Raw genomic sequence first — 54,001 nt, 5'->3', positions numbered from 1 at the left:
ACGCCCCCCCCCCCCCCCCCCCCCCCCCCCCCCCCCCCCCCCCCCCCGCCACCGGTCCGGTGACGTCGCTGACCACCACGCCCTGCCCGGGTTTCAGCCCCAGCTGCTTGCGGGTATCGCTGTCGATCGGCTCCACGGCAAGGCCCAGCGCGGCCGAGCCGCTGCTGCCCGGGGACGGCGCGGCGCCCCGGCCGCCCACCGCATCACGGTCGCGCGCGGCCTCGCCGATGGTGACCTCGAGTGTCTGCCGCTTGCCATTGCGCAGGATCTCCACCGGCACCTTGGTTCCCGGCTTGGTCATGCCCACCAGCGGCGGCAGGTCCGGGGCCTGCTGCAAGGTTCGTCCGTCATAGGCCAGGATGATGTCGCCGGGCTGGATGCCGGCCTTGGCGGCGCCGCTGTCCGCCGTGACATCGACCACGGCAGCGCCCACGCCGTTGTCCAGGCCGAATGCCTTGACCATGTCGTCGCCGACCGGCTGGACCATCACCCCGAGCATGCCGCGCGAGACGTAGCCCTTGCTCTTGATCTGCTGCACCGCGTTCATTGCCACGTCGATCGGAATCGAGAACGCCACGCCGGAATAGGTGCCGGTGTTGGAGTAGATCTGCGAATTGATGCCGACCACCCGGCCCTGCAGGTCGAACAGCGGGCCGCCGGAGTTGCCGCGGTTGATCGGCACGTCGGTCTGGATGAACGAGGTGTACGGCTGGTCGCGCTGGCCCAGGTTGCGGCCCACCGCGCTGACGATGCCCTGGGTCACGGTGTAGTCGAAACCGAACGGCGAACCGATCGCCAGCACCCACTGGCCGGGCTTCAGGCTGCGCGAGTCGCCGAGGCTCACCGCCGGCAGGCTGCCGCCGGCATCGACCTTGAGCAGGGCGATGTCGTAGGTCGGGTCGGTACCGACCACCCGGGCGGTCAGCGTGCGCCGGTCCTGCAGGCGCACGGTCACCTTGTCGGCATGGTCGACCACATGGTTGTTGGTGAGGATGTAGCCGTCACCGGAGATGATGAAGCCCGAGCCCAGCGAGGTGCGCTTCTGGTCCTGCGGCGACGGCATCATCGGCATGCCGAAGAAACGCCGCAGGATCTCGGCCTGCGGATCGTCCGGCACGCCCTGGCCGGGCATCGCCTGCCCCACGCCCCGGCTGCCGCCTTGCCGCTCGCCGTTGTAGCGGGCCTCCACGTGCACCACGGCCGGTGCGTTCTTCTGCACGATCCCGGTGAAATCCGGCAGGCTCGCTGCCGGCGCCTGCGCCTGCACGGTACCGACGCCGGCGATGCCTAGCAGCGCGCAGCACGCCAGGATGCGCAAGATGGAATGGTTCATGTCTCCTCCTTGGTTGATTTCGGCCGACAGGCTTCAAGTGAATTGATGGCTCGGGCTGCGGCGTGCCCGGTCCGGACACGCGCCACCGACCGACCCGCGCGACGGGCCGATGGGGGCGAAAGCAGCGAGGACGAGCCGCGGGCAATCACACGCGGGCCCGTTTTATTGCGCGACGGCGGAAGCCCGGCGCGAGATATCCGGCGCAGCCTGCTGCTCCGGATCGAGCAGCAGCAGGTAGCTGCCGTCGTTGTTGTCGAGCGTGCGGTAGCGGCGCAGCGGCGGGTAGCCGGACAGGCGGCGCGCATACGACGACTGGCCCTGCACGAACGGCGCACCGAAGGTGGCCGACGCCTGCTGGCTGAGCAGGCCGGCGGAATTGCCGCTCAGCCACGGCGGCACCGTGGCCGGCGCCACGGGCCTGCCCGTCGATGCGGCAACGGCAACGGTGCTGGTGGCCTGCTGGGTGGTCGCGGCCATCGTGCGCTCGGCGTCGCCGGTCGGCTGGCCGATCATCAGGGCGGCGGCGGCCACGCTGGCGGCGATGGCGCCGCCGGTCGACCAGCGCAGCCAGTGGCCTCGCCGGGTGGCGGCCGCCGGCCGGGATTCCCGTTCGATCGCCAGGCTCACCCGCGCGGCGAAACCGCTTTCCGCCATCGGCGGCAACTGCCGGCGCAGGCAGTCGCGGGCGATGTGGTAGCGGCCCCAGGCCTGCTGCAGGGAGGCATCGTGATCGAGCCGGCGCAGCAGGAAGCGCAACTGCTCCTTCGACAGCTCGCCATCGACGCCCGCGGAAAGGCTCTCGCGGAACTGCTGGTCCGCGCCTGCCTGGTTATTGCCTGCCTGGTTCATGTCTGATCCTCGCGGTCCGACAACAGGGGCCGCAGCTTCTCGTCGATCGCCTCGCGTGCCCGGAAGATGCGCGAACGCACCGTGCCGATCGGGCAGCCCATCGCTTCGGCGATTTCATCGTAGCTGAGGCCATCCACCTCGCGCAGCGTGATGGCGGTCCGCAGCTCTTCGGGCAACGATTGGACAGTGGAAAACACGGATTGTTCAATTTCCTGGCGCATCAGTTCGCGCTCGGGGGTGGCGCTGTCGTGCATGCGCTCGGCGCCGGCCATGAACTCGGCGTCGTCGGCATCGATGTCGCCCGACGGCGGGCGCCGTCCCAGCGCCACCAGGTGGTTCTTGGCGGTGTTCACCGCGATCTTGTACAGCCAGGTGTAGAACGCGCTGTCGCCGCGGAACGAACCGATCGCCCGCCAGGCGCGGATGAACGACTCCTGCGCGATGTCCTCGCACTCGGCATGGTTTCTCACGTAGCGGGAAACCAGCCCGATCACCTTGTGCTGGTACTTGCGCACCAGCAGGTCGAAGGCCCGCTTGTCCCCCTGCTGGACCCGCTCGACCAGCGCGCGATCCAGTTCGTTTTCGCCCGTCCGGGCCGTATCCGTCGTCAATGCCGTCATCCGCTGCGGAGCTTGTTTGAACTGAACGCGGCGCTCAGACCACAGTCCGGCGCCCGAGTTCAGCTTGCGTGGGATCGCTCCGACACCATAACGCACAGCCCGTTGGCTGGTTGTCATGCCCGATGGGCGCCCCGGACCCGTGACGGGCCGGATCAGTTATGGGGGTGCCTGCCGCCGGCTCAAGCCGGCTCGGCCACCCGCGCCTCCAGCAGGCGCTGGCGCTCGGCCAGCAGCTTGTCGAAGCTGACCGGCTGCAACGGACGACAGAACAGGTAGCCCTGCAGCTCGTCGCAACCGTGCTCGCGCAGGAACTGCAGGTGCTGCTCGATCTCCACGCCCTCCGCCACCACCGCGCGTTTCAGGCGGTGGGCCATCTCGATGGTGGCGCGCACGATCGCCTCGTCGTCGGGATCCACCCCGATGTTGCGCACGAAGCTCTGGTCGACCTTGATGCGGTCGGCCGGCAGCCGGCGCAGGTAATCCAGCGAGGCCGCGCCGGTGCCGAAATCGTCGATCGCGATGTGGCAACCCAGGTCGTGCAGCCCGTGCAGGTTCTCGACCAGGTTCGGCACGGCCTTGATGCTGATGCTTTCGGTGACCTCCATCTCCAGCAGGTCGGGATCCAGGCCGGTTTCGCGCAGCACCCTGGCCACGGTGTCCAGCAGCTGCGGCTCCATCAGCTGCACCGCGGACAGGTTCACGCCCAGCCGCAGGCGCAGGCCGTAGCGCTGTTCCCACTCCTTCGCCTGGCGGCAGGCCGTACGCATCACCCATTCGCCGATCGAGACGATCAGGCCGGTTTCCTCGGCCAGCGGGATGAACACCGCCGGGCTGATCATGCCCAGCTCGGGATGCTCCCAGCGCACCAGCGCCTCCATCCCCACGATGTCCTCGCTCTTGGTGTCGACCTGCGGCTGGTAGACCACGCGCAGCTCGCCGTTGCCCTCGGCGTGGCGCAACCGGGTCTTCAGCGCCATGCCGTGCTGCAACGCGTACTCGGGACTGACCTCGTAGATCTGGAAGTTGTTGCGGCCCTGGTGCTTGGCCGCGTACATCGCCTCGTCGGCGTGCTTGAGCAGGGTCTGCGTGTCGCCGGCGTCGTCGGGGAAGAAGCTCAGCCCCATCGACGCGGTCACCTGCAGCTCGGTGCCGTCCTCGAGGTACAGCGGCGTCTCCATCACCTGCACGATCTTCTCGGCCACGCGCAAGGCATCGTCGTTCTTCACGATGTGCCGCAGCACGACAGTGAACTCGTCGCCGGCATAGCGCGCCACCGTGTCGGAGGCGCGTATGCTGCCGCAAAGGCGCTGGGTGACCGTGCGCAGCACCTGGTCGCCGGCGGCATGGCCGTGGGTGTCGTTGATCGCCTTGAAGCGGTCGAGGTCGACAAACAGCACGGCAAAGCACTCGCCGTTGCGGGTCGCCTCGCGGATGATCGTGTCCAGACGGTCGTTGAACAGCAGCCGGTTCGGCAGGCCGGTCAGCGCATCGACCAGCCCCTCGGCGCGCCCCTGTTCGCGGGTACGCCCAAGCTCCAGCATCTGCGCGAAACGGGCCGCGGTGCAACGCAGCACCGGCTCGATGATGCCCATCTCGCCGAAGCCGCGGCGGCTGCCGGCCAGCATCGCGCCAAGCACCGTGTGACGCTCGTCGTACAGCGGCAGGCCGGCGAAACCGGCGAGGTCGAGCTGCCGCAACAACGGATCGACCTGCGCCAGCCGCTTCGCATCGGTGCGATACAGGATCGGCTTGCCGCCCAGCACGAGCTGCAGCGAACTCTGCATCTGCGCCGGCGGCCATGCCGGGTCGTCGCCATTCCACAGCTGCAGCATCTGGGTCGGCGCATCGGCGCCGTCCTGGCGTGCCGACCAGACAGCCAGGTAATCCAGCCCCAGTTCGTCGAACAGCATGCGGCCGGCCGCGCTCTGCGCGTCGACCCCGCTGGTGGAGGCGAAGATGCGCGACAGCAGCGACAGCGCCGCCTCCGCGCGCAGGTCGGCACGGTCGCTGCGGAACATCAGCGCCAGCGCGTCGCTCCCGGCGTGCCGGATCCGGCGCACGCTGGCCTGGCCGGTGTCGGCGCCCTGTGCCGACTTGCGCTGGCAGGGATACCAATTGCGGTTGGCCTCGGCCAGCACCTGCTCGGTCGCGATGCCTTCGAAACGCAGCACCTCGGCCAGCGCCAGCCCCTCCCACTGGCTGGCGTGCATGCGGCTGTGCCGGGCCACCATGGGGCTGACTTCCAGCAGACGCCGGCTCTGCGCATCGACGATCAGCCACTCGCTGTCACCTTCCTCGAAGACATAGCGATAGTCGTCGTGCACGGCGTCCGGCGTGGCGGGCACCGCCTTGCGCGCGCGAAGACCGGCGGCCTGCGAGCGACGCCAGCGCGGCACCAGTTCGCTGCCGATCTGCGCGGCGGAAAGCCAATCGGTGATCCCGGCCGGCAGGTCGGCGGGGCCGAGCGTGGTCTCCTCGGCCAGCACCAGGATCAGCGGCGTGTCGCCACCGCCCGGAAGGCGGCGCAGCTGCTCGCAGCTGATGCGCGCCTGCCGTTCGTCGCCGGCCAGGACCATCACCATCAGCTGCAGCGGTGGCAGCGGCGGGCGGCCTTCCAGCAGGATCGCGGCGTGCGACACGTCGCGCGCGCTGTGGATCTGCGGATAGCCCGCCTGGTCGAGCGCATCGAACAGGCTGCGGCGCAACTCGCGCTGGGCGGCGACGACCAGGATACCGGAATTCATCTGCATGCCCGCCTCAAAGCCTGTCCATGGTCTCAGACCAGCCAGCGGCCGTCGCGCAGGCGCAGACGCCGCGGCTTGCTGTCCTCGCTGCCGAGATGCACGGCCAGCTCCCCCAGATGCTCGACCAGCGCCACCGGCGCGTCGATCAGCACGACGCGGCGCAGGTATCCCTTGGGCGCGCGGGCGAGCTGGCGCAGCAAGGTGGCATCCATCGCCGACAGGGGAAGTTCCAGCCCGAGCAGGAAATACACCCCGAAATGCATGCTCTGCTGCATGTAGCGCAAGGCGTTGCCAAGCCGCTGGCAGTCCGGCACCCGCACCTGCGCATCGCGCAGGCTGCCCAGGCCGGTATCGGGTTGCCACAGGTACACCGCCTGTCCGGTATGCCGGGCAAGCGCGCGAAACTGGTCGATCAGGGTGGAAACGTCCTTGCTGTCCAGCACGACGAGGCCGCTGGGGGCGGCCACGATCCGCTCGAAAATCTCGGTACCGGCTTGCGGTGGAGCGGAGGCCATTGCGAAGGTCATTGCGTCTCCGTCCTGCGGTTTCGGCGGTAATGCAGTGGTGAAGCCGACCCGCCGGCGACCGGTGGCGGGGATGGCCGGGCGAGGCCAGGTTGCGGCAAGGCTGATCGAAGCATGGCGATACGCTCCACAATCCAGCCCCTGTCACATGGTCCTGACGCCCCGCCGGACAGCCACGGCCGGCGATTTTTCCGATGACGGCCCGATTTCACACCGGCGCTGCCGCAGCGGTCAAGCGGCTGCGTCACATCTCGCAATCAAGGCGGCGGAACGGTATGGTTCAGGCCTCATCCACCACGCCTGTACGCCCATGTTCGAAGGACTGCGCTTCAACCACTGGAAGACCAGCGAAGGCGACGACGGCATCGTCACGCTGACCCTCGACCGCGCCGGCAGCAGCGTCAACGCGATCTCCCGGGCAGTGCTGGACGAACTCGAGCAGATCGTCGAGCGGCTGGCGATCGAGAAGCCGGCCGGCGTCATCATCCATTCGGCCAAGCCTTCGGGGTTTGCCGTCGGTGCCGACATCAAGGAATTCGTCGGGTACGCGAAGCACGACACCGTACTGGAGAACATCGAGCACGGCCAGCGCGTCTACGAGGCGCTGGCGCGGCTGCCCTGTCCCACCGTGGCTGCCGTGCACGGCGCCTGCATGGGCGGTGGCACCGAGCTGATCCTGGCCTGCCGCCAGCGCATCGGCGCCGACGACGACAAGACCCGGATCGCGCTGCCCGAAGTGATGCTGGGGATCCATCCCGGCTGGGGCGGTACCGCACGCCTGCCGCGCCTGATCGGCGCCACCGAGGCGCTGCCGCTGATGCTGACCGGCAAGTCGCTGTCGGCGAAACGCGCGCTGGGCCTGGGCGTGGTCGACCGGCTGGCCCGTCCCGAGGAATTGCTGGTCGAGGCGCGGCTGCTGCTGCGCCACGCCGCGACGCGCCCGTTCGCGCGGCGGGCCAAGGCCTGGGCCAGCAATACCTGGCTGGCGCGGCAGATCCTGGCGCCGATGGTGCTCGGGCAGACCGCCGCCAAGGTGCGCAAGGAACACTACCCGGCCCCGTTCGCGCTGATCGACGTGTGGAAGCGCGGTGGCTCGAACATCCAGCAGCGGCTGAAGATCGAGGCACGCTCGGTGGCGAAGCTGGCGAAGACGCCGACCGCGCAGAACCTGATCCGCATCTTCTTCCTGCAGGAGCGGTTGAAGGGCCAGGGCAGCGGCGTCGAGCACGGCATCAGGCACGTGCACGTGGTGGGCGCCGGCGTGATGGGTGGCGACATCGCCGCGTGGGCCGCGCTCAAGGGCTTCGAGGTGACCCTGCAGGACCGCGGGATGAAGTTCATCCAGCCCGCGCTGGACCGCGCCCGGGCGCTGTACGGGAAGAAGCTGAAGGCGCCGGAGAAGGTCGAGGCCGCGATGCGCCGCCTGCGCGCCGACGTCGAGGGCGCCGGCGTGGCTTCGGCGGACCTGGCGATCGAGGCGATCTACGAGAACGCCGAGGCGAAGGAAGCGCTCTACGCCGGCATCGAGCCGCAGTTCCAAACCGACGAAATCCTCGCCAGCAATACCTCCAGCATCCCGCTGGACGAACTTCGCAAGAACCTGAAGGCGCCGCAGCGCTTCCTCGGCCTGCACTTCTTCAACCCGGTGGCGCAGATGCCGCTGGTCGAGGTGGTGCGCCACGACCGGCTCGACCCGGGCGTGGAGAAGCGCGCGCTGGCGTTCTGCAAGGCGATCGGCAAGCTGCCGGTGGCGGTCAAGGGCACGCCCGGCTTCCTGGTCAACCGCATCCTGATGCCCTACCTGCTGGAGGCGATGCTGCTCTACAGCGAGGGTGTGCCGGGCCCGGTGCTGGATCGCGAAGCGAAGAAATTCGGCATGCCGATGGGCCCGATCGAGCTGGCCGACACGGTCGGCCTCGACGTCTGCGCCTCGGTCGGCCGGGAGCTGGCGCCGTTCCTGGGGCTGGAGCTGCCGCCGGGGCTGGACACTAGGCTCGAGGCGGGCAAGCGTGGCAAGAAGGATGGCCAGGGCCTGTACGTATGGCAGGACGGCAAGCCGCTGAAGCCCGAGGTCGACAAGGAGTACGTGATGCCACCCGACGTGCAGGAACGCATGATCCTGCCGATGGTCAACGAGGCCGTCGCCTGCCTCGCCGACGGCGTGGTCGACGACGCCGACCTGCTCGACGCCGGGGTGATCTTCGGCACCGGCTTCGCCCCGTTCCGCGGCGGCCCGATCCAGTACGCGCGCAGCGAAGGCGTGGACCAGCTCAAGGCCCGGCTCGAACAGCTGGCCCAGCGCTACGGCGACCGTTTCAAGCCGAAGAACGGCTGGGATCATCCGGCGCTGGCGCAGAAAAGCAACAGCGAGAAATGAGTGTGCAGGAGTGAAAAAATGAGTGAGAGCGACGTATTGCCTACTCGTTTCTCACTCCTCTCCACTCACTCCTCGTCCAATCACCACATCAGGTCGTCGGGTACCCCGTCGTCGCCGACTCCGACGGAGCCGGGCTCGATCAGCAGCGCCACCAGATGCGCATCGATGTCGCGCACCTGCTCGGCGATCTCGCGGCTGACCAGCAGGTAGCGGCCGCCTTGCTGCACCACGCCGAGCCTGCCGGCATTGAGGGCCGCCATCTGCTCGGCGTCCACGTGCACCCGGCGGATCTTGCTGCCGTATTCGAAATGGCGCGGCTGGTCGGCCTCGGCCTTGTTCAGCGCCTTGCCGTCGAGCAATTGCTGGAGCTTCTGCTTGCGCTCGTGGCGCAGCCTGGCCTGTTCGGCCGCTTCCTGCTCGACCCGCTTGCGCTCGCGTGCTTCGGTCTGCGAGCGCAGCGCATAGGCCTTGGCCAGGTCGATATCCTGCGGGCTCTGCCGGCCCGGGACAGGCGGCTTGCCGCCCTTGCGCGCGGGTTTGCCTGACGGCGGCGACGGGCGTTTCGGTTCGTGCGCCCGGTTCTGCTGGACCTGTTTGACGATGCCACTCTTGAGCAGCTGATCGCGCAGGGAGTCGGCCATGCGGGTATTCCGTAATCGGTGGGACAGGGATCGGTCGGCAGGCAACAGGGTCAATAATGCGGGGGCGGCGGCTCGTCGTGCGGGTCGTCCGCCTGCGCGGTGCGCAACGCGGCCATTTCACCGCGCAGATCCCGCAGGGCGCGCTCGAGCGCGGCGATCCGCTGCGACTGGTCGGCATCGGCCGTGGTCAGCGCCTGCACCGCCTCGTCGATGAAGGTCAGCCTGACCTCCATGTCGTCGAGCCGCTGCGCGAGGGGGGCGTTCGGGTGGCTCATCGCGGCCGCCGCAGGCTGCGGCCTCGGCCGATGCCGTAATAAGCCAGCCCCGCCTCCTCCACCACGGCCGGATCGTACAGGTTGCGCCCGTCGAACAGCGCCGGCTCCGCCAGCGCGGCGCGGATGGCGGCGAAATCCGGACTGCGGAACGCCTTCCACTCGGTGACCACGGCCAGCACGTCGGCACCCCGCACGGCGTCCATCGCCTGCTCGCACAGCACCAGGTCGTCGCGCCGGCCGTACAGGCGCTGCGCTTCCTCGCGTGCCTCCGGGTCGAACGCCCGCACCTTCGCGCCGGCTTGCCACAATGTCTCCATCAGCTGGCGGCTGGGCGCTTCGCGCATGTCGTCGGTATTCGGCTTGAACGCCAGGCCCCACAGCGCGACCGTCCTGCCCGCCAGCCGGCCGTCGAAGTGCCGCGAAATCAGCTCGAACAACTTGTCCTTCTGCTGGCGGTTGACTGCCTCGACTGCGCCCAGCAGCTGCGCATCGTAGCCGTGGGCATGCGCGGTGCGCTCCAGCGCCTGCACGTCCTTGGGGAAGCACGAGCCGCCGTAGCCGGCACCCGGATAGATGAAGTGGTAGCCGATGCGCGGATCCGAACCGATACCCTGGCGCACCAGCTCCACGTCGGCGCCGACCCGCTCGGCGATGTTCGCGATCTCGTTCATGAAGCTGATCTTGGTCGCCAGCATGGCGTTGGCGGCGTACTTGGTCAGCTCGGCCGAGCGCTCGTCCATCACCACCATGCGGTCGTGGTTGCGGTTGAACGGCGCGTACAGCTTGCGCAGCAGTGCCACCGCGCGCTCGCTGGAGGCGCCCACGACGATTCGGTCGGGACGCATGCAATCGTCCACCGCCGCGCCTTCCTTGAGGAACTCGGGATTGGAGACCACGTCGAAACCGGCGGCGACCCCGCGCGCGGCCAGCTCGGCCGCGACGGCCTCGCGCACGCGATCGGCGGTGCCCACCGGCACGGTCGACTTGTTCACCACCACGGCGTAGCGGTCCAGGTGCCTGCCGATGCTTGCGGCCACCGCCAGCACGTACTTCAGGTCGGCGCTGCCGTCCTCGTCCGGCGGCGTGCCGACGGCGATGAAGATCAGTTCGCCGTGAGCGATCGCCGGTGCCGCCTCGGTGGTGAAATCCAGCCGGCCGCCGGCATGGTTGCGCCGCACGATGGCTTCCAGCCCGGGCTCGTAGATGGGAATCTCGCCGCGCTGCAGGCGCTCGACCTTGGCTACGTCGATATCGACGCAAAGCACGTGGTTGCCCATCTCTGCCAGGCAGGCGCCCGTGACCAGGCCGACATAGCCGGTACCGAAAATGGTGACTTTCATCATCGTGGTGGCGATTCCCTTGGCGTCAACTGCTTATTGTAGCCGCGCACGCATGCCGCACGGCGCCGTCTGCGCCGGAAATGCAGAAGGGCGCGAATCGCTTCGCGCCCTTCCGTTCCGCCAAGGCCTCGAATCGGCGCCGGTGGATTACTTCTCGCCCGGAGCCCCGGCCGGCGTCGGGCCGGTCTTGACCAGGCTCACGTCGAAGATCAGCGTGGCATTCGGCGGCATCGGCGGCTGCGGCTCGGCGCCATAGGCCAGCGCGGCCGGAATGAACAGCTTGTAGTGCCCACCCACCTGCATCAACTGCAGGCCCTCGCGGAAGCCCGGAATCACGCCGGCCAGCGGGATCTTGGCGGCGCCCGGCGGGTTGTGCTTGGCGGAGGCGTCGAACACCTGGCCGTCGACGAAGCTGCCGGTGTAGTTGATCTCGACCGTGTCGTTCGGACCCGGACGGGCGCCCGTGCCCTGGCTGAGCACCTGGTACTGCAGGCCCGACGCGGTCGTCTTCACGCCCGGCGCGGTCTTGTTCTTGGCCAGGAAGGCATCGCCTTCGGTCTTGTTCTTGGCGGCGAGCTTGGCCATCTCGGCCTGGTACTTGGCCTGGATCTTGGCCATGAAGGCGTCATGCACCTGCTTGGCTTCGGTCTCGCTCATGGTCGGCTTCTGGCCGGACAGCGCGGCCTTCACCGCATTCGCCACCGCGGTCGGATCCAGCTCGTCGCGCATGATCGGCGGAACCTGGGAAGCAATCTCCCAACCCACAACGTAGCTGGCCTTGGCCTTGTCAACCGTGCCAGCAGCGCCGGCGGTCTGGGCGGCGACGCCTGCCGTCATGCCCAGCGCAACGGCCATCGCGACCGCCGTCAGCGTGGGACGCAGAAAGTGCTTCATTCGTAACTCCCTCAAGTATGGATATGCCAGCGTTGCCGACCGGGCCTCCCCGATGGAGGCAGGCCCCGCGCATTGTGCGGCGCTTGCCGGGACTTGGCAACGATCTTGGCTACGACCATGAATCGGAACAAAGGTTCAGCGGCCTGCCCGGGAAGGTTCATGTCGGCCCGGAACCGCCGGGGGGAGGTTCCGGTTTCTCCAGGGTTTCCTTCAGCGCCGCCTGCAGCCGTGCATGGATCCGCACCAGGCCCCTCCACGACACCACGGCCAGCACCACCCCGAGCACCGCCAGGCTGATTGCGATACCGCGCGGCGGCAGGATGGCCGAGCCAAGTGCGCTCACCAGCAGGCCCAGCGCCAGCAGGGTCGCCAGCGGAATCACCCGCGCCAGCACGTTGCGGATGGCCTGGGTATACGAACCGGCCAACCGCTCGCGTATGCCGATCTCCGCCAGCAGCATGCCCAGCGCCTCGGCCTTGCGGTAGACCGCGATCAGCATCGGCAGGGACAGGAACAGCGCACCGGCCCAGATCAGCGTATGGCGCAGGTCCCGATCGATGCCGAGCATCGAGAACCAGCTCCAGTTGTGCGCATTGAGATAGGCGCCGATCACGAACAGCGTCACCACCAGCAGGACATTGATCCCGATATGCCACAGCAGCCGCCGGAAGACCGCGGCCAACGCGCTGTTCTCGTTGACCGGCACCAGATTTTCCAGCCAGCCGCTGTAACTGGCCGCCAGCAGCCGCACCGAGCGCGGCGTGATCCGCCGCAGGCGGTCGGCCAGCCCGTCGGCCGAGCGGTTCAGGTACGGCGAAGCCGCCATGCACACCACCGAGACCGCCACGGCGATCGGATACAGGAAATTGCTGATCACGCCGAGCGAAAGGCCCAGCGTGGCGATCACGAACGAGAACTCGCCGATCTGCGCCATGCTCAGGCCCGCGCGGAACGACGCGCGCGCGTCGTGCCCCACCAGAAAAACGCCCAGGCCGCACGCCAGCGTCTTGCCGACGATCACCACCGCGGCGATCGCCAGCGCCGGCAGCGCGTACTGCCACAGCATTGCGGGATCGATCTTCAGCCCGATCGCCACGAAGAACAGCGCGGCGAACATGTCGCGCAGCGGCTCCACCAGTTGCAGCACGCGGCCCACGCTGCGCGACTCGGCCACCACCGCGCCAGCGAGGAACGCTCCCAGCGCCATGCTGAAACCCATCCAGGCCGCCAGCAGGCTTGCCCCGAAACAGATGCCCAGGACACTGACCAGCAAGGTTTCATCGCGCCCGAAACCGGCCACGTAATCCACCAGACGCGGCAGCAACAACAGGCCGAGAATCATCATCACGACCACGAACAACCCAAGATGGCCGATCAGCGTGAACGCGGTTTCGGCCAGCGTCGAACCGCCGATCGCGATCGCCGTGAGCAGGGTCAGCATGACGATGGCCAGCAGATCCTCGGCCACCAGCAAGCCCACCACCGGTTTCGCGAACGGCTGCTGTTGCTGGCCGTTCTCGGCCAGGGTGCGGGTGGCCACCATGGTCGACGACAACGAGATGATCGCGCCAAGGAACAACGCATCCATGCCCTTCCAGCCGAGCAGCTGGCCGGCCCCGATGCCGGCCCACAGCATCACGCCGACTTCGCCCACGGCCACCGCCAGCACGCCGATGCCGACCTCGCGCAGCTTGCGCACGCTGAACTCGAGCCCCAGCGTGAACATCAGCAGCACCACGCCGAGGTTGGAGATGTCGTCGATGGCGCGCGGGTCGGCCACCAGCATGCCAGGCGCATGCGGGCCGATCAGCACGCCGGCAAGGATGTAGCCGAGCAGCACCGGCTGGTGCAGGCGCTGGAACACGATCGTGGTGGCGCCGGCCACCAGCATCACCACGGCGAGGTCCCTGATGAAGCCGATCTCGTGCATCCGCCCAGTCCTTCCGGTCGCGTCTCGCCGCAGCTTAAACGAACCGCCGGTGCTATCCGCCGCGCGAATGGCAGCCGCCGCAGGAGACCTTCGACGGCCCGGCAATCGGTACAGAAAAAAAGCTTGACGGATATCCGGCTCGGACCTATTCTTTCGGGCTTCCAGCGGCGGGGCCATAGCTCAGCTGGGAGAGCGCCTGCATGGCATGCAGGAGGTCGGCGGTTCGATCCCGCCTGGCTCCACCAACTTATCCGTCCCCATCGTCTAGAGGCCTAGGACATCACCCTTTCACGGTGGCGACCGGGGTTCGAATCCCCGTGGGGACGCCAAGTTGGCTCGCAACGCTGGATGAAATGCGGAGTGGTAGTTCAGTCGGTTAGAATGCTGGCCTGTCACGCCGGAGGTCGCGGGTTCGAGTCCCGTCCACTCCGCCACTATTCAGACAAAAAGCCCGCCCCGTGCGGGCTTTTTGCTGTGGGTGGATCAGGGTCCGCGTTGCGGCTCCAGCGTGCCGACGGAATGCCCCTGCTCGGCCAGGTACTCCAGCCAGCGCGACAGGAACCCGTTCATGCGCAGGCGGTGCTGGAACACGCTGTGCGCCGGCGGGAAGGGTCCCAGCACCTGCCACAGGTGCCGCCCCGGATGGCAATGCAGGGCCTCGGCCACGTGCGCGTCGGTATACATGCGCAACTGCGCCGACGGCGCGCGCTGCCCGGTATGCGCATCGACGAAGCCGTAGGTGAGCTCCAGCTCCAGCGTATACGGATGGCATTCCTGCACGTGCAAATGGACGTCGAGTCCATCGTCCACGTTGGAGACGTAGCGGCCCGGCGCCAGTTGCTGCGGCGCGAACAGCCGCGTCAGGCGGTGGTAGTTCTCCGCATACAGGCCCATCAGGAACTCGAAGCGTCCCGGCAGCAGGCTGCGGCGATTGTCCAGTACGGCACTCATGGCGGGCGCGCGCGACTCCGGTCGGCAATCAGAACATGGTCCGCTCGATACCGAAGCGGTCGAAGATCTTGCTGGCGATTTCCTCGATCGACACGTGCGTGGTGTTGAGGCTGGGAATGCCGGCCTGGCGCATCAGGCGATCGGCCTGCTCCAGCTCCCAGCGACACTGCTGCAAGGTGGCGTAGCGGCTGCCGGCGCGGCGCTGCTCGCGGATCTGCGCCAACCGGAGCGGATCGATGGTCAGTCCGTACAGCCGGTCCCGGTACGGGCGAAGGCGCGCCGGCAGTTCGAGCTTCTCGAGGTCCTCGTCGGTCAGCGGATAATTGGCGGCACTGACGCCGTAATGCAAGGCCATGTAGAGGCAGGTCGGCGTCTTGCCGGAACGCGACACGCCCACCAAGATCAGGTCGGCCTCGGCGTAGTTCACGTCGATGCCGTCGTCATGCGTGAGCGCGTAGTTGGTGGCGTTGATGCGTGCCTCGTACTTGTCGAAATCGACCATGCCGTGCGAACGGTTGACCGCACCGGAACGCTTGGCACCCAGTTCGTCCTCCAGCGGGCCGATGAACGGCGCGAACACGTCCAGCATCAGCGCACCGCTGGCGGCGACGATCTCGCACAGCGCACGGTCGGCCATGGTGTTGACCACGATCGGCCGCTGCCCGGTTTGCGCGTAGTTGGTCTTGATCCGCAGCGCGGCCGCCTCCGCCTTGTGCGCATTGTCGGTGAACGGCAGCCGATGCTTGTCGAACTGCATGCCCTCGAACTGCGCGAGGATGCTGTTGCCGATCGTCTCCGCGGTGATGCCGGTAGAGTCCGAGATGAAAAAAACCGTCCGATACATACAGCGTCCTGGTCCCGCCATGGCGTTTGGCGGCACCTTAGCGCAAGCGCGAAAAGCTGTCGCCGATTGACTCCCGGCTGACTGGTATGCGGTTGGAATGACATCGGCCCCGAATGGTCTTCTTGTGCCGCGCACCATCCGCAGCGGACAATACCAGTTCTTTGCGACCCGCTCCGGGCCTTCGTGCCGCGCCCATTCCACTTATCTGCAGTGCTTTCCTTGAGGAGACACCCTTGAACGACCTGGTGCTTTGGCTCGACCAACTGCGCATGACCGACCTTGGCAAGGTCGGCGGCAAGAATGCCTCACTCGGCGAGATGATCGGCAACCTGGCCAAACTCGGTGTCTCCGTGCCCGGCGGCTTCGCCACCACCGCCGATGCGTTCCAGCGGTACCTGGAAAAGAGCGGCCTGGCCAGGCGCATCCGGGATCGGCTGGCCACGCTCGACGTCGACGACGTCGACACCTTGGTGGCGGCCGGCAAGGAGATCCGCGGCTGGATCGTCGACACCGCCCTGCCCGCCGAGCTCGAGCAGGCGATCCGCGACGCCTACGAAAAACTTTGCAAGGACGCTCTTGGTGAAGAGTCCGGCCATGGAAGGCCGGTTCTTGATTCTGGCGATCGGGGACGATCGCATGGGATCGCCGTGGCCGTGCGTTCCTCCGCCACCGCCGAAGACCTGCCCGACGCCTCGTTCGCCGGCCAGCAGGAAACCTTCCTCAACGTGGTCGGCATCGAGGATGTGCTGCACAAGGTGAAGGAAGTCTTCGCCTCGCTGTACAACGACCGCGCCATCGCCTACCGCGTGCACCAGGGCTTCAAGCACGAGGACGTGTTCCTCTCCGCCGGCGTGCAGCTGATGGTGCGCTCGGACGTGGGCGCGGCGGGCGTGCTGTTCACGCTGGACACCGAATCCGGCTTCCGCGACGTGGTGTTCGTCACCGGCTCCTACGGTCTCGGCGAGATGGTCGTGCAGGGCGCGGTCAACCCGGACGAGTTCTACGTGTTCAAGCCCACGCTGAAGGCCGGCAAGCCCGCCGTGCTGCGCCGCAACCTCGGCGCCAAGCAGTTGCGCATGGTCTATTCCAGCGCGCCTGGCGAGCGGGTGAGAACCGAGGACACTCCGGCCGAACTGCGCAACCGCTTCTGCATCAGCGATGCCGACGTGCAGGAGCTGGCGAAGCAGGCGCTGATCATCGAGCAGCACTACGGCCGACCGATGGACATCGAGTGGGCGAAGGACGGCCATACCGGCAAGCTGTACATCGTGCAGGCGCGTCCGGAAACGGTGAAGTCGCGCGCGCACGCCACCCAGCTCGAGCGCTTCCACCTCAGCGAGAAAAGCAAGGTGCTGGCCGAGGGCCGCGCCATCGGCCAGAAGATCGGCGCCGGCAAGGCGCGCGTGATCCGCTCACTGGCCGACATGAACAAGGTGCAGCCCGGCGACGTGCTGATCGCCGACATGACCGACCCCGACTGGGAGCCGGTGATGAAGCGCGCCTCGGCGATCGTCACCAACCGCGGCGGGCGCACCTGCCATGCGGCGATCATCGCGCGCGAGCTGGGTGTGCCGGCCGTGGTCGGCACCGGCAACGCGCTGGAGCTGATCCCGGACGGCGCCGACGTTACCGTGTCCTGCGCCGAGGGCGACACCGGCACGATCTACCAGGGCATCCTGAAGTTCGAGCGGATAACCGCCGACCTCGGCGCCATGCCCGAGGCACCGCTGAAGATCATGATGAACGTGGCCAACCCAGAGCGCGCGTTCGACTTCGGCATGCTGCCGAACGCCGGCATCGGCCTGGCCCGCCTGGAGATGATCATCGCCAGCCATATCGGCGTGCATCCGAAGGCGCTGCTGGAATACGCCAGGCAGGATGCCGAGACCAAGGCGAAGATCGACGAGCGCATCGCCGGCTATGCGGGCCCGGTCGAGTTCTACGTCGACCGCCTCGCCGAGGGCATCGCCACCATCGCCGCCTCGGTGTACCCGAAACCGGTGATCGTGCGCATGTCCGACTTCAAGTCGAACGAGTACGCCAACCTGCTCGGCGGCAGCCGTTACGAGCCGCACGAGGAGAACCCGATGATCGGCTTCCGCGGCGCCAGCCGCTACGTCGATCCCAGCTTCGCCGAGGCGTTCGGGCTGGAATGCAAGGCGGTCAAGCGCGTGCGCGAAGTGATGGGCTTGGCCAACGTGTGGGTGATGATCCCGTTCGTGCGCACGCTGGGCGAAGGCCGCAAGGTGATCGAGGTACTGGCGAAGAACGGCCTGAAGCAGGGCGAACACGACCTCAAGGTCATCATGATGTGCGAGGTACCTTCCAACGCCCTGCTCGCCGACGAGTTCCTCGACATCTTCGATGGCTTCTCGATCGGCTCGAACGACCTCACCCAGCTCACCCTGGGCCTGGACCGCGACTCCAGCATCGTGGCCAGCCTGTTCGACGAACGCGACCCGGCGGTGAAAAAGCTGCTCGCCATGGCGATCAAGACCGCCCGCGCCAAGGGCAAGTACATCGGCATCTGCGGCCAGGGCCCCAGCGACCATCCCGACCTGGCCGAGTGGCTGATGGACCAGGGCATCGAGTCGGTATCGCTCAACCCCGACACGGTGGTCGACACCTGGCTGCGGCTGGCGAAGAAGAAGGCCGGCTGAGCACGTCCGTCCGGTCGTGGCAGGCAAGCGTCCGCCACGCTTGTCACGGCCGGAAGCACCGCGTAAACTTGCCGGCTCGCGCGGACCACGCGCACCCCTTCGGAGAGGTGGCAGAGTGGTCGAATGTACCTGACTCGAAATCAGGCGTACGTGTAAGCGTACCGTGGGTTCGAATCCCACCCTCTCCGCCAGATACGCAAAACGCCCCCCTCGTGGGGCGTTTTGCTTTTCCGATGATGCAACCGGGTGAGAACCCGCCAGGGCCCGACCGATACGTCGGAAGCGAATCGGGACAGCGCAGGCTGCCCTTCGCGTTGCGCGCAGATGGTTCGGCTCAGTTTTCAAGACGCCGGCGCGCAACTTTGCTCCCAAACCCCACATCCGGCATGCTGTACCCATGATCGAATTCGGACACGGCACCCACGTCGGCCTGCGCCGCACGCGCAACGAGGACACCTACTATGCCGATGCCTCGCTGGGCCTGTTCCTGGTCGCGGACGGCATGGGCGGACATCAGCATGGCGAAGTGGCATCGGCCCTGGTGCGCGACACCATGGTCGAGCTGGTCGGCCGCGGGCAAAGCCTGATCGAGGCGATACACGCAGCTGCCGAACGGCTGCTGGCGCAAACCCGGCACGGCATCGACGTGCTGCCGATGGGCACCACGATTGCCGCACTGCGGACGAGCGGCGACGGCTACGAAGTCGCCTGGGTCGGCGACAGCCGGGTCTATCTGTGGAAACAGGGCTTGCGGCAGATCAGCCACGACCACTCGCTGGTGCAGGCGCTGGTCGAGGCCGGCCGGCTCGATCCGGCGCAGGCATCGCAGCACCCGCAGCGCAATGTGCTGACCCAGGCGCTCGGCGTGACCACCGCCGAACAGTTGAACATCGGCATGGCCCGGGGCCAGCTGGAGCCGGGCACGGCCTTTCTGCTGTGCAGCGACGGGCTCACCGAAAACGTCAGTGACGCGACGATCGCATGCACGGTCGCACGCTCCGAACTGGCTGCGCAGGAATGCGTGGATCAGTTGCTATTGGACGCGCTTGACGGCGGTGGCGACGACAACATCACCGTGCTGATCGTGCGTTCCCGCTGAACCCGGCGCCGCGCGCTCAACCCAGCCGCCGCCACACGCTCCGGCCTTCCGCGCTGCTCTTGTCCAATGCGTCGAGGCGCTGTTCATGCTGCCGGAGTTCTTCGGCCGAGGCATGCAACACGCGCGGGCGCGCATGCAGGACCACCGGCGCCATTACCACGGCGTCCCGCTGCTCGGCCGCCCCCTCGAAGCCGAGGTCGAAAGCCACCTGCCCCGAAGTCATCGCCAGGTACACGTCGGCCAGCAACTGGGCGTCGATCAGGCCGCCGTGCAGGTCGCGTCGCGAGTTGTCCACGCCGAGCCGCTTGCACAACGCATCGAGGCTGTTGCGCTGGCCGGGGTAGCGCTCGCGCGCCATGGCCAGGGTATCCAGCACGCTGCAACGGTCGCCGATCCGCCCCGCGTTTTCGCCCAGCCGGGCCAGCTCGGCATCGAGGAAGCCGATGTCGAAGCTGGCGTTGTGGATGATCAGTTCCGCGCCGTCGATGAAGGCCAGGAATTCCTCCGCCACCTCGGCAAAGCGCGGCTTGTCGAGCAGGAACTCGTCTTCGATGCCGGTCACCAGGCGGGCGCCTTCGTCGATCGCCCGATCCGGGTTCAGATAGGTCTGGTAGTGCCGGCCGGTGAGCCGGCGCTCGGCCAGTTCGACGCAGGCGATTTCCACCAGTCGATGGCCCTGGCGCACTTCCAGGCCGGTGGTTTCGGTATCCAGAACGATCTGCCTCATGCCCTGCCCTTCATCAGCTCGGCCTGTTCACGCGCGGCCTGGTCGACCCGTTCGTTCTCGATGTGGCCGTTGTGGCCCTTTACCCACTGCCAGCGCACCTGGTGGGCGCCCACTGCATCGGACAGGCGCTGCCACAGGTCCTGGTTCTTCACCGGCTTCCTGTCGGCGGTGCGCCAGCCATTGGCGCGCCATTTCGGCACCCACTGCTCGATGCCCTGCATCACGTAGCGCGAATCGGTGGTGAGGGTCACCCGGCACGGTCGCTTCAAGGCCTCCAGCGCACCGATCGCTGCCATCAGTTCCATGCGGTTGTTGGTGGTGGCCGGCTCACCGCCGGATACCATGCGCTCGCTGCCCTTCGCCTTCAACAAGGCAGCCCAGCCGCCCGGGCCGGGGTTGCCCAGGCAGGCGCCGTCGGTAAATGCTTCCACTTCGCTCATCGTTATCCACGTATTCCATAGAAAGTCACACCGCCGAACTGCGCCGGGTGCCCGGCGACAGCCGGTTGCCGGCCGGCACGGCCACCGGCGCCGGCCTGATCCGCAACGGCGTGGCCATGCGGCGGCGCTTGCGCGCCATCAGCACATAGCCACCGCCCCAGGGATTGACCGGGACCGCCGGGTGCACCGCGAGGCCCGGCCAGATGCGGCCTACCCGCTGCACCTGCTCGACCTCCAGCCCGGCCTGCCGCAGCCGGTGCCCGAGACGCCACGGCATCTGCAGGGCGAACCGCCTGCCGTGCGTGCGCCAGTGGAACCAGGGCGACCAGCCGCTGACCGGATGCACGCCGGTCAGCACCAGCACGCCACCCGGCGCCAGCACGCGGACCGCCTCGTCGAGCAAGGCTGGTGCGTCGGGTGCCTGCTCCAGTGCATGCCGCAGCAGCACCAGTTCGAACGCATCATCGACGAACGGCAGTAGCTCGCCCGCCGACGCCAGCAGGTCGCCACGGTAACGGCCATGTGCCAGCTGCAGCACGGTCCAGCAACCAAGCATCGGCAACGCCGGCGGTACGTCGTCGGCGAACGCGCCCAGCAGCAGCGCGTGCGTGCCGTAGCAGCGCTGCAGTTCCGGCATCAATGCCCGCCGCTGCTCATCCAGCAACCGGCGCAAGGGCGCGCTGGCATAGATGTCGTCATCACGATGATGCATGCAACCGGCCTTTCGTCTGTAGCGGAGAGTGTAGCGGCTGGCGAGATGCGGCAGCAGGTCGCAGACGGAATGGAACTGCCGCACGCTGCTGAACGGCAGCATGGTCGATTAACGTTGTTCTAACGAGTTGGCGACAGCACCACTTTATAGTCGACCGCCTCATGCGCGCCCAGGACGGCTGCGTCTGTCGTTGACCCCGGAACCAGCATCCCGGACCCCGTCCGGATGTTCCTCGAACGCAGCGGAGCCCGCCTTGCATCTCGTCCCGTTACCGGCCCTCGCCGACAACTACATCTGGCTGTTGCACGACGACGCCGGCAACGCCCTCGTCGTCGATCCGGGCGATGCCGGAGTGGTCGAGCGCGCGCTGACCGAGCGCAGGCTGCAATTGCGGGCGATCCTGCTGACCCATCACCACCACGACCATATCGGCGGCGTGCCGGCGCTGCGCGCACGCCACGACGTGCCGGTATACGCCCCCGTCGACGAGCGCATCGACGAAGCGACCGTGCGGGTGCGCGACGGCGACCGGGTCGAACTGGCCGCGCCCTCCGTGCGCTTCGAAGTCATCGCCATCCCCGGCCACACCCTCAGCCACATCGCTTACGCCGGCGCCGGCCTGCTGCTGTGCGGAGACACCTTGTTCAGCCTGGGCTGCGGCCGCCTGTTCGAGGGCACGCCGGCGCAGATGCTCGCCTCGCTGGATCGCCTGTCGCGGCTGCCGGGCGAGACCCTGGTGTGCGGCGGGCATGAGTACACCGAGGCGAATGGCCGCTTCGCCCGCACCGTCGAGCCGGCCAATCCCGAACTGCAGCGACGGCTGCAGGAGGTCGCCCGCCTGCGTGCCGAACGCCAGCCCACCCTGCCGGTGCGCCTCGCCGGCGAGCTGGCCACGAATCCGTTCCTGCGCATCGACAGTGCGGGGGTCGCCGAATGGTGCCGGCTGCACGCCGGCGGCGGCGACCGGGTCGCGCGTTTTGCCGCCGTACGCTCCGCCAAGGATGGATTCCACGGATGAGAAAGCCTCTGCGATGCCTGCCGCCGCTGCTGTCGATCCTGCTTGGCGCATGTGCCAGCATGCCTTCGCCCAGGAACCCTGCGGTTGAGGGCCCGCCCGTAACACCCGCCGCCGAACCGGCCGCCAAGTCCGTCATCGACAAGCCCGCACCGGCACCGCAGGCCGACATCTGGGAGCGACTGCGAGGCAGCTTCGCCATGGCCGACTGCGATGCCGATCCCGCGATCATGGCCTGGGCCTCGCGTTATACGCGCAACCCGAAGCAGTTCGAGAGCCAATTGCAGGCCGCCTTGCCGCGCCTGGCCTACGTACAACAAGTGGCCGACCAGTACGACGTCGCCGGTGAATTCGTGCTGCTGCCCTGGGTGGAAAGCCATTTCCATCCTGCTCCAACCGGCAAGCGGCACCGATCGGCCGGCATGTGGCAGCTGATGCCGGTGACTGCCGGCGCCATGGGCTTGCGCGTGGACCGCCGTTATGACGGCCGCCTCGACGTTCCGGCCGCTACCCACGCAGTGATGAAATTGCTGGAGCGGTACCACGACCAGTTCCACGACTGGCGCGTGGCGGACTATGCCTACAACGCCGGGGAATTCAGCGTGCGCAGGATCATCCGCAGCCACGGCATGCCGGCGGAGCGGCCGGTGATCCCGGACTGGCCGGTACGCAGGGTGACCCGCGAGCATCTGACCAAGCTGCTGGCCATGGCCTGTGTGGTGCGCGAGCCGGAGCGCTTCAATGTCAGCCTGCCGAGCCTGACGGGCGAGGAACATCTGGTGAAGATGACCATTTCCCACTCCATGCCGATCACGCAGGCCGCCGACCACGCCGGCATGCCGGCGGATGCGCTGAAGCAGCTCAACCCGGCGTTCCGCGGCAGCATGATCGACGCCGGTGCGGCCTCCTACCTGCTGCTGCCCGCCAGCCATGCCCAGCAATTCCGCGAGGCCATGCCGGCGCAAGCCGGCGACGCCTCCAGCGGCGGCAAAAGCCCTGCGGGTGCGCAAGCGGCGCCAAGAACCCATACCGTCAAGCGTGGCGACAGCCTGTGGCAGATCGCACGCGACTATGCGGTGGATGTCAGTCAGTTGCAGCGCTGGAACCAGTTGCAGGGACAAGCGCTCAAGCCCGGCCAGGTGTTGCAGGTCAGCGCGACAAACTGATCCCGCGCCCGTGCACGAACGAAGGGGCGGCCATGGCCGCCCCTTCGTTTGCCAAGCCGACGCCGCGGAATGCCTACATCAGCTTCTCATTGACCTTGATCTCGGTCTTGGTCTTCAGCTGGCTGATCAGCTCGCGCGTCGCCTCGTAGCCATAGGCCTGGGTCATCTGCTGGCGCAGGACGTCACGCTGTTCCGCCGGCACCTTGGACAGGTCGCCGTCCTGCACCTTGTCCACGGCCAGCAGCACATAGCTGCCGTCCTGCATGTCCACCACGGCGTATTGCGGCTTGCCCGCCGCGGGATGCGGCAACAGGAACGCCTGCGTCAGCAGCGGCGCCGGCATCTGGCCGTGGCGAACCACTTCGTTGGCCGTGGTGACGTCGGCATTCAGCGACTTCGCCACGTCCGCGATCGACTCGCCCTTGCGCAGGCGCGCCAGCGCTTCGTCCGCCTGCTTCTTCTCGACGGCGGCGACGCGCTCGTCGATGATCTTCTGCCGCACGTCGTTGCGTACCTCGGCCAACGGCTTGACCACCGCCGGCACGTGCTGGTCGACGTGGATCACCACCGAGTGGCTGTTGCCCAGATCGATCAGGTTGGAGTTGTTGCCCTGTACCAGCACGTCGTCGCCGAAGGCAGCGGCAACCACCTTGGGATTCGCCGCCAGGCCTTCGCCGCCCTTGCGCGAGAACAGCGCGGTGGTCTTGATCGGCAGCTTCAGTGCCACCGAGGCCGGCTCCAGCGAGGTCGGGTTCTGGTAGGTGTTGTCGGACATCTTGCCGGCGACTTCGTTGTACGTGCGGTCGCGTTCGGCAGCCGTGGCTTCCTTCACCAGCTGGTCGCGCACTTCCTCGAACGGCTTGGATTCGCCGCTGCGTACGTCGCGCAGCCAGATGATGTGATAGCCGTCCGACGACAGCACCGGCTTGGAGATCTGGTCCTTCTGCAGGGCGAACAACGCGGAGTCGAAGGCCGCGCTGGTCACGCCTTTTTCCAGCCAGCCGAGGTCGCCACCCTGGCGCCGCGAGCCGAGGTCCTGCGAATCCTGCTCGGCCAGTTTGGCGAAGTTGCCCGGATTGATTTCCGCCGCGATCTTCTCGGCCTTGGCCAGCGCGGCCTTCTGCTGCTCCGGCGTGGCATTGGCCGGCACGTCGATCAGGATGTGCGAGGCGAGGCGCTGTTCCGGCTGCACGAAACGCTGCTTTTCGCTCGCGTAGCGCTTCTTCAGTTCCGCGTCATCCGGCGCGGCCGCCAGCGGCAGCACGGCGCCGTTGACCTCGATGTACTTCACCGAGACCTGCTCGGGCTTCATGTAGTCAGCCTGGTGCGCCTTGTACCAGGCCTCGATCTCGGCATCGCCGACCGTGCTGTCGGCCAGTGCGGGGCGTGGCAGCTGGAAATAGCGCAGGTCGCGGCGCTGGGTCAGCAAACCAAGGAAGCGGTCGATCTGCACAGCATCGACGATGGTGCTGTCGTTGATCGCCGACGGCAGCAACTGGACGGCCAGCGACGAGCGGACCTCGTCCTCGAACATCCCCGGCGTCTTGCGCTGGCTGGTCAGCCAGGCGCGGTAGCTGGTGCCGTCGAACTGGCCGTTGAGCTGGAACGCCGGGATCGAGGCGATGTAGTCGCGCATGGCCAGATCCGACACCCGCAGCCCCCAGTCGGCGTTGGCCTGCAGCAGCAACTGCTCGTCGATCATCCCGTCCAGGATGCGATGCTTGGTCTCGGGCTTCTCGAACATGCTGGAATCGAAATGCTCGCCCTGCTCGGCGCTGGCTTGCTGCCGCAGCTGGTTGACCCGGTCCTGGAATGCGCGCTGGTCGATATCGTGCTTGCCGACCTTCGCCACGTACGAGCTGTCGCGCGACGTGAAGTAACTTTCCATGCCGAACAGCGACATCGCCAGAACAGCGAGACCCAGAACAATGATGGACGGCCATCCGTGCATCTTGTTTCGCATTGCCTGCAGCATTGAAATCTTCCCGCAAGATGGTGAAGCCGCATGAAGCGCGTGGCGCGCGGATGGCAGATGCCGCCGCGCCGGCCTGCATCCCGCCGATGCACGACACGGACACGCGCCGCTCAAATGACAAGGGCGCCACTCGGGCGCCCTTGCGAACTGTGGCGGAGTGGACGGGACTCGAACCCGCGACCTCCGGCGTGACAGGCCAGCATTCTAACCGACTGAACTACCACTCCGCATTTTTCTGGTGGGTGCTGTAGGGATCGAACCTACGACCATCGCCTTGTAAGGGCGGCGCTCTACCGCTGAGCTAAGCACCCGAAACCAAGCGTTAGCCGCTTAGTTTAGGGCATCCTTGAGGGTCTTGCCAGCCTTGAACGCAGGCACTTTCGAGGCCTTGATCTTGATCGCTTCGTTGGTGCGCGGATTGCGGCCGGTACGCGCGGCGCGCTTGCGCACAGTGAACGTGCCGAAGCCAACCACCGAGACATCCTCGCCCTTCTTCAACGACTTCTGCACGGTTTCGAAGAAGGCTTCGAGCGCGCGGCCCGCATCGGCCTTGGTCAGCTCGGCCTTCTCGGCGATGGCATTGATCAGATCGGTTTTGTTCATTGAAAAACTCCCTTGTTCGATTTCGCCTGACGCAGTCGTCCGTGAGGACGAGACAACGACGGCATGGATGGCTGGCTCGAGACTAACGCCGTAACGCAACCCCGCATCGCTGCGCTGAATGAAGTAACGCCGGGACTGCGGTATCGCCTTTATACCAGTGCCCTGCCGGAATCCGCAACACAAGCCACAGCAACGTTTCCGGAAGATTCGCGGCCCGCGAAACCGCTTGCAAAACAGGTGCCGGAAGACTAGGGCGAAACTTCGCCGACCCGCGGCGAAAACGGCAGAACCTGCCCTGCCGGAGCAGGACAGGTTCATGCGGATGCGGCAAGGAACGATCCGACCGGATCAATGCGTGAGCGAATGCGCTTCCGCCGATTCGCCAGCCACCGCAGTCGACGTCTCCGTCTTGGCCGGATTCGGCCGCAGCGGATGCTCCAGCGCGATGTCCAGCACTTCGTCGATCCAGCGCACCGGATGGATCTCCAGCGACGAGGTGATGTTGGCCGGCATGTCGGCCAGGTCCTTCTTGTTGTCCTCAGGAATGATCACCGTGGTGATGCCGCCGCGATGCGCCGCCAGCAGTTTTTCCTTGAGCCCGCCGATCGGCAGCACGCGGCCACGCAAGGTGATCTCGCCGGTCATCGCCACCTCGGAGCGCACCGGCACCTTGGTCAACGCGGAGACCAGCGCCGTGCACATGCCGATGCCCGCACTGGGGCCGTCCTTGGGCGTGGCACCCTCGGGCACGTGCACGTGGATGTCGAACTTCTGGTGAAACTCCGGATCGATGCCCAGCCGATCCGCGCGTGCGCGCACCACCGACAATGCGGCCTGGATCGATTCCTTCATGACGTCGCCGAGCTGGCCGGTGTGCACCAGCCGGCCCTTGCCCGCCACCACCGAGGCCTCGATGCTGAGCAGCTCGCCGCCGACCTGGGTCCAGGCCAGCCCGGTGACCAGGCCCACTTCGTTCTGCAATTCCTTGCGGCCGAAATCGAAACGGCGCACGCCCAGGTAATGGTCGAGGTTGGCCGAATCCACCCTGACCTTGCCGGGGGCGGCCTTCGCCTTGGCTTTGGTCGTTTTCGCCGGCGTCGCCTTCGCCTTGCCCTGCTTCACCTGGCCCAGGGCCAGCTCCTTGACCACCTTGCGGCAGATCTTGGAAATCTCGCGCTCCAGGTTGCGCACGCCCGACTCGCGCGTGTAGTAGCGCACGATGTCGCGCAGGGCGTCCTCGGTGACGCTAAGCTCTTCCGGCTTCAGGCCATTCGCCTTGAGTTGCTTCTTCAGCAGGTATTTCTGCGCGATGCCAAGCTTCTCATCCTCGGTGTAGCCGGGGATGCGGATGACTTCCATGCGATCCAGCAGCGGCCCGGGGATGTTCAGCGAGTTTGCGGTGGCGACCCACATCACCTCGGACAAGTCCAGGTCGACCTCGAGGTAATGATCGTTGAACGCGTGGTTCTGCTCCGGGTCGAGCACCTCCAGCAGCGCCGACGACGGATCGCCGCGGAAGTCCATCGACATCTTGTCGATCTCGTCCAGCACGAACAACGGGTTCTTGGTGCCCACCTTGTTGATGTTCTGCACGATGCGGCCCGGCATCGAGCCGATATAGGTTCGCCGGTGGCCGCGGATCTCGGCCTCGTCGCGCACGCCGCCGAGGCTCATGCGCACGAATTTCCGGTTGGTCGCCTTGGCGATCGACTGCCCCAACGAGGTCTTGCCCACGCCGGGCGGACCGACCAGGCACAGGATCGGTCCCTTCATCACGGATACGCGCTGCTGCACGGCGAGATATTCGAGGATGCGGTCCTTGACCTTTTCCAGGCCGAAGTGATCGGCGTCGAGCACTTCCTGCGCCAGCTGCAGGTCCTTGCGCACCTTGCTGCGCTTCTTCCACGGCACGCCGACCAGCCAGTCGAGGTAGTTGCGCACCACCGTGGCCTCGGCCGACATCGGCGACATCTGCTTGAGCTTGCCGAATTCCTGCCGTGCCTTGGTCAGCACGGCCTTGGGCATGCCGGAACCCTCGATCTTCTTCTGCAGCTCCTCGATCTCGTTCGGGCCATCCTCGCTGTCGCCCAACTCCTTCTGGATCGCCTTCATCTGCTCGTTCAGGTAGTACTCGCGCTGGCTCTTCTCCATCTGCGACTTGACCCGGCCGCGGATGCGCTTCTCCACCTGCTGCAGATCCATTTCGCCATCGACCAGGCCGATCAGCAGCTCCAGCCGCTGGCCGACGTCGGCGGTCTCCAGCACCTTCTGCTTGTCGGCCATGCGCACGGACAGGTGTGCGGCGATGGAGTCCGCCACGCGCGACGGATCGTCGATGCCGGACAGGCTGGCCAGCACTTCCGGCGGCAGCTTGCGGCTCTGCTTGACCAGCTGTTCGAACAGCGAGATCAGCGTGCGCGAGACCACGTCGAGCTCGCGTTCCTTGGCGTTGTAGACCGGCTCGATCACGCGCGAGCGGGCGGTGAGCATGCCGCCCTCTTCCTGGAAATCCTCGATCGCCACGCGCGACTGGCCCTCGACCAGCACCTTGACCGTGCCGTCGGGGAGTTTCAGCAACTGCAGCACGCCGGCCAGCGTGCCGATCTGGTGCAGGTCGGAGGCCTCCGGGTCGTCGATATCCGGGCTTTTCTGCGCGACAAGCAGGATCTGGCGCTCGCCCTCCATCGCGCGCTCCAGTGCGCGCATGGACTTGTCGCGACCGACAAACAGCGGGATGACCATGTGCGGGTAGACCACCACGTCGCGCAACGGCAACACCGGCAGAGCGTCCAGCACGACAGGAAGGGGGGCGTTCTTGGCCATGGGGAAAGGGGTCCCTCGGGATTCGGATCTGGGTGCGTCCCGACACTGCGCCGGGCGTTTCAACTCGTCAAGTGGAGGCGGCCGGAGGCCGACTCAAGGCATGCGGACCGCCGAAAACAAAACGGCCCCGGCAAATCCGCCGGAGCCGTCGTTGCGACAGACCGAGTAAAAATCGTCAGGCTGCGTCGCCGCCTTCGCCGGCAACGCGCTGCTGCAGGCTGCCGCGGTAGATCAGGTAGGGCTCGGCCTGGCCTTCGATCACCGCGTCATCCACCACCACCTTGCTGACGTGCTCCAGCGAAGGCAGTTCGTACATCGTGTCCAGCAGCACCTGCTCCAGGATGGTGCGCAGGCCGCGTGCGCCGGTCTTGCGCTTGAGCGCCTTGCGGGCGATCGCCTGCAGCGCCTCGGGGCGGAACTCCAGCTCCACCTCCTCCATCTCGAACAGCCGCCTGAACTGCTTGGTGACGGCGTTCTTCGGCTCGGTGAGAATCTTCACCAGCGCCGCCTCGTCCAGCTCGTCCAGCGTGGCCACCACCGGCAGGCGGCCGACGAATTCCGGGATCAGGCCGAAACGCACCAGGTCGGCCGGCTCCACATCGGCCAGCACCTTGCCCAGGTTCTCGGTGCGCTCCTTGCTGCGCACCTCGGCGGAGAAGCCGATGCTGGTATTCTCGGAGCGTTGCTGGATGACCTTCTCCAGCCCGGCGAACGCGCCGCCGCAGATGAACAGGATGTTCTTGGTGTCGACCTGCAGGAATTCCTGCTGCGGATGCTTGCGCCCGCCCTGCGGCGGCACCGAGGCCAGCGTGCCCTCGATCAGCTTCAGCAGCGCCTGCTGCACGCCTTCGCCGGATACGTCACGGGTGATCGACGGGTTCTCGCTCTTGCGCGAGATCTTGTCGATCTCGTCGATGTAGACGATGCCCGACTGTGCCTTCTCGACGTCGTAGTCACACTTCTGCAGCAGCTTCTGGATAATGTTCTCGACATCCTCGCCCACGTAGCCGGCTTCGGTCAGCGTGGTGGCGTCGGCGATCGTGAACGGCACGTTGAGCAGGCGCGCCAGCGTTTCGGCCAGCAGCGTCTTGCCCGAACCGGTCGGGCCGATCAGCAGGATATTGGACTTGCCCAGCTCGATGTCGTCGCTCTTCTGGCGCGACTCGATCCGCTTGTAGTGGTTGTACACCGCCACCGCCAGCGCCTTCTTGGCGCGGGTCTGGCCCACCACGTACTGGTCCAGCGATTCGCGGATCTCCTTGGGCTTGGGCAGCTGGGTGCGGCCGGAAGCCGCCTTTTCCTCCAGCTCCTCGCGGATGATGTCGTTGCACAGCTCCACGCACTCGTCGCAGATGAACACGGACGGACCCGCGATCAGCTTGCGCACTTCATGCTGGCTCTTGCCGCAGAACGAGCAATAGAGAATCTTGCCGCTGTCGCTGGAACGCCCCTGCCGGTCGTCGCTCATACTTTCGATCCCGCTGGTAAATCTGTGTGCGCCGCGAGAATAGCACAGGGCCCCGCGCCTGCCTGCAGGCGCAGAGCCCATCCCGCGACCCTGGGGTTCAGCCCGGAAATCAGGCCGATTTCACCGTTTCGCCGGCCCGTTTGTCGAGCACCTCGTCGATCAGCCCGTAAGCCTTGGCGTCGACCGGACTCATGAAACGGTCGCGTTCCATGTCCGCCTCGATCTTCTCCAGCGGCTGGCCGGTATGCTGGACGTACAGCTTGTTCAGGCGTTCGCGGATATACAGGATCTCGCGCGCCTGGATCTCGATGTCGGTGGCCTGGCCCTGCGCGCCGCCCGAAGGCTGGTGGATCATGATGCGCGAGTTCGGCAGGGCGAAACGCTTGCCCTTGGCGCCTGCCATCAACAGGAACGAGCCCATGCTGCAAGCCTGGCCGATGCACATCGTGCTGACGTTCGGCTTGATGAACTGCATGGTATCGTAGATCGCCAGACCAGCCGTGACCGCGCCGCCGGGACTGTTGATGTAGAAGTTGATGTCCTTGTCCGGGTTCTCCGACTCCAGGAACAGCATCTGCGCAACGATCAGGTTGGCGACCTGATCGTTGACCTCGCCCACCAGGAAGATCACCCGCTCCTTCAACAGGCGCGAGTAGATGTCGTAAGAGCGCTCGCCGCGAGCGGTCTGCTCGACGACCATCGGTACCAAATTGAGGTTCTGGATCGGATCCATGGCCATGTTTGCAGCTCTCCGCTTGATGGGCCTGGCGAAATCGCTCAGGCGTTGACCGGGCGCATCACGTCGTCGAAGCTCAGGTCCAGCTGGTTGGTCCTGGCATGTTCCGCCACCCACTCTGCCACCTGGTCTTCCATCACGCGATTCTGCAGCCCGGACATCAGTTGGGGGTCGCCGTTGTAGAGTTCAATGACCTTCTCCGGCTCCTCGTAGGTCGAGGCGATCGCCGCCAGCTGCTCGGCCACGCGCTTGCGGTCGATCTTGATCTCGCGCTTGCGGGCGATTTCGCCCATCAGCAGGCCGGCGATCACCCGCTTGCGCGCGATCGGCATCGCCGCATCGATCAGCTGCGGGGGCGGCTGCTGGCCCTGCGGCACGCTGCCGGCGGCCAGGTTGCGCGCCTCGGACTGCACCATCAGCCGCGGCACGTCCAGCCCGGTGTGCGCGTCGGCCAGCTTCTCGGCCACCTCGGACTTCAGGCGACCCATCAGCGCCGCCTTCAACTCGCGCTCGAGGTTCGCACGCACTTCCTTGCGGAACGCCTCCAGGTCGCCGTCGGCAATGCCGAACAGCTTGGCGAACTCGGCATCGACCGCCGGCAGCTTCGGCTCCTGCACCTTGATGATCCGGAAACCGACCTTGGCGGTCTTGCCTGCCAGCTGCTCGTTGCGGAAATCCTCCGGGAAGGCGATCTCGGCATCGAAATCGTCCCCGGCCTGGCGACCTGCCAGTGCCTCGTCGAGCGCCTTGAACAGGGTCCCCGAACCCAGCACGCTCCCCGCACGCTCCAGGCCCTCGGCCGGGAAGCGGTAGTCGCCGGCTTCGGCCGAGTACTCGAACATCACGAAATCGCCCTCGACCGAAGCGCGGTCCACTTCATCGAAGCTGCGGCGCTGCTGGCGCAGGGTTTCCAGCATCTTGTCGATGTCGGCATCGGTCACCACCGCCACCGGGCGGGTGATCTCGAGGCCGGCGACGTCGATCTCGGGGAACTCCGGCATGATCTCGAACGTCGCGGTGTAGGCGATCTCGCCGTTCTCCGGCTTGCCGGTGGTGTCGATCGCCGGATTCGCGATCGGCTGCAGCTTCTCCTGCTGCACCGCCTCGCGCAGCGTGCTGCCGATCAACTCGGACAGCACCTCGCCCCGCACCTGGTCGCCGAAACGCTGCTTGATCACCGTCGTCGGCACCTTGCCCGGGCGGAAGCCCTTCAGGCGCACCGTGCGGCCCATCTCCGCAATGCGCGCGCTCACCTGCGTCTCGAACCGCTCCGCCGGAAACTTCACCGTGAGCTTGCGCTCGAGCGTGCCGATGTTCTCAACCGAAACCTGCATGACGTCTCCTGGTACTACCTGATGTTGTGGACCCGCCACAGGGGCCCTGGCGACAACGGTCGCCTGCAAAAACTAAGGAAACCAGCGGGACATGGTGCGAAAGGGGGGACTCGAACCCCCACGGGGTTAACCGCCAGAACCTAAATCTGGTGCGTCTACCAATTCCGCCACTTTCGCCTCGCCATCCCCGCCAGACGTACGTAACTACAGGATTCTCAACCCGATTGCCACCTGCCGGGAAAATCCGGCAGTGGCCCGGCCCTGTCGGTCGCGCCCGTCTAAGTCGATGATTCCCTTATACGAAAGCGGACCATTTTACGGTCGCCCCACCGTGCAGCACAAGCGCATGGCCAAGGCCGTCGCACACGCTCCGGACTGCAGCGGGGCGCCGTCGTGCCACGCGGCACAAAAAGCAAAACGCCGATCGCATGCGATCGGCGTTTTGCCAGATTGGTGGGCCGTGAAGGATTCGAACCTTCGACCAATTGATTAAGAGTCAACTGCTCTACCAACTGAGCTAACGGCCCAGGAAACCTGGGTTTGAAACTGGGGTGGATGATGGGATTCGAACCCACGACAACCGGAATCACAATCCGGGACTCTAACCAGCTGAGCTACATCCACCATCGTTTGATACTGGTGCGCCAGACAGGACTCGAACCTGCAACCGTCGGCTTAGAAGGCCGATGCTCTATCCGGTTGAGCTACAGGCGCAGTCGCTGCAGCAGAACGTGTCGCTGGTCGGGGTAGAGGGATTCGAACCCCCGACTTTTGCGTCCCAAACGCAACGCTCTACCAGACTGAGCTATACCCCGTTATCGAACCCCGACATGACCCGCCGGAGCCTTGGAATGTTACGGGTGACACCTTGCCCAGTCAATCCGTATCGAAGCACACCTTGTGACACCGAACCATCGTTTTCAACGCAAGGCAGCCATCACCTCCGTCGAAAACAAAACGGGGCGCATGCACCCCGTCTCGCCGAATAAAAATGGTGCGCCCGGAGAGATTCGAACTCCCGACCACCTAGTTCGTAGCCAGGTACTCTATCCAACTGAGCTACGGGCGCACTGAAAAACTTGTTTGCCGCTTCGCTTCGATGCTCGGCACCGAGGCGGTGAAGCAAGAAGCGGAATTATTCAGACTCCATCCGCCTGCGTCAACCCTTTTTGAAAAATTTCTTCATCGAGTTTCATCATGTCGTGCCGATGCCGGTCGAGCCGATGCCGACCGCCCATGTGCGGAGGGCGGCCCATGGCCGCCCTCTTCCATCGTTGCATCAGGCAACAGCCTGGCCTACCGCTCAGCCGTCCAGGCCCGTACGACTCTGCGGCGCCGGATCGCCCACCTTGCCCACGGCCGAGCCCGCACCGCCCTTCGGCGGCGGAGGCGGCGGCGTGGTGCCGGCCGAGGCGTCCTTGGTCCAGTCCGCCGGCGGACCGGGCACGCGACCGGCCATGATGTCGTCGATCTGGTGCGCGTCGATCGTCTCGTACTGCAGCAAGGCCTCGGCCATGGCATGCAGCTTGTCGAGGTTCGCCGTCAGCAACTCCTTGCTGCGCGCATAGGCACGGTCGAGGATGCCGCGCACCACCTCGTCGATCTTGCTGGCGGTCTCGTTGGAGATGCTCTTGTGCTGGGTCACCGAACGGCCCAGGAACACCTCGTCCTCGTCCTCGCCGTAGGTGATCGGGCCCAGTTCGTCGGACAGGCCCCACTTGGTCGCCATGTTGCGCGCCATCTTGGTGGCCCGCTCGATGTCGTTGGAGGCGCCGGTGGTGACCTTGTCGGCACCGAAAATCAGCTCCTCGGCCACCCGGCCGCCGTACAGCGAACACAGCTGCGACTGGATCGCCACGCGGTTGATGCTGTACTTGTCGCCCTCGGGCAGGTACATGGTGACGCCCAGCGCGCGCCCGCGCGGGATGATCGTGACCTTGTAGACCGGATCATGCTCGGGCACCAGCCGGCCGACGATGGCATGGCCGGCCTCGTGGTAGGCGGTAAGCTTCTTCTCGTCCTCGCTCATCGCCATCGAGCGACGCTCGGTGCCCATCAGGATCTTGTCGCGCGCCTTGTCCAGGTGGCTCATGCGCACCTCGCGCGCGTTCTCGCGCGCGGCGAACAGCGCCGCCTCGTTGACCAGGTTGGCCAGGTCGGCGCCGGAGAAGCCGGGCGTGCCGCGCGCGATGGTCATCGCGTCGACGTCGCTGGCGGTCGGCACCTTGCGCATGTGCACCTTGAGGATCTGCTCGCGGCCGCGCACGTCGGGCAGGCCCACCACGACCTGGCGGTCGAAGCGGCCCGGGCGCAGCAACGCCGGATCCAGCACGTCGGGACGGTTGGTCGCGGCGATCACGATGATGCCTTCGGTGCCCTCGAAGCCGTCCATCTCGACCAGCAGCTGGTTCAGCGTCTGCTCGCGCTCGTCGTGGCCGCCGCCCAGGCCGGCGCCGCGATGGCGGCCGACCGCGTCGATCTCGTCGATGAAGATGATGCACGGCGCGTGCTTCTTGGCCTGCTCGAACATGTCGCGCACGCGGCTGGCGCCCACGCCGACGAACATCTCGACGAAGTCGGAGCCGGAGATCGAGAAGAACGGCACCTTCGCCTCGCCGGCGATCGCCTTGGCCAGCAGGGTCTTGCCGGTGCCGGGCGGGCCGACCATCAGCACGCCGCGCGGAATCTTGCCGCCGAGCTTCTGGAAGCGGCCCGGATCGCGCAGGAACTCGACCAGCTCGCCGACCTCCTCCTTCGCTTCGTCGCAACCGGCGACATCGCTGAAGTTGACCTTGATCTGGTCCTCGCCCTGCAGCTTGGCGCGCGAACGGCCGAAGCTCATCGCGCCGCGGCCACCGCCGCCGGACTGCATCTGGCGCATGAACCAGATGAACACGCCCACGATCAGCAGCACCGGCAGCCAGCTGATCAGCAGGCCGATCAGCGAGAAGCCCTCGGACGGGTCCTGGCGGACCTCGACGCCCTTGTCCTGCATCTGCTTGACCACCGCGTTGGTGGAGAAGCCGAGCATCGGCGCGACCGTGCGGAACGGGCTGCCGTCCTTCAGCTTGCCACTGATGGTGGCCGGCTGGTCGGCGCCGATCGTGGCGGTGGCGACGTTGCCGTTGTCCACGCTTTGCACGAACGAGCTGTACGGCAGGTCGGACGAGGCCGCGCCGCGCGGGTTGAAGCTCTGGAACACGGTGAACAGGACCACCGCGATGATCACCCAGAGCAACACGTTTTTCGCTGTTTCATTCATGCACGGTTCTCGCCCGGATGCGCGACGGTTGGCTTGAACCCCACCGCCAGCGCGTACACCTCACGCGAACGTGCGCGAGAGGCCTTAGGTTTACGCATGGTTACGCGGGTGAAGTCCGCACGCAAGCTGCGCAAGTAATCATCAAAGCCGACTCCCTGGAACAATTTGATCAGGAACGAGCCGCCCGGCCTGAGCCACTGCCGACTGAAATCCAGCGCCAGTTCGGCCAGGCCCATGGCCCGGATCTGGTCAGCCAGCGCCACTCCACTCATATTGGGGGCCATATCGCACAGCACAAGATCCACCCTGAGCCCTTCCAGGCGGGATTCCAGCTCGTGCAGCACGCTTTCTTCGCGGAAATCGCCCTGCAGGAAATCCACCCCGGCGATGCTCTGCATCGGCAGGATGTCCAGTGCGAACACCTTGCCGCTGTCGCCCAGCCGGTTGCGCACCAGCTGCGACCAGCTGCCCGGCGCCGCGCCGAGGTCGACCACGTTGATGCCCGGCTTCAGCAGGCGGTCGCGCTCGATCAGTTCCTCCAGCTTGTACACCGCACGCGAACGCTGGCCCTCGGCCTGGGCCTTCTTCACATATTCGTCATTGAAGTGTTCGCGCAGCCAGACTGCGCTGCTCTTGCTGCGGGCCATGTCGTCACAGTCGCCGATTGGGGAACGGGATGGCGCATGATACCCTTTGCCGTTCATTTACCGCGAATCGAGCACCGCCGCATGGCCCTTTCCCCCTCGCAGATCCGCTACCTGCGCAGCCTCGCCCATGACCTGAGCCCGGTCATCCTGCTTGGCAACAAGGGCGCCACCGAGGCCGTGGTGAAGGAACTGGGCCTGGCGCTGGAGATCCACGAACTGGTCAAGGTGAAGCTCTCCGGCGGCGACAAGGACGAGCGGCAGGCCCAGATCGACGTGCTGACCACCGGCACCGGGGCCGAGCCGATCCACCAGATCGGCCATGTCGTGGTGCTGTTCCGCCGCAACACCGACGAGCCGAAGATCGCCCTGCCACGCTGATGGACCTGTCGCTCGAACGTCCCGAGGGCTACCTCTACATACGCCGCGTCGGTGCGCGCGGCATCACCGTGATCGATCGCGAACTGGTCGCGAGCTTCCTGCTGACGCCCGACCAGGCGATCGAGGACTGGCCGGTGACCGCCGCCGGTACCTTGGACGCCGGCCATGTCGAGGCCCTGCTGGCGTTGCGGCCGGAACTGGTGATCCTGGGCACCGGCGAACGCCAGGTCTTCCCGGCAGCGGCGTTCATGGCGGGTTTCCTGCGCAAGGGCGTCGGCATCGAGGTCATGGACAACGCCGCTGCCGCACGCACCTACAACCTGCTCGCCGGCGAAGGGCGCCACGTGGTCGCCGCGTTCATTCTTTAGCGCTCGTCCCTGATCGCCAAAATCACACGGGCGGCCATCCATGGCCGCACTATTCACAAAGAGCTTATTTTCCTGGCAGGTAGCCCAGCGGATCGACCGGATTGCCGTCCTTGCGGATCTGGAATTCCAGCTCGTCGCGGGTGGTGCCGGTCGAGCCCATCTCGGCGATCTGCTGGCCCATGCTGACCCGCTGGCCTTCCTTGACCAGGCGCTTGCGGTTGTGGCCGTAGGCGGACAGGAAGCTGTCGTTGTGCTTGATGATCACCAGCTCGCCGTAGCCGACCAGGCCATTGCCGCTGTACACCACCACGCCATCGGCGGCGGCGCGCACCGGATCGCCCGACTTGCCGGCGATCCCGATCCCGGGAATCGCGTCACCGCTGCGGAACCGGCCGATCACGGTGCCATCGGCCGGCCAGCGCCATTGCACGCCGCTGACCACGCGCGAGACACCCGCAGCGACCGGTGCCGGGGGCGGCATGGTCGCCGGCGGGGCGGTCGGCACACCGGCGACCGGCACCGCGGCGGTAGCTGCCGCGACGGCGGCCGGTGCAATGGCGTGGCCCGGGATGGTCGCGGCGGTCGCCGGCGGTGCGGCCGACCCGCTGGCGACTGGCGTGGCGGGCGCCGCAACAGGCGCCGTCACCGGCTCGAACACGGGTGCGCCCGCAGCGGGGGAGGGACTGGCCGCCCGGCCGGATGCAGCTGCGACCGGCGGAGCACTGGCCACATGGCCGGGCATGGCCGCCGTGTGCGGCACCGCCGCCCCGGCCGGCGGCGACAGAGTCAACTTCTGTCCCGGCCAGATCGTGTATGGCGCGGCAACCCCGTTCCACTGTGCCAAGTCGCGGAAATCCACGCCCTTGCGGAACGCGATCGAGTACAGCGTGTCGCCCTTCGCCACTACGTAGCTGCCACCCGGTATCGGCGTACGCGAGGGCGTCGGCGCTACGTGGGCCGGAAGGTTGCCGTAGCTGCTGCCGGCCACCGGCTCCACCACGACCGAGCTGCGCAGGGTGCCGCAGGCGGCGAGCAGCGCGGTCGCAGCCAGGACGGCCAGCCTTGGGAGATATCGGTCCATGCGTTCCAGCATACCGAGGCGGGCGGCATTTTTCATGCAACCCCGCCCGCCGGGGCAACCCCGCTCAACGCAGCCAGAACCACCACACCAGCAGTAGGGCCAACGCCACCAGCGCGATCCAGCCGATCCACTCGATGTACTTGTGCAGGATATGCTCGGCGCGTTCGCCGAACAGGCGGATCAGCAGCGCCAGCAGCCATACGCGCTTGCCGCGGCCGAGCCCGATGCAGGCCAGGAACGGCAGGATCGGCACGCCGATGATGCCGCAGGCCCAGGTGACGAACTTCATCGGCACCACCGGCTGCAGCGCGGCCAGGATCAGCACGCCGAACATGCCCCAGCGATGTTCGACCATCTGCTTGCTCAAGGTCGCCACGCCCTGCTCGATCGGCGCCAGCAGGTGCAGCGTGCCGAGCACCGGCCGCAGGGCATGGAACGCCCAATGGCCCAGCATGTAGCCCACCAGCGCGCCCAGCAGCGAAAACAACAGGCTGATGTTCGCGAAGAAGAACGCCTTGTGCCGCTTGCCCAGCATCATCGGCGCCAGCATCACTTCCGGCGGAATCGGGAAGATGAACGACTCGACGAAACTCAGCCCGGACAGGTAATACAGCGCCCTCGGCTCGCGTGCCCAGGTCAGCGCACGCGCATAAAGTGCCCCGAACAGGCGCATCAGCCGATCCCGCCCAGCAGCGGCACGAAACTGACCGCGCCCAGTTCCTCCTGGATGAAATCGCCCTGCCCGTCGCCGCGCATGCGGATCAGGGTCTGCCGGCTGGGCGAGCCGACCGGCGCCACCAGCACGCCGGTGGGGCCGAGCTGGTCGAGGATGCGGGTGGGGATGGTGTCGCCGGCGGCGGTGAGGATGATCGCGTCGAACGGCGCCTCGTCCGCCCACCCCAGCTTGCCGTCGTCATAGCGCGAGCGCAGGTTGGTCAGGCCGAGCTGGCGAAAGCGCCGGCGCGCCTGGCGCAGCAGCGCCTCGATCCGTTCCACCGTGAACACCTGCGGCACCAGTGCCGCCAGCACCGCGGCCTGGTAGCCGGAACCGGTGCCGATCTCCAGCACTTTCTGCGGGATGCCGAACTCGATCAGCGCCTCGGTCATGCGCGCCACCACCCACGGTTGCGAAATGGTCTGGCCGTGGCCGATCGGCAGCGCGTCGTTTTCGTACGCGCGCGAATGCAGCGCCTGGTCGATGAAGTGGTGCCGCGGCAAGTTGCGGATCACCTCGATCACCCGCGGATCGCGAATGCCGCCTTCCCGCAGGATCGCCACGAGCCGGTCACGCGCGCGTTGCGAGGTCATCCCCTCGCCCTTCAGGTCCGCGGCAGGCAATGGATAGACGGTCATGGCTCAGGCCGCCTCGTCACTGCTGGTCCGGCCGGATGCCAGCGCGTCGCTCAGCGGCCGCATCCAGCTGCTCACTTTCTCCAGCGCCTGGAACCGGGTCAGGTCGACATGGATCGGCGTGACGGAAACGAAGCCGCGCCGCACGGCATTGAAATCGGTGCCGGGGCCGGCATCGTCCACCTCGCCAGCCGGGCCGATCCACCAGATCGGCCGGCCGCGCGGATCGGTCTGCGCGATGCACGGCGCGGCACGATGGCGGCGACCCAGCCGGGTCACCTCGAAGCCCTCGATCTGTGCCCACGGCCGGTCCGGCACGTTGACGTTGAGGATGGTGTCGGCCGGCAGCGGATCGACCAGCAGCCGCTGCATCAGCAGCAACACCGCCTTCGCCGCCGAGTCGTAATGCACGCCCTTGTGGTCGTGGCTGACCAGCGACACCGCGATCGCCGGCAGCCCCAGGAAGCGCCCTTCCATCGCCGCCGACACCGTGCCGGAATAGATCACGTCGTCGCCGAGGTTGGCCGAGTTGTTGATGCCGGACACGACCATGTCGGGCTCCTCGTCCAGCAGGCCGGACAGCGCCAGGTGCACGCAATCGGTCGGGGTGCCGGCCACGCGGTAGTAGCCGTTGCCCATCGGCAGCACGCGCAACGGCGCGTCGAGCGTCAGCGAATTGCTGGCGCCGGAGCGGTCGCGATCCGGCGCCACCACCGTCACTTCGGCCACTTCGCCGAGACGCTCGGCAAGCACGTGGATGCCCGGGGCATCCACGCCATCATCGTTGCTGACCAGAACTCGCATGACGCTCCGTCGAAAGCTGACTGCAGGCGCGCCGACGGTCCCGTCGAGGCGCGCATTTCATTGCCTGAAGTCTACCGGAGCGCGCCGCCGGTTTCACTCGCTGCGCCATTGGGTAGCATGGGCGCATGAAGCGCCGCACGCCCGCCCCGATCGACGCCGAGGACAGCCGCCTGTTCCGCGAGGCGATCGGCGACGTGCGCCCGCTCGACCCGGTGGCGGCGCCGCCGGCCGCCACCCGGCCGGCGCCGCATCCACGCATGCTGGAGGCAGACGAAGCCGCGGTGCCGGGCGAATTGCTGGACATGGCGTTCGACCCCGCCGCGATCGAGGTGGGCGAGGAACTGGGCTATCTGCGCGACGGTTATCCGCCGAAGCTGCTGCGCCAGCTCAAGCGCGGCCAGTTCAGCGTGCAGGACGACCTCGACCTGCACCAGATGAACGCCGCCGCCGCGCAGGCCAGCATCACCGCCTTTCTGGCCGAGGCGAAGCAGCGCGGCCTGCGCTGCGTGCGCATCGTGCACGGCAAGGGGCTGCGCTCGAAGGCCGCCGGACCGGTGCTGAAGGGCCTTGCCGACCGCCTGCTGCGCCGACGCGACGACGTGATCGCTTTCGCCTCGGCGCGGCCGGCCCTGGGTGGCACCGGCGCGGTGATCGTCCTGCTACGCTCGAGCTGACTTTCTCGGCGTGCTCAAACCATCCCGCCACAAAGAGGATCTTCCATGCGCCCGCTCGGCCAGCGTTTCCTGATGATCTACTCCGGTCTGCTTACCGCCGTATTCGCTGTCACGGTCCTGGGTGCCGCCGCCTCACGGACGAAGTTCGACACACTGGACGTGCAACGCATCAACATTGTCGAGCCCGACGGCACGCTGCGCATGGTGATCTCCGACCACGCTCGTCTGCCAGGCATCATCGTGAAAGGTCACGAACAAGCCTTCGACCGCCCACAGGCGGGCATGCTGTTCTACAACGACGAGGGCTCGGAGACTGGCGGCCTGATCTTCGGCGGGCATCGCAATGCCAAGGGCGAGGTGGTGGATTCCGGTGGCAGCCTGTCGTTCGACCGCTATAACGCCAACCAGGTCGTCCAGTTGCTCGGCGTGTACGACCACGAGGATCGTATGGCCGGCTTGACCGTATCCGACAGCCCGGAGAACCGGCAAGGGCATCGGCGCATCTGGGTCGGGCGCGATGACGATGGTGTTGCCAGGCTCGCTCTGATGGATGGCGCCGGGCACAAACGACTGCTGCTGGAGGTGCCCGACACGGGCACGCCGAGCCTGACTTTCCTGGATAGCGACGGCAAGGTCATACAGCGCATCGCGCCGGTCGCCGGTTCAAGTGGCGGTCGATGAGGCCAGCTCGCGCACGACCACCGTGGCGTACGCGCCGGCAGGCAGTTCGAACGACAATTCCAGCGCGTCGTCGCCCAGCCAGTGCCAGCGCAGGTCCTTCGGCAGCAGTCGCAGCGGACGGCGTTCCTGCTCCATCCGCGCCGCCGCCAGGCCGTCGGCCAGATCGCTGTTCGCCGCACCGATCTCGCGTTCCAGCGCGCCGGCCTCGCCCTGGCTCGGCGGCTCGCCCTGCCCCCACAACGGGCCGGACGGATGGATGTCACCGCGCGCCAGCCGTTCCGCCAGCGTGGCGTCGAACGGTTCCGGCCCGAACCACGAGCGTGAGCCGGCCAGTGACCAGATCTCGCCGTCCAGCGGGCTGTCCCAGGCGCCGCGTTCGACCCGTGCCGCCAGCACACCGTTGAATATCTGCGAGCGGGCCGCCGACAGCAGGAACGAGCGCTTGTCGCGATCGACCCGGCGCCCGCCGAACATCGCCCGCGCCTGCGCCACGTTGCCGCCTTCGCGGCCGAAGCGCTGTTCGCCGAAGTAGTTGGGCACGCCGCGCGCGGCGATCTGCTCCAGCACCCGTTCGGCCGCCGTGCGGTCGCCCTGCACTTCGCGCAGCACCAGCACGAAGCGGTTGCCGCGCAACGCGCCGCGCTTCAGCTTGCGCGAATGCCGCGTCGCCGCCAGCACCTTCACTTCCGCACGCGGAAACGCCGACCAGTCCGGGTCGGGTTTGCCGGCCAGTTGCACCGAGAAGGCCTGCCGGGTCACCGCATGGCGGTCCTTCATTCCGGCGTAGCCGACCGCGACCTGCGGCACGCCGGCGAATTTCGCCAGCTCGCGCGCGACCCAGTCGGTGTTCGCGCCGCGCTTTTCCACCCACAGCAAGGCGTGCTCGCCGGCACCGTCGGCGTCGTAGCCGAGGATCTCCTCGACCTGGAAGTCCTCGGGGCTGGCGCGCAACCGGGCGGTCAGTGGCGGTTCGCCGAAGGCGTAGGGAAGTTCTTGCACGTCGAAATCCTGTTGGTGGCCGTAGGAGCCCGCTGGCGGGCGATGCTCCTGCTCTGAAGCCCGGGGAAGGAGCATCGCCCGCCAGCGGGCTCCTACATCAGGAAGATGGTGGCGAGGCCGAGGAAAATAAAAAACCGCCGCTGTCGGTCATCGCGGTGATCAGCACGCTGGAGCGCCCAGCGCCGGGTCGCGGCCGAACTTCGTCATCAGCACCTGGATGCCGACGCCGGCGAACGCGGCCAGCAGCAGGTTGAGCGTCATCGCCGCGGTCATCACCAGGCCCAACGAAGCGCTGTCGTACAGCAGCCACGCCACGGCGCCGATCACCCCGCCCCAGACCAGCCCGTTCAGCAGCGACACGGTCAGTTCCTTGCGCCACAGCCGCTTCGCGCTTTCGGCGGTGATCTGGTTCAGCGCCAACGCGCGCACGATCATGGTGATGGTCTGATTGCCGGAGTTGCCGTCGATGCCGGCCACGATCGGCATCAGCGCGGCCAGCGCCACCAGCCGTTCGATCGAACCCTCGAACAGGCCGATCACGCGCGAGGCGATGAACGCGGTGACCAGGTTGATCGCCAGCCACGACCAGCGGTTCTTCAGCGAGGCCCACACCGGGGCGAAGATGTCCTCCTCCTCGCGCAGGCCGCCACGGCTGGGCGCCTCGCTCTCGCCCTCCCCGCGGATCACGTCGACCATCGCGTCGATGGCGATGCGGCCGACCAGGTGGCCGCGCTCGTCGACCACCGGCGCGGTCACCAGGTCGTAGCGCTCGAACGCCTGCGCCACCTCGTACGCGTCGTCGGTGGGGTGGAAGGTGTTGACGTCCGGCGCCATCACCGCGCCGACCATCTTCCCCGGCGGATTCACCAGCAGCCAGTGCAGCGGCAGCACGCCGGTGAGCAGGTTGTCCCGGTTGATCACGAACAGCTTGTCGGTCTGCGCGGGCAGCTCGTCCCAGCGGCGCAGGTAGCGCAGCACCACTTCCAGGCTGACGTCTTCGCGGATGGTGACCATCTCGAAATCCATCAGCGCGCCGACCTGGTCGTCCGCGTAGGACAGCGCCGACTGCACCTGCTCGCGCTGCTGCGTGTCCAGGCTGGCCATCAGCTCCGGCAGCACCGCCGTGGGCAGGTCCTCGACCAGGTCGGCCAGTTCGTCCGCGTCCAGCGGTTCGACCGCGGCGAGGATCTCCTGGCGGTCCATGTCCGCGATCAGCGATTCGCGCACCGCGTCGGACACTTCCAGCAGGATCTCGCCGTCACGGTCGGCCTTGACCAGTTGCCAGACCACGAGGCGGTCGTCCAGCGGCAACGATTCGAGGATGAAGGCGATGTCGGCCGGGTGCAGCTCGTCCAGCTGCCGGCGCAGTTCGAGCAACGCCGCCGCCCGAAGATGTCCGTCGTCGTCGTGCCGGCGCAGCAGTCCGACGATCGCCTCGAGCCGGTCGTGCAGCCGGCCGGCGGCGCTGCGAGCCTCCGTTTCGGTCACGCGTGCTCCAGCAGGACGCAGGCCTGCGCGGCAATCCCCTCGCCGCGGCCGCAGAAGCCGAGATGCTCGGTGGTGGTGGCCTTCACGCTGATGCGGCCAACCTCGCTGTCCAGGTCGGCCGCCAGGTTCTCGCGCATCGCCTGCGCGTGCGGCCCCACCTTGGGCGCTTCGCAGATCACCGTGATGTCGGCGTTGCCCAGCGCGTAGCCGTGCTGCGCCATCAGCATCGCCGCGTGGCGCAGGAACCGGCGGCTGTCGGCATTGCGCCAGCGCTCGTCGGTGGGCGGGAAGTGCCGGCCGATGTCGCCCAGCGCCAGCGCGCCGAAGATCGCGTCGCACAGCGCGTGAATCACCACGTCGCCATCCGAATGCGCCACCACGCCGCGGCGATGCGGCACGCGCACGCCGCCCAGAGTGACGTGGTCGCCCTCGCCGAACGCGTGCACGTCGAAACCTTGTCCGATCCTCATGGGGCTGCCCTCACGCGACTGTCCTCGCAAGCAGGAACTCGGCCAGCGCGAAATCCGCCGCGGTGGTCACCTTGATGTTGTCCTCGGCGCCCTCGACCAGCAGCGGCGCGAAGCCGGCCAGCTCCATCGCCATCGCCTCGTCGCTGACGTTCATGCCGCGCCGCGCCGCCTCGCGCAGTGCCGCCGCCAGTTGACCACGACGGAACATCTGCGGCGTGAACGCGCGCCAGCGCAGGTCGCGCGGCTCGGTCAGCCGGCTGCGGCCGTCGGCGTCCGCGCGCTTCAGCGTATCGCGCAGCGGCGCGCCGAGCAGGCCGCCGTCGGTCGCCCCGGCCAGCTCGATCAGCTTGCCGATATCGGCCAGCCGCACGCACGGTCGCGCGGCGTCGTGCACCAGCACGAAGTCGCCCGCCGCCACCGACGCCGGCAGGGCGTCGATGCCGGCCAGCACCGAGTCGCTGCGCTCGGCCCCGCCGGTCGCGGTGAGCACCGGCTTGCCGTTGAGCGCGTCGATCCCGGCCCAGTGCGCATCGCCGGCAACCAGCGTCACCAGCAGGCCAGCGATCCGCGGATGCGCGGCCAGCCGTTCCAGCGTGTGCGCGATCAGCGGCCGTCCGGCCAACGGCAGGTACTGCTTGGGGCAGTCGCCGCCGACCCGGGTGCCGCGCCCCGCGGCCGGCACCACGCACCACAGCGCCGGCGCGCTCATGGCGATCCGGCAGGCGTGGCGGGCGGCGGCAACGCACTGCCGGCGCGAGCCGGCTGCTCGACCACCTGGTAGAACACTTCGCCCGGCTTGATCAGGCCAAGTTCGGTGCGCGCACGCGCCTCGACGGCCTGGTCGCCATGCTTGAGATCCTGCACGTCGGCGCCGACCGCCTGGTTGCGTTGCAGCAGCTTCGCGTTCTCGTCGGCCTGCTTCTTCACCGCCACGCGCAGCACGTCCACCTCGCGCATGCTGCCGCTGCCGGTCCACAGCTTCAGCTGCAGACCGATCAGGAGCAGGAGCAGGACCAGGGCGATCCAGCGCAGCATGGGCGACCGACCGGGCCGTTCAGCCCGGCAGGCGGGTCAGGTTGGGGAACGCGTCGCGGCCGGCGTAACGCGCGGCCGAACCCAGCGCTTCCTCGATGCGCAGCAGCTGGTTGTACTTCGCCACGCGATCGCTGCGGCACAGCGAACCGGTCTTGATCTGGGTCGCCGTGGTGGCCACCGCGATGTCGGCGATGGTGGTGTCCTCGGTCTCGCCGGAGCGGTGCGAGATCACCGCCGCGTACTTCGCCGCGTCGGCCATCGCGATCGCCTCTAGCGTCTCCGACAGCGTGCCGATCTGGTTCACCTTGATCAGGATCGCGTTGGCGATCTTCTTCTCGATGCCCTCGCGGAAGATTGCCGGATTGGTCACGAACAGGTCGTCACCGACCACCTGGACGCGCTCGCCGATCACATCGGTGAGCAGCTTCCAGCCGTCCCAGTCGCCTTCGGCCATGCCGTCCTCGATGGTGACGATCGGGTACTGCTTCGCCCAGCCGGCGAGCAGGTCGACGAACTGCGCCGAGCTGTACTGCTTGCCTTCGCCGGCCAGGTCGTACTTGCCGTCCTTGTAGAACTCCGAGCTGGCTGCGTCGAGGCCCAGCAGGATCTCGCTGCCGACCTTGTAGCCGGTCTTGCCGATCGCCTCGAGGATGGTGTCGATCGCCTCGACGTTGGAGCGCAGGTTCGGCGCGAAACCGCCCTCGTCGCCCACCGCGGTGCTGAGGCCACGGCCATGCAGCACGCTCTTCAGCGCATGGAAGATCTCCGCGCCGGCGCGCAGCGCCTCGGCGAAGCTCGGCATGCCCACCGGCAGTATCATGAACTCCTGCACGTCGACGTTGTTGTCGGCGTGCGCGCCGCCGTTGATGATGTTCATCATCGGCACCGGCAGCGCGCCGGGCTTGCCGGTGGTGCCGTTGATTTCCGCCAGGTACTGCCACAGCGCCTGCTTGCGCTGGGCGGCCACCGCATGGGCAGCCGCCATCGAGACGCCGAGCAGCGCGTTGGCACCCAGCTTGCCCTTGTTCGGCGTGCCGTCGAGGTTGATCAGCGTGGCATCCAGGCCGCCCTGGTTGGCCGCATCGAAACCCTTCAGCGCGCTGGCGATGGCGCCGTTGACGTTGGCCACCGCCTTCTTCACGCCCTTGCCGCCGTAGCGCGACTTGTCGCCGTCGCGCAGCTCGACCGCCTCGCGCGAACCGGTGGAGGCGCCGCTGGGCACCGCGGCGCGGCCGAAGCCGCCGCCGGCCAGGGTGACTTCGGCTTCCAGCGTGGGATTGCCGCGCGAGTCGAGGATTTCACGGGCGTGGATGCGGGTGATCTGGGTGGTCATGGTCGTCCGTCGGTGAAGTGTTGTCGTTCTTGTAGGAGCCCGCTCGCGGGCGATGCCCCAGGTTTGGAAAGCAAGAAAGGCATCGCCCGCGAGCGGGCTCCTACCGGGTCACACGTCTTGTTCGAGGAAGCGGTGCCGCTTGGTCACGGCATCCAGCTCCAGCAGGGTTTCCAGCAGCGCCTCCATCTTGTCCAGCGGCCACGCGTTCGGGCCATCGCTGAGCGCCTTGCTGGGGTCGGGATGCGTCTCGGCGAACAGGCCGGCCACGCCCACCGCCACCGCGGCGCGCGCCAGCACCGGCACGAATTCGCGCTGGCCGCCGGAGCTGGCGCCCTGCCCGCCCGGCAACTGCACCGAATGGGTGGCGTCGAACACCACCGGGCAGCCGGTTTCGCGCATCACGCTCAGGCTGCGCATGTCGGAAACGAGATTGTTGTAGCCGAAGCTGGCGCCGCGCTCGCACACCATGATGTCGTCGTTGCCGACGGCCTTCGCCTTGGCCACCACGTGCTTCATGTCCCATGGCGCCAGGAACTGGCCTTTCTTGATGTTCACCGGCTTGCCGGCGCGCGCCACCTTCTGGATGAAGTCGGTCTGCCGGCACAGGAAGGCCGGCGTCTGCAGCACGTCGACCACCGCGGCCACCTCGTCCATCGGCGTGTATTCGTGCACGTCGGTGAGCACCGGCACGCCGATCTGCCGCCTCACCTCGCCCAGGATGCGCAGGCCCTCTTCCAGCCCCGGTCCGCGGAAGCTCTCGCCGGAGGAACGGTTCGCCTTGTCGAAGCTGGACTTGAAGATGAAGTTCACGCCGAGCCGGCCGGTGATTTCCTTCAGCGTGCCGGCGGTGTCCAGTTGCAGCTGCTCGGACTCCACCACGCACGGCCCGGCGATCAGGAACAGCGGGCGGTCCAGGCCGACTTCAAAGCCGCACAACTTCATGCCACGTGCTCCCGGGCCAGCTTCTCGCCGTCGCGCACGGCCTTGTACTCGCGCGCGGCGCGCACGAAGCCGATGAACAGCGGGTGGCCGTCGCGCGGGGTGGAGGTGAATTCCGGATGCGCCTGGCAGCCGAGGAACCACGGATGCCGTTGCTGCGGCAGCTCCACGATCTCCACCAGCAGGTCGTCCATCGACTTGCCGGAGATCACCAGGCCCAGGTCCTCGAACGGCTGGCGGTAACGGTTGTTGAATTCGTAGCGGTGGCGATGGCGCTCGCGCACCACGTCCTGGCCGTACAGCTCGCGCGCCAGCGTGCCGGCCTTGAGGCGGCACTCCTGCGCGCCCAGGCGCATGGTGCCGCCCAGGTCGGAGCGGTCGCTGCGCTGCTCGACCTCGCCGGCCGCGGTGGTCCATTCGGTGATCAGCGCGATCACCGGGTTCGGCGTGTTGCGGTCGTTCTCGCTGGAGTCGGCATCGGCGAGGCCGGCGACGTGGCGGGCGAAATCCACCACCGCCGCGTGCATGCCGTAGCAGATGCCGAAGTACGGCACGCCGTGCTCGCGCGCGTACTTCGCGGCCAGCACCTTGCCCTCGAAACCGCGCTTGCCGAAGCCGCCCGGCACCAGGATCGCATCGGCCTTGCCGAGCACCTTGGCGGCGCCTTCGGCCTCGACCTGCTCGGAGTCGATCCAGTCCAGGTTCACCCGCGTCAGCTGCTTGATGCCGCCGTGACGCAGCGCCTCGCCCAGCGACTTGTAGGCGTCCTTGTGCTCGACGTACTTGCCCACGATGGCGACGGTGATCTCGTCCTTCGGATGCTCCACCGCATCGACCGTGCGCTGCCAGGCGGACAGGTCGGCCGGCCTCGCATCGAGGCCGAGCTTCTTCACCACGATGTCGTCCAGGCCCTGCTGGTGCAGCCACAACGGCTGCTTGTAGATGATGTCCACGTCGGTGGCGCTGATCACCGCGTTTTCCGGCACGTTGGTGAACAGCGCGATCTTGCGCCGCTCGCCTTCGGGCAGCGGCTGCTCGCAGCGGCACAGCAGGATGTCCGGCTGGATGCCGATCGAGCGCAGCTCCTTCACCGAATGCTGGGTGGGCTTGGTCTTGATCTCGCCGGCGGCCTTGATGAACGGCACCAGGGTGAGGTGCATGAACACCACCTTCTCCGGGCCGTGCTCGATGCGCAGCTGGCGGATCGCCTCCAGGAACGGCAGCGACTCGATGTCGCCCACGGTGCCGCCGATCTCCACCAGCGCCACGTCGAAGCCGCGGGTGGCCTCGTGGATGCAGTGCTTGATCTCGTCGGTGATGTGCGGGATCACCTGCACGGTGGCGCCCAGGTAGTCGCCGCGGCGCTCCTTGCGGATCACGCTCTCGTAGATCTTGCCGGTGGTGATCGAGTTCTTGCCGGTCAGGCGGGTGTGGACGAAGCGCTCGTAGTGGCCGAGGTCGAGGTCGGTCTCGGCGCCGTCGTCGGTCACGTAGACCTCGCCGTGCTGGAACGGACTCATCGTGCCCGGATCCACATTGATGTAGGGATCGAGCTTCATCATGGTGACCGAAAGACCACGCGCCTCGAGAATGGAAGCGAGCGACGCCGCAGCAATGCCCTTGCCAAGCGAGGACACCACACCGCCGGTGACGAAAATCAGGGGGGTCATGGAAAGCAGCCGTGCTGGAAATTGGCATTTTAGCCGCAGAAGCGCCGTACTGCGAGATGGCAGTACGGAATTCCTCGCGATCGGTTCATTTCCGGCACCCCCGCCACGGATGAAACCGCCGCAAGCCGCCTGCTAGCATGACCGGATGAACAGCCCCGTCTCCGCCCGTCTCGCCGCCCTGCGCGCGGCCATGCAGCAGCACGGCGTCGCCGCCGTGCTCGTTCCCAGCGCCGATCCGCACCTGTCCGAATACCTGCCGACCCACTGGGCCGCGCGCGAATGGCTGTCCGGCTTCACCGGTTCGGCCGGTACCCTGGTCGTCGGCCGCGACCAAGCCGGGTTGTGGACCGACTCGCGCTATTTCGCGCAGGCCGAACAGCAGTTGGCCGGCAGTGGCGTCAGCCTGATGAAGCTGCGCGTGGCGCACACGCCCGAACACCTGGAGTGGCTGCAGCAGCACCTGCACGCCGGCGACGTGCTGGCGGTGGCCGGCGACAGCGTGGCAGTGGCCACCCAGCGTCAGATCGAGCACCGGCTGGCCGATGCCGGCGGCGCCCTGCGCATCGACCTGGACCTGCCCGGCCTGATCTGGACGGACCGCCCGGCGCTGCCGCAGGCGCCGGTGGTCGAGCACGAGCTGGCCTGGGCCTGCACCCCGCGCGCCGACAAGCTGGCCCGCCTGCGCAAGGCGATGCACAAGCTCGGCGCCACCCATCACCTGCTGTCCAGCCTCGACGACATCGCCTGGCTGACCAACCTGCGCGGCAGCGACGTGGAGTGCAACCCGGTGTTCCTGGCCCACCTGCTGGTGCAGGCGGACCGCCGCGCCACCCTGTTCGTGGGTCGCGCCAAGCTCGGCGACGCGCTGGTCGCGAAGCTGGCCGCCGACGGCATCGCCATCGCCGACTACGCCTCGATCACCTCGACCCTGCAGGAACTGGGTGCCGACGACCGCCTGCTGCTGGACAGCGGCCGGGTGGTCAGCGCGATCGCCGCGGCGATCCCGAAAGACGTGACCCGGATCGAGGCGGCCAACCCGAGCACCGCGTTCAAGGCGGTCAAGAGCGCCGCCGAACTCGAGCACATCCGCGACGTGATGCGCCGCGACGGCGCCGCCCTGGTGCGCGGCTTCCGCCGGCTGGAACAGCGCCTCGCCGCCGGCATGACGGTGACCGAGCTGGATGTCGACGCCTTGCTGCACGAGGAACGCTCGGTCCAGCCGGGCTGGGTCGGCGAGAGCTTCGCCACCATCGCCGGCTACCAGGCGAACGGTGCGCTGCCGCACTACCGCGCCACGCCGGAATCGCACAGCACGCTGCAGGCCAAGGGCCTGCTGCTGATCGACTCCGGCGGCCAGTACCTTGGCGGCACCACCGACATCACCCGCGTGCTGGCGCTGGGCGAAACCACGACGGAACAGCGCCGCGACGCCACCCTGGTGCTGAAGGGCATGATCGGACTGTCGCGCGCACGCTTCCCCAAAGGCGCCAGCGGCCCGCAACTGGACGCGCTGGCGCGTGCGCCGCTGTGGGCCAGCGGCATGGACTACGGCCACGGCACCGGCCACGGCGTGGGCTACTTCCTCAACGTGCACGAAGGCCCGCAGTCGATCCGTCCGCCGGTCGCCGGCGGCGCGCTGGTGGCGCTGGAGCCGGGCATGATCAGCTCGATCGAGCCGGGCCTGTACAAGCCCGGCCGGCACGGCATCCGCCACGAGAACCTGGCCGTGGTGGTCGAGGCCGACCGCACCGAGTTCGGCGAATTCCTCGCCTTCGAGACGCTGACGATGTGTCCGTTCGACCGCCGCGCGCTGGAACCGGGCCTGCTCAACCCGGAAGAACGCGCCTGGCTGGACGACTACCACGCCAGCGTGCGCGCCGCGCTCAGCCCGCTGCTGGAGGACGCCGACCTGGAGTGGCTGAACCGCCACTGCGCACCGCTGTAGCCCCCCGTAGGAGCGCACCCTGTGCGCGATGCTTTTCCGCCACGTGACGAAGAGCATCGCGCACAGGGTGCGCTCCTACAGCGGCAAGGTCGCCCAGGTGCGTAGGCAGGCACGCCCGCCAAGAAGCGTGCCACGATGTCATGCAGTGGCGGACAGTGTCCGCCCTGCATGGCATCCGCGACGCGACGCCGCTTCACTGGAAGTGCGTGGCGCCCACCTCGACGGCGGCCGGCTGCATGAAGTACTCGTGCAGGTACTTCTCGCCCTCGTCGCAGAACGCCGTGACCACCGTCTTCAGCTCGGGGAAGCTCTCGCGCACGCGCTTGGCCGCCAGCAGGTGCGCGCCGGAACTGGGGCCGCAGAACAGCCCGTAGCTGTGCGCCAGCCGCTTCATCTCGCGCACCGCGTCGGCGCTGGACACGCTCAGCACCTCGTTCACCAGGGTGGCGTGGCGCTGGAAGATGCCCGGCACGAAGCCGTCGGAAATCCCCTCGATGGTATGCGCGGCGATCTCGCCGCACAGGATCGTGCACGACTCGGACGGCTCCATCGCGAACAGCCGCACGTTCGGGTTGGCCTCACGGAACGCCTGGCCCACGCCGATCAGCGTGCCGCCGGTGCCCACGCCCAGCACCAGCGCGTCGGGCAGCCGGCCCGGCGGCAGCTGGGCGAGGATCTCCGGCCCGAGCAGCAACCGGTTCTCCTCCACGTTCCACTCCGACTCGAACTGGCCCGGGCAAAAGTAGCCCGGCTGCTGGCCGAGCCGCTGCGCACGCACCAATGCCTCGTTGACGTGGAAGTTGCCGCAGAACAGCACGTCCGCGCCGTACGCCCGCGAGATCGCCACGCGCTCGCTGGACATGCCCTCGGGCATCACCACCAACATGCGGTAGCCCTTCACCGCCGCCACCATCGACAGCGCGTTGCCGGTATTGCCGCTGGTCGCCTCCACGATGGTGTCGCCGGGCTTGAGCAGGCCCTCCCGCTCCGCCCGCTCGATCATGTACTTGGCGATGCGCGCCTTGATCGAGCCGGAGGGATTGAGGAACTCGATCTTCGCGTAGACGCCCTCGATCTCCAGCAGCGGCGTATCGCCCACCGCATCGAGGATGCTGTCCGACACCGTGGTGAAGCGCGTGGCCATCTCAGCCGGCTCCGTGCGCATCGTGCGCGTGCTGCATCACGTCCAGGGCCAGCGTCGAATGGGCGTAGGAGCCACCGGCGCGCATCTCGGCGGCGACCCAGATCGCCTCCATGATCTGCTGCTCGCTGGCACCCTGCTTCAAGGCTCCCGCGGTGTGCCCCTTGATGCAGTACGGGCACTGGGTGACATGCGCCACCGCCACCGCGATCAGCTGCTTGGTGACGGCCGGCAGCGCGCCGTCGGCGAACACCGCGGCGCTGAACGCCTTGAACGCATCCAGCGGCGCAGGCGCCAGTTCGCGACGCTTGCGCGCCAGTTCCGCGGTCGACTGCGGGTACATCGTCGTGTCCATGCCATCCTCCTCGATGAGCCAGGTGAAAACTCAATGCCGCACCGGCACCGCGCCCATCACCCAGCTGGGCGGGTCGCTGGCCGGGAAACTCTGGGCGAGTTCGTCGTCGATGCGCCGCTCCCGCGCCAGCACGGATTCACCGGCTTCCGCAGCGGGCGGCATGCGGCCCGCTGCGGCTGCGGCGCCGGCAGAATCCGGCCCGGCCAGCGCGCGGCGGGGGAAACGATGCGCAATGAAAGGAAACATGACGGTACCTCCTGATGTCGGTGGACATCGAAGCGATGGACCGGCCCGTCGCGCCCGGGTCACAGTCCCAGGTTGTTGTGCTCCAGCACGCGTTCGGCGCGATAACTCGAACGAACCAGCGGTCCGGCGACCGCTTCTAGAAAACCCTTGCCGAGCGCCAGCTCGCGATAGCGGCGGAACTCGTCCGGCGTGACGAAGCGCTGCACCGGCAGGTGATGCGGGCTGGGCCGCATGTACTGGCCCAGGGTGACCACGTCGACGCCGGCGTCGCGGATGTCGTCCAGCGTACGCCCGATCTCCGCGTCGGTCTCGCCCAGGCCCAGCATCAGGCTGGTCTTGGTCAGCGTCCGCGGCGCATGCCGCTTGGCGAACGCCAGCACGCCGAGCGTCTGCGCATAACCGGCGCGCGGATCGCGCACGGAGTGGGTCAGCCGCTCCACCGTCTCGATGTTCTGCGCATAGGTGACCAGGCCGGCGTCGAGCACGGTCGCCACCGCGTCGTGGTTGCCGGCGAAGTCCGGGGTCAGCGCCTCCACCGCCGCCTGCGGCGCGCGCTGGTGGATCGCCCGCACGCAGGCGGCGTAGTGCGCCGCGCCGCCGTCGGCGAGGTCGTCGCGGTCGACCGAGGTCAGCACCACGTATTTCAGCCCCATCAGCGCCACCGCGTCGGCCACCTGCAACGGCTCCAGCGGATCGAGCCAGCCTTGCGGGTTGCCGGTGCTGACCGAGCAGAACTTGCACGCGCGCGTGCACACCGAGCCCATCAGCATCAGCGTGGCGGTGCCGCGACCCCAGCATTCGGCGATGTTCGGGCACTTCGACTCGGCGCAAACGGTGTTCAGCTTGTGGCTGCGCACGATCTCGTGCACCGCCTCGTACTGCGCGCCGCCCGGCAACTTGACCCGCAGCCACGGCGGCTTGCGGTCGACATCCGGCGCGCCGGTGGCGGCGTTCGGGCGGATGCCGCCCTTGACCGCGCGGGTGCCCTGCGCACTGACGTACTTGCTGCCGTCGGGGATGGAATGACTGCTGGACATGGACATGCGCGGCTGGCT

The 54,001-nt window shown here is 67.4% G+C and carries 49 protein-coding genes and 12 tRNA genes (1 of these 61 running past the window's edge); 14 read left to right on the top strand and 47 right to left on the bottom strand.

Features of this window, described 5'->3' with window-relative positions:
• The 5 genes from AC3WRN_RS11055 to AC3WRN_RS11035 all read right to left on the bottom strand — a co-directional run.
• A protein-coding gene (locus tag AC3WRN_RS11055; protein WP_492622984.1) for a Do family serine endopeptidase crosses the window boundary here: on the bottom strand, positions 1-1,333 show its 5' portion. 209 nt of this gene lie to the left of the window's left edge; the window shows 1,333 of its 1,542 coding nt (coding positions 1-1,333); it begins with the start codon at positions 1,331-1,333; its stop codon lies off the left edge, out of view.
• A 162-nt stretch (positions 1,334-1,495) separates the two neighbouring features.
• On the bottom strand, positions 1,496-2,182 hold the full coding sequence (locus tag AC3WRN_RS11050) for a sigma-E factor negative regulatory protein (RefSeq protein WP_492622983.1): 687 nt from the start codon (positions 2,180-2,182) through the stop codon (positions 1,496-1,498).
• The gene (rpoE, locus tag AC3WRN_RS11045; RefSeq protein ID WP_201028776.1) at positions 2,179-2,802 is read right to left on the bottom strand and encodes an RNA polymerase sigma factor RpoE; all 624 of its coding nucleotides are present in this window, start codon (positions 2,800-2,802) and stop codon (positions 2,179-2,181) included. The genes AC3WRN_RS11050 and rpoE overlap by 4 nt, the downstream gene beginning before the upstream one ends.
• Positions 2,803-2,981: 179 nt before the next feature.
• Positions 2,982-5,546 carry a putative bifunctional diguanylate cyclase/phosphodiesterase gene (locus AC3WRN_RS11040; protein ID WP_068095828.1) on the bottom strand — a complete coding sequence of 855 codons (2,565 nt, stop codon included), beginning with the start codon at positions 5,544-5,546 and terminating at the stop codon, positions 2,982-2,984.
• A 32-nt stretch (positions 5,547-5,578) separates the two neighbouring features.
• Positions 5,579-6,073: a hypothetical protein gene (locus AC3WRN_RS11035; protein ID WP_068095814.1), complete on the bottom strand. Its 495-nt coding sequence runs from the start codon at positions 6,071-6,073 to the stop codon at positions 5,579-5,581.
• A gap of 307 nt (positions 6,074-6,380) precedes the next feature.
• Here AC3WRN_RS11035 and AC3WRN_RS11030 point away from each other — a divergent pair, with 307 nt between their 5' ends.
• A complete protein-coding gene (locus AC3WRN_RS11030) occupies positions 6,381-8,447 on the top strand; it encodes a 3-hydroxyacyl-CoA dehydrogenase NAD-binding domain-containing protein (RefSeq protein ID WP_492622982.1) in 2,067 nt (688 codons plus the stop codon).
• Between the two features lie 80 nt (positions 8,448-8,527).
• On the opposite strand, the gene AC3WRN_RS11025 is transcribed toward AC3WRN_RS11030, so the two are convergent.
• The 5 genes from AC3WRN_RS11025 to AC3WRN_RS11005 all read right to left on the bottom strand — a co-directional run bounded on the left by AC3WRN_RS11025 (position 8,528) and on the right by AC3WRN_RS11005 (position 13,527).
• Positions 8,528-9,088 carry a DUF2058 domain-containing protein gene (locus tag AC3WRN_RS11025; protein ID WP_492622981.1) on the bottom strand — a complete coding sequence of 187 codons (561 nt, stop codon included), beginning with the start codon at positions 9,086-9,088 and terminating at the stop codon, positions 8,528-8,530.
• A 50-nt stretch (positions 9,089-9,138) separates the two neighbouring features.
• The gene (locus tag AC3WRN_RS11020; protein ID WP_068095818.1) at positions 9,139-9,363 is read right to left on the bottom strand and encodes a SlyX family protein; all 225 of its coding nucleotides are present in this window, start codon (positions 9,361-9,363) and stop codon (positions 9,139-9,141) included.
• Positions 9,360-10,703 (bottom strand): UDP-glucose dehydrogenase family protein, encoded by a 1,344-nt coding sequence (locus AC3WRN_RS11015; RefSeq protein WP_492623004.1) that lies wholly within the window; start codon positions 10,701-10,703, stop codon positions 9,360-9,362. Before AC3WRN_RS11015 ends, AC3WRN_RS11020 begins: the two co-directional genes overlap by 4 nt.
• A 147-nt stretch (positions 10,704-10,850) precedes the next feature.
• Positions 10,851-11,597 (bottom strand): FKBP-type peptidyl-prolyl cis-trans isomerase N-terminal domain-containing protein, encoded by a 747-nt coding sequence (locus tag AC3WRN_RS11010; protein WP_492622980.1) that lies wholly within the window; start codon positions 11,595-11,597, stop codon positions 10,851-10,853.
• 157 nt (positions 11,598-11,754) lie between these two features.
• Positions 11,755-13,527: a cation:proton antiporter gene (locus AC3WRN_RS11005; RefSeq protein WP_492622979.1), complete on the bottom strand. Its 1,773-nt coding sequence runs from the start codon at positions 13,525-13,527 to the stop codon at positions 11,755-11,757.
• A 169-nt stretch (positions 13,528-13,696) separates the two neighbouring features.
• Between AC3WRN_RS11005 and AC3WRN_RS11000 the strand changes: the two genes are divergently transcribed.
• The 3 genes from AC3WRN_RS11000 (at position 13,697) to AC3WRN_RS10990 (ending at position 13,961) form a co-directional block, all read left to right on the top strand.
• Positions 13,697-13,772, top strand: a tRNA-Ala gene (locus AC3WRN_RS11000).
• A gap of 8 nt (positions 13,773-13,780) precedes the next feature.
• Positions 13,781-13,856: transfer RNA gene (locus AC3WRN_RS10995), tRNA-Glu, on the top strand.
• A gap of 28 nt (positions 13,857-13,884) precedes the next feature.
• A tRNA-Asp gene (locus AC3WRN_RS10990) sits at positions 13,885-13,961 on the top strand.
• A gap of 49 nt (positions 13,962-14,010) precedes the next feature.
• On the opposite strand, the gene AC3WRN_RS10985 is transcribed toward AC3WRN_RS10990, so the two are convergent.
• Positions 14,011-14,478: a DUF1249 domain-containing protein gene (locus tag AC3WRN_RS10985; RefSeq protein WP_492622978.1), complete on the bottom strand. Its 468-nt coding sequence runs from the start codon at positions 14,476-14,478 to the stop codon at positions 14,011-14,013.
• Between the two features lie 28 nt (positions 14,479-14,506).
• On the bottom strand, positions 14,507-15,322 hold the full coding sequence (gene ppsR / locus AC3WRN_RS10980; RefSeq protein ID WP_068094868.1) for a posphoenolpyruvate synthetase regulatory kinase/phosphorylase PpsR: 816 nt from the start codon (positions 15,320-15,322) through the stop codon (positions 14,507-14,509).
• Between the two features lie 233 nt (positions 15,323-15,555).
• Here ppsR and ppsA point away from each other — a divergent pair, with 233 nt between their 5' ends.
• From ppsA to AC3WRN_RS10965, 3 genes are all read left to right on the top strand, one after another.
• Positions 15,556-17,982, top strand: coding sequence for a phosphoenolpyruvate synthase (gene ppsA / locus AC3WRN_RS10975; RefSeq protein ID WP_492622977.1), 2,427 nt, complete (start codon positions 15,556-15,558; stop codon positions 17,980-17,982).
• A 101-nt stretch (positions 17,983-18,083) separates the two neighbouring features.
• Positions 18,084-18,173: transfer RNA gene (locus tag AC3WRN_RS10970), tRNA-Ser, on the top strand.
• A gap of 206 nt (positions 18,174-18,379) precedes the next feature.
• Positions 18,380-19,081: a PP2C family protein-serine/threonine phosphatase gene (locus tag AC3WRN_RS10965; protein WP_068094862.1), complete on the top strand. Its 702-nt coding sequence runs from the start codon at positions 18,380-18,382 to the stop codon at positions 19,079-19,081.
• Between the two features lie 16 nt (positions 19,082-19,097).
• Here AC3WRN_RS10965 and dnaQ read toward each other — a convergent pair whose 3' ends face one another.
• From dnaQ to AC3WRN_RS10950, 3 genes are read right to left on the bottom strand one after another with little or no spacing between them, the layout of a single operon-like run.
• Positions 19,098-19,808, bottom strand: coding sequence for a DNA polymerase III subunit epsilon (gene dnaQ, locus AC3WRN_RS10960; protein WP_492622976.1), 711 nt, complete (start codon positions 19,806-19,808; stop codon positions 19,098-19,100).
• Positions 19,805-20,248: a ribonuclease HI gene (rnhA, locus tag AC3WRN_RS10955; protein WP_068094856.1), complete on the bottom strand. Its 444-nt coding sequence runs from the start codon at positions 20,246-20,248 to the stop codon at positions 19,805-19,807. Before rnhA ends, dnaQ begins: the two co-directional genes overlap by 4 nt.
• Before the next feature lie 25 nt (positions 20,249-20,273).
• Positions 20,274-21,062, bottom strand: a complete 789-nt coding sequence (locus AC3WRN_RS10950; protein WP_492622975.1) for a class I SAM-dependent methyltransferase — start codon at positions 21,060-21,062, stop codon at positions 20,274-20,276.
• A 151-nt stretch (positions 21,063-21,213) separates the two neighbouring features.
• On the opposite strand from AC3WRN_RS10950, the gene gloB reads away from it, so the two are divergent.
• Together gloB and AC3WRN_RS10940 are read left to right on the top strand one after the other, a co-directional pair.
• Complete coding sequence (gene gloB, locus AC3WRN_RS10945) at positions 21,214-21,978, top strand: hydroxyacylglutathione hydrolase (protein WP_492622974.1); 765 nt, start codon at positions 21,214-21,216, stop codon at positions 21,976-21,978.
• Positions 21,894-23,141 carry a transglycosylase SLT domain-containing protein gene (locus tag AC3WRN_RS10940; RefSeq protein WP_492622973.1) on the top strand — a complete coding sequence of 416 codons (1,248 nt, stop codon included), beginning with the start codon at positions 21,894-21,896 and terminating at the stop codon, positions 23,139-23,141. Before gloB ends, AC3WRN_RS10940 begins: the two co-directional genes overlap by 85 nt.
• A 73-nt stretch (positions 23,142-23,214) precedes the next feature.
• On the opposite strand, the gene AC3WRN_RS10935 is transcribed toward AC3WRN_RS10940, so the two are convergent.
• The 16 genes from AC3WRN_RS10935 to rlmE form a co-directional block, all read right to left on the bottom strand.
• Positions 23,215-25,116 (bottom strand): SurA N-terminal domain-containing protein, encoded by a 1,902-nt coding sequence (locus AC3WRN_RS10935; protein ID WP_492622972.1) that lies wholly within the window; start codon positions 25,114-25,116, stop codon positions 23,215-23,217.
• Between the two features lie 150 nt (positions 25,117-25,266).
• Positions 25,267-25,343, bottom strand: a tRNA-Asp gene (locus tag AC3WRN_RS10930).
• A gap of 9 nt (positions 25,344-25,352) precedes the next feature.
• Positions 25,353-25,427: transfer RNA gene (locus AC3WRN_RS10925), tRNA-Val, on the bottom strand.
• A 19-nt stretch (positions 25,428-25,446) separates the two neighbouring features.
• A complete protein-coding gene (locus AC3WRN_RS10920; RefSeq protein ID WP_007511239.1) occupies positions 25,447-25,719 on the bottom strand; it encodes an HU family DNA-binding protein in 273 nt (90 codons plus the stop codon).
• Between the two features lie 348 nt (positions 25,720-26,067).
• Positions 26,068-28,542 (bottom strand): endopeptidase La, encoded by a 2,475-nt coding sequence (lon, locus tag AC3WRN_RS10915; protein WP_492622971.1) that lies wholly within the window; start codon positions 28,540-28,542, stop codon positions 26,068-26,070.
• 175 nt (positions 28,543-28,717) lie between these two features.
• Positions 28,718-30,010, bottom strand: a complete 1,293-nt coding sequence (clpX, locus tag AC3WRN_RS10910; protein ID WP_068095613.1) for an ATP-dependent Clp protease ATP-binding subunit ClpX — start codon at positions 30,008-30,010, stop codon at positions 28,718-28,720.
• A gap of 109 nt (positions 30,011-30,119) precedes the next feature.
• Positions 30,120-30,749, bottom strand: a complete 630-nt coding sequence (clpP, locus tag AC3WRN_RS10905; RefSeq protein WP_068095615.1) for an ATP-dependent Clp endopeptidase proteolytic subunit ClpP — start codon at positions 30,747-30,749, stop codon at positions 30,120-30,122.
• 38 nt (positions 30,750-30,787) lie between these two features.
• The gene (gene tig / locus AC3WRN_RS10900; protein ID WP_068095616.1) at positions 30,788-32,080 is read right to left on the bottom strand and encodes a trigger factor; all 1,293 of its coding nucleotides are present in this window, start codon (positions 32,078-32,080) and stop codon (positions 30,788-30,790) included.
• Positions 32,081-32,172: 92 nt separating this feature from the next.
• A tRNA-Leu gene (locus AC3WRN_RS10895) sits at positions 32,173-32,257 on the bottom strand.
• 274 nt (positions 32,258-32,531) lie between these two features.
• Positions 32,532-32,607: transfer RNA gene (locus AC3WRN_RS10890), tRNA-Lys, on the bottom strand.
• Positions 32,608-32,627: 20 nt separating this feature from the next.
• Positions 32,628-32,704 (bottom strand) — tRNA-His (locus AC3WRN_RS10885).
• Between the two features lie 13 nt (positions 32,705-32,717).
• Positions 32,718-32,794, bottom strand: a tRNA-Arg gene (locus AC3WRN_RS10880).
• Positions 32,795-32,818: 24 nt separating this feature from the next.
• Positions 32,819-32,895 (bottom strand) — tRNA-Pro (locus AC3WRN_RS10875).
• 177 nt (positions 32,896-33,072) lie between these two features.
• A tRNA-Arg gene (locus tag AC3WRN_RS10870) sits at positions 33,073-33,149 on the bottom strand.
• A 234-nt stretch (positions 33,150-33,383) separates the two neighbouring features.
• Positions 33,384-35,342, bottom strand: coding sequence for an ATP-dependent zinc metalloprotease FtsH (gene ftsH, locus AC3WRN_RS10865; protein ID WP_201028661.1), 1,959 nt, complete (start codon positions 35,340-35,342; stop codon positions 33,384-33,386).
• A complete protein-coding gene (rlmE, locus tag AC3WRN_RS10860) occupies positions 35,339-35,989 on the bottom strand; it encodes a 23S rRNA (uridine(2552)-2'-O)-methyltransferase RlmE (protein ID WP_068095618.1) in 651 nt (216 codons plus the stop codon). Before rlmE ends, ftsH begins: the two co-directional genes overlap by 4 nt.
• An 81-nt stretch (positions 35,990-36,070) precedes the next feature.
• Between rlmE and AC3WRN_RS10855 the strand changes: the two genes are divergently transcribed.
• Positions 36,071-36,367 carry a YhbY family RNA-binding protein gene (locus AC3WRN_RS10855; RefSeq protein ID WP_492622970.1) on the top strand — a complete coding sequence of 99 codons (297 nt, stop codon included), beginning with the start codon at positions 36,071-36,073 and terminating at the stop codon, positions 36,365-36,367.
• The gene (locus tag AC3WRN_RS10850) at positions 36,367-36,735 is read left to right on the top strand and encodes an Mth938-like domain-containing protein (protein ID WP_068095620.1); all 369 of its coding nucleotides are present in this window, start codon (positions 36,367-36,369) and stop codon (positions 36,733-36,735) included. The genes AC3WRN_RS10855 and AC3WRN_RS10850 overlap by 1 nt, the downstream gene beginning before the upstream one ends.
• A gap of 64 nt (positions 36,736-36,799) precedes the next feature.
• On the opposite strand, the gene AC3WRN_RS10845 is transcribed toward AC3WRN_RS10850, so the two are convergent.
• From AC3WRN_RS10845 to surE, 4 genes are read right to left on the bottom strand one after another with little or no spacing between them, the layout of a single operon-like run.
• Positions 36,800-37,828 carry a peptidoglycan DD-metalloendopeptidase family protein gene (locus AC3WRN_RS10845; RefSeq protein ID WP_492623003.1) on the bottom strand — a complete coding sequence of 343 codons (1,029 nt, stop codon included), beginning with the start codon at positions 37,826-37,828 and terminating at the stop codon, positions 36,800-36,802.
• Between the two features lie 52 nt (positions 37,829-37,880).
• Positions 37,881-38,489 carry a YqaA family protein gene (locus AC3WRN_RS10840; protein ID WP_068095625.1) on the bottom strand — a complete coding sequence of 203 codons (609 nt, stop codon included), beginning with the start codon at positions 38,487-38,489 and terminating at the stop codon, positions 37,881-37,883.
• Positions 38,489-39,169, bottom strand: a complete 681-nt coding sequence (locus tag AC3WRN_RS10835) for a protein-L-isoaspartate(D-aspartate) O-methyltransferase (protein WP_068095626.1) — start codon at positions 39,167-39,169, stop codon at positions 38,489-38,491. The genes AC3WRN_RS10840 and AC3WRN_RS10835 overlap by 1 nt, the downstream gene beginning before the upstream one ends.
• A gap of 3 nt (positions 39,170-39,172) precedes the next feature.
• On the bottom strand, positions 39,173-39,970 hold the full coding sequence (surE, locus tag AC3WRN_RS10830; protein ID WP_068095627.1) for a 5'/3'-nucleotidase SurE: 798 nt from the start codon (positions 39,968-39,970) through the stop codon (positions 39,173-39,175).
• Positions 39,971-40,095: 125 nt separating this feature from the next.
• On the opposite strand from surE, the gene AC3WRN_RS10825 reads away from it, so the two are divergent.
• Together AC3WRN_RS10825 and AC3WRN_RS10820 are read left to right on the top strand one after the other, a co-directional pair.
• Entirely contained in the window at positions 40,096-40,644 is a 549-nt protein-coding gene (locus AC3WRN_RS10825; RefSeq protein WP_492622969.1) for a Smr/MutS family protein, read from the top strand.
• Positions 40,645-40,689: 45 nt separating this feature from the next.
• Complete coding sequence (locus AC3WRN_RS10820) at positions 40,690-41,325, top strand: hypothetical protein (protein ID WP_492622968.1); 636 nt, start codon at positions 40,690-40,692, stop codon at positions 41,323-41,325.
• Here AC3WRN_RS10820 and truD read toward each other — a convergent pair.
• The 8 genes from truD to pyrG form a co-directional block, all read right to left on the bottom strand.
• Complete coding sequence (gene truD / locus AC3WRN_RS10815) at positions 41,308-42,324, bottom strand: tRNA pseudouridine(13) synthase TruD (RefSeq protein WP_492622967.1); 1,017 nt, start codon at positions 42,322-42,324, stop codon at positions 41,308-41,310. The genes AC3WRN_RS10820 and truD overlap by 18 nt on opposite strands.
• Before the next feature lie 159 nt (positions 42,325-42,483).
• Complete coding sequence (gene mgtE / locus AC3WRN_RS10810; protein ID WP_492622966.1) at positions 42,484-43,812, bottom strand: magnesium transporter; 1,329 nt, start codon at positions 43,810-43,812, stop codon at positions 42,484-42,486.
• A complete protein-coding gene (ispF, locus tag AC3WRN_RS10805) occupies positions 43,809-44,282 on the bottom strand; it encodes a 2-C-methyl-D-erythritol 2,4-cyclodiphosphate synthase (RefSeq protein WP_492622965.1) in 474 nt (157 codons plus the stop codon). The genes mgtE and ispF overlap by 4 nt, the downstream gene beginning before the upstream one ends.
• 10 nt (positions 44,283-44,292) lie before the next feature.
• The gene (gene ispD, locus AC3WRN_RS10800) at positions 44,293-44,991 is read right to left on the bottom strand and encodes a 2-C-methyl-D-erythritol 4-phosphate cytidylyltransferase (protein ID WP_492622964.1); all 699 of its coding nucleotides are present in this window, start codon (positions 44,989-44,991) and stop codon (positions 44,293-44,295) included.
• On the bottom strand, positions 44,988-45,317 hold the full coding sequence (gene ftsB, locus AC3WRN_RS10795) for a cell division protein FtsB (protein ID WP_068095636.1): 330 nt from the start codon (positions 45,315-45,317) through the stop codon (positions 44,988-44,990). Before ftsB ends, ispD begins: the two co-directional genes overlap by 4 nt.
• Before the next feature lie 19 nt (positions 45,318-45,336).
• Positions 45,337-46,650 carry a phosphopyruvate hydratase gene (gene eno, locus AC3WRN_RS10790; protein ID WP_492622963.1) on the bottom strand — a complete coding sequence of 438 codons (1,314 nt, stop codon included), beginning with the start codon at positions 46,648-46,650 and terminating at the stop codon, positions 45,337-45,339.
• A gap of 108 nt (positions 46,651-46,758) precedes the next feature.
• Positions 46,759-47,592 (bottom strand): 3-deoxy-8-phosphooctulonate synthase, encoded by an 834-nt coding sequence (gene kdsA / locus AC3WRN_RS10785; protein WP_068095641.1) that lies wholly within the window; start codon positions 47,590-47,592, stop codon positions 46,759-46,761.
• A complete protein-coding gene (gene pyrG / locus AC3WRN_RS10780) occupies positions 47,589-49,259 on the bottom strand; it encodes a CTP synthase (RefSeq protein WP_492622962.1) in 1,671 nt (556 codons plus the stop codon). Before pyrG ends, kdsA begins: the two co-directional genes overlap by 4 nt.
• A gap of 145 nt (positions 49,260-49,404) precedes the next feature.
• Here pyrG and AC3WRN_RS10775 point away from each other — a divergent pair, with 145 nt between their 5' ends.
• Positions 49,405-51,204, top strand: coding sequence for a M24 family metallopeptidase (locus tag AC3WRN_RS10775; RefSeq protein WP_492622961.1), 1,800 nt, complete (start codon positions 49,405-49,407; stop codon positions 51,202-51,204).
• Between the two features lie 193 nt (positions 51,205-51,397).
• On the opposite strand, the gene AC3WRN_RS10770 is transcribed toward AC3WRN_RS10775, so the two are convergent.
• From AC3WRN_RS10770 to lipA, 4 genes are read right to left on the bottom strand one after another with little or no spacing between them, the layout of a single operon-like run.
• Positions 51,398-52,348, bottom strand: coding sequence for a PLP-dependent cysteine synthase family protein (locus tag AC3WRN_RS10770; RefSeq protein WP_492622960.1), 951 nt, complete (start codon positions 52,346-52,348; stop codon positions 51,398-51,400).
• A gap of 1 nt (position 52,349) precedes the next feature.
• Entirely contained in the window at positions 52,350-52,700 is a 351-nt protein-coding gene (locus AC3WRN_RS10765) for a carboxymuconolactone decarboxylase family protein (protein WP_068095646.1), read from the bottom strand.
• A 30-nt stretch (positions 52,701-52,730) separates the two neighbouring features.
• Positions 52,731-52,946 carry a hypothetical protein gene (locus AC3WRN_RS10760; RefSeq protein WP_492622959.1) on the bottom strand — a complete coding sequence of 72 codons (216 nt, stop codon included), beginning with the start codon at positions 52,944-52,946 and terminating at the stop codon, positions 52,731-52,733.
• A 59-nt stretch (positions 52,947-53,005) separates the two neighbouring features.
• On the bottom strand, positions 53,006-53,983 hold the full coding sequence (lipA, locus tag AC3WRN_RS10755) for a lipoyl synthase (protein ID WP_492622958.1): 978 nt from the start codon (positions 53,981-53,983) through the stop codon (positions 53,006-53,008).
• Positions 53,984-54,001: the final 18 nt, after the last annotated feature.

This window comes from Rhodanobacter sp. FW101-FHT13A11 (assembly GCF_058790335.1).
This window is presented reverse-complemented; position numbering and strand designations above follow the sequence as displayed.

What these genes read in the sequence shown, in the direction of transcription:
- clpX (WP_068095613.1), bottom strand. Translation starts at nt 30,010, where the DNA reads ATGAGCGACGACCGGCAGGGGCGTTCCAGCGACAGCGGCAAGATTCTC.
- eno (WP_492622963.1), bottom strand. Translation starts at nt 46,650, where the DNA reads ATGACCACCCAGATCACCCGCATCCACGCCCGTGAAATCCTCGACTCG.
- ispF (WP_492622965.1), bottom strand. Translation starts at nt 44,282, where the DNA reads ATGAGGATCGGACAAGGTTTCGACGTGCACGCGTTCGGCGAGGGCGAC.
- AC3WRN_RS10935 (WP_492622972.1), bottom strand. Translation starts at nt 25,116, where the DNA reads ATGCTGCAGGCAATGCGAAACAAGATGCACGGATGGCCGTCCATCATT.
- AC3WRN_RS10820 (WP_492622968.1), top strand. Translation starts at nt 40,690, where the DNA reads ATGCGCCCGCTCGGCCAGCGTTTCCTGATGATCTACTCCGGTCTGCTT.
- AC3WRN_RS10775 (WP_492622961.1), top strand. Translation starts at nt 49,405, where the DNA reads ATGAACAGCCCCGTCTCCGCCCGTCTCGCCGCCCTGCGCGCGGCCATG.
- ppsR (WP_068094868.1), bottom strand. Translation starts at nt 15,322, where the DNA reads ATGTATCGGACGGTTTTTTTCATCTCGGACTCTACCGGCATCACCGCG.
- AC3WRN_RS10850 (WP_068095620.1), top strand. Translation starts at nt 36,367, where the DNA reads ATGGACCTGTCGCTCGAACGTCCCGAGGGCTACCTCTACATACGCCGC.
- clpP (WP_068095615.1), bottom strand. Translation starts at nt 30,749, where the DNA reads ATGGCCATGGATCCGATCCAGAACCTCAATTTGGTACCGATGGTCGTC.
- rnhA (WP_068094856.1), bottom strand. Translation starts at nt 20,248, where the DNA reads ATGAGCGAAGTGGAAGCATTTACCGACGGCGCCTGCCTGGGCAACCCC.
- ftsB (WP_068095636.1), bottom strand. Translation starts at nt 45,317, where the DNA reads ATGCTGCGCTGGATCGCCCTGGTCCTGCTCCTGCTCCTGATCGGTCTG.
- AC3WRN_RS11025 (WP_492622981.1), bottom strand. Translation starts at nt 9,088, where the DNA reads ATGGCCGACTCCCTGCGCGATCAGCTGCTCAAGAGTGGCATCGTCAAA.
- AC3WRN_RS10825 (WP_492622969.1), top strand. Translation starts at nt 40,096, where the DNA reads ATGAAGCGCCGCACGCCCGCCCCGATCGACGCCGAGGACAGCCGCCTG.
- AC3WRN_RS11005 (WP_492622979.1), bottom strand. Translation starts at nt 13,527, where the DNA reads ATGCACGAGATCGGCTTCATCAGGGACCTCGCCGTGGTGATGCTGGTG.
- lon (WP_492622971.1), bottom strand. Translation starts at nt 28,542, where the DNA reads ATGGCCAAGAACGCCCCCCTTCCTGTCGTGCTGGACGCTCTGCCGGTG.
- dnaQ (WP_492622976.1), bottom strand. Translation starts at nt 19,808, where the DNA reads ATGAGGCAGATCGTTCTGGATACCGAAACCACCGGCCTGGAAGTGCGC.
- ftsH (WP_201028661.1), bottom strand. Translation starts at nt 35,342, where the DNA reads ATGAATGAAACAGCGAAAAACGTGTTGCTCTGGGTGATCATCGCGGTG.
- tig (WP_068095616.1), bottom strand. Translation starts at nt 32,080, where the DNA reads ATGCAGGTTTCGGTTGAGAACATCGGCACGCTCGAGCGCAAGCTCACG.
- AC3WRN_RS11035 (WP_068095814.1), bottom strand. Translation starts at nt 6,073, where the DNA reads ATGACCTTCGCAATGGCCTCCGCTCCACCGCAAGCCGGTACCGAGATT.
- AC3WRN_RS10840 (WP_068095625.1), bottom strand. Translation starts at nt 38,489, where the DNA reads ATGCGCCTGTTCGGGGCACTTTATGCGCGTGCGCTGACCTGGGCACGC.
- pyrG (WP_492622962.1), bottom strand. Translation starts at nt 49,259, where the DNA reads ATGACCCCCCTGATTTTCGTCACCGGCGGTGTGGTGTCCTCGCTTGGC.
- AC3WRN_RS10965 (WP_068094862.1), top strand. Translation starts at nt 18,380, where the DNA reads ATGATCGAATTCGGACACGGCACCCACGTCGGCCTGCGCCGCACGCGC.
- AC3WRN_RS10765 (WP_068095646.1), bottom strand. Translation starts at nt 52,700, where the DNA reads ATGGACACGACGATGTACCCGCAGTCGACCGCGGAACTGGCGCGCAAG.
- rlmE (WP_068095618.1), bottom strand. Translation starts at nt 35,989, where the DNA reads ATGGCCCGCAGCAAGAGCAGCGCAGTCTGGCTGCGCGAACACTTCAAT.
- AC3WRN_RS11050 (WP_492622983.1), bottom strand. Translation starts at nt 2,182, where the DNA reads ATGAACCAGGCAGGCAATAACCAGGCAGGCGCGGACCAGCAGTTCCGC.
- lipA (WP_492622958.1), bottom strand. Translation starts at nt 53,983, where the DNA reads ATGTCCAGCAGTCATTCCATCCCCGACGGCAGCAAGTACGTCAGTGCG.
- AC3WRN_RS10940 (WP_492622973.1), top strand. Translation starts at nt 21,894, where the DNA reads ATGGTGCCGGCTGCACGCCGGCGGCGGCGACCGGGTCGCGCGTTTTGC.
- AC3WRN_RS11030 (WP_492622982.1), top strand. Translation starts at nt 6,381, where the DNA reads ATGTTCGAAGGACTGCGCTTCAACCACTGGAAGACCAGCGAAGGCGAC.
- AC3WRN_RS10950 (WP_492622975.1), bottom strand. Translation starts at nt 21,062, where the DNA reads ATGCTGCCGTTCAGCAGCGTGCGGCAGTTCCATTCCGTCTGCGACCTG.
- AC3WRN_RS10845 (WP_492623003.1), bottom strand. Translation starts at nt 37,828, where the DNA reads ATGCTGGAACGCATGGACCGATATCTCCCAAGGCTGGCCGTCCTGGCT.
- AC3WRN_RS10855 (WP_492622970.1), top strand. Translation starts at nt 36,071, where the DNA reads ATGGCCCTTTCCCCCTCGCAGATCCGCTACCTGCGCAGCCTCGCCCAT.
- AC3WRN_RS11010 (WP_492622980.1), bottom strand. Translation starts at nt 11,597, where the DNA reads ATGAAGCACTTTCTGCGTCCCACGCTGACGGCGGTCGCGATGGCCGTT.
- AC3WRN_RS10760 (WP_492622959.1), bottom strand. Translation starts at nt 52,946, where the DNA reads ATGTTTCCTTTCATTGCGCATCGTTTCCCCCGCCGCGCGCTGGCCGGG.
- AC3WRN_RS10835 (WP_068095626.1), bottom strand. Translation starts at nt 39,169, where the DNA reads ATGACCGTCTATCCATTGCCTGCCGCGGACCTGAAGGGCGAGGGGATG.
- AC3WRN_RS10770 (WP_492622960.1), bottom strand. Translation starts at nt 52,348, where the DNA reads ATGGCCACGCGCTTCACCACGGTGTCGGACAGCATCCTCGATGCGGTG.
- AC3WRN_RS10920 (WP_007511239.1), bottom strand. Translation starts at nt 25,719, where the DNA reads ATGAACAAAACCGATCTGATCAATGCCATCGCCGAGAAGGCCGAGCTG.
- surE (WP_068095627.1), bottom strand. Translation starts at nt 39,970, where the DNA reads ATGCGAGTTCTGGTCAGCAACGATGATGGCGTGGATGCCCCGGGCATC.
- rpoE (WP_201028776.1), bottom strand. Translation starts at nt 2,802, where the DNA reads ATGACGGCATTGACGACGGATACGGCCCGGACGGGCGAAAACGAACTG.
- AC3WRN_RS11020 (WP_068095818.1), bottom strand. Translation starts at nt 9,363, where the DNA reads ATGAGCCACCCGAACGCCCCCCTCGCGCAGCGGCTCGACGACATGGAG.
- kdsA (WP_068095641.1), bottom strand. Translation starts at nt 47,592, where the DNA reads ATGAAGTTGTGCGGCTTTGAAGTCGGCCTGGACCGCCCGCTGTTCCTG.
- AC3WRN_RS11015 (WP_492623004.1), bottom strand. Translation starts at nt 10,703, where the DNA reads ATGAAAGTCACCATTTTCGGTACCGGCTATGTCGGCCTGGTCACGGGC.
- AC3WRN_RS10985 (WP_492622978.1), bottom strand. Translation starts at nt 14,478, where the DNA reads ATGAGTGCCGTACTGGACAATCGCCGCAGCCTGCTGCCGGGACGCTTC.
- AC3WRN_RS11040 (WP_068095828.1), bottom strand. Translation starts at nt 5,546, where the DNA reads ATGAATTCCGGTATCCTGGTCGTCGCCGCCCAGCGCGAGTTGCGCCGC.
- ispD (WP_492622964.1), bottom strand. Translation starts at nt 44,991, where the DNA reads ATGAGCGCGCCGGCGCTGTGGTGCGTGGTGCCGGCCGCGGGGCGCGGC.